Origin of the sequence: Kitasatospora sp. NPDC059408 (assembly GCF_042751525.1) — a bacterium.
In the GTDB taxonomy this organism is placed as follows: Bacteria; Actinomycetota; Actinomycetes; order Streptomycetales; family Streptomycetaceae; genus Kitasatospora.
Genome location: NZ_JBHYWI010000077.1, coordinates 1 through 46,092 on the forward strand (window position 1 = coordinate 1; position 46,092 = coordinate 46,092).

The following is a 46,092-nucleotide window of genomic DNA, read 5'->3' on the forward strand; positions in this document are numbered from 1 at the left end:
TTTTTTTAATCTCACCGGGTTTGTTCGGGGGGGTAGTTGGGCGGATTGCGCCTAAAGATCGGCCGGGGGGGGGGGGTTTCTCCCCACCCCCCCGCCCCTCGAAAAGCCGATCAGGCCAGCAGGGCCTCGATGACGCCGGTGTGGGCGTCCTTCAGCTCGGCCAGCGTGACGCTGAACTGCCCCTGGACGTCGATGCTGTCGCCGTCCACGACGCCGATCCGGGTGGCCGGCAGGCCCCGGGCGGTGCACATGTCGTTGAACCGGAGCTCCTCGCTGCGCGGCACCGCCACGACGGCGCGGCCGGCCGACTCGGAGAACAGGAACACGAACGGGTCCGTGCCCTCGGGCACGATGATCCGCGCGCCCTGGCCGCCCTTGAGGCAGCTCTCCACGAGCGCCTGGCCGAGGCCGCCGTCGGAGAGGTCGTGCGCGGCGTCGATCATGCCGTCGCGCGAGGCGGCGATCAGGATGTCGCCGAGCAGCCGCTCGCGCTCCAGGTCGACCTTGGGCGGCAGGCCGCCGAGGTGGTCGTGGACGACCTGGGACCAGGCCGAGCCGCCGAGCTCGTCCGCCGTGTCGCCGAGCAGGTAGAGCAGCTGCCCCTCCTCGGCGAAGGCGACCGGGGTGCGGCGGGTCACGTCGTCGATGACGCCGAGCACCGCGACCACGGGGGTCGGGTGGATGGCGACCTCGCCGGTCTGGTTGTACAGCGAGACGTTGCCGCCGGTGACCGGGGTGCCGAGGACCAGGCAGGCGTCGGCCAGTCCGCGGGTGGCCTCGGCGAACTGCCACATGACGTCCGGGTCCTCGGGGGAGCCGAAGTTGAGGCAGTCGGAGACGGCGAGCGGCTTGGCGCCGCCGGCCGCGACGTTGCGGTAGGCCTCGGCGAGGGCCAGCTGGGCGCCGGTGTACGGGTCCAGCTTGGCGTAGCGACCGTTGCCGTCGGTGGCGACCGAGACGCCGAGGTTGGTCTCGTCGTCGATCCGGATCATGCCCGAGTCCTCGCCGTGCGAGAGCACGGTGTTGCCGAGCACGTACCGGTCGTACTGGTCGGTGATCCAGGACTTGGAGGCCTGGTTCGGGTGGCCGGCGACCTTCAGCAGGTCGGCCTTGAGGCCCTCGCCGGTGGTCGGGCGGGCCAGCCGCTCGCCGGTGGGGGCGTCGGCCTGCAGCGCGTCCTGCCAGCTCGGGCGGGCGTACGGGCGCTGGTAGGTCGGGCCCTCGTGGGCGACGGTGCGCGGCGGCACGTCGACGACGAGCTCGCCGTGCCAGAAGATCTCCAGGCGCTCGCCGTCGGTCACCTCACCGATGACGTTGGCGATGACGTCCCACTTCTCGCAGATCTCCAGGAAGCGGGCGACCTTGTCCGGCTCGACGATCGCGCACATGCGCTCCTGCGACTCGCTCATGAGGATCTCCTCCGGCGAGAGCGTGTTGTCGCGCAGGTGCACGGTGTCGAGGTCGATCCGCATGCCGCCGGAGCCGGCCGAGGCCAGCTCGCTGGTGGCGCAGGACAGGCCGGCGCCGCCGAGGTCCTGGATGCCCTTGACGAGCTTCTCGCCGAAGATCTCCAGGGTGCACTCGATGAGGAGCTTCTCCTGGAACGGGTCGCCGACCTGGACGGCCGGGCGCTTGGCCGGCTTGGTGTCGTCGAAGGTCTCGGAGGCCAGCACCGAGACGCCGCCGATGCCGTCGCCGCCGGTGCGGGCGCCGTACAGGATGACCTTGTTGCCGGCGCCGGAGGCCTGCGCGAGGTGGATGTCCTCGTGCTTCATGACGCCCACGCACAGCGCGTTGACCAGCGGGTTGCCCTGGTAGCAGGAGTCGAAGACGACCTCGCCGCCGATGTTCGGCAGGCCCAGGCAGTTGCCGTAGCCGCCGATGCCCGCGACGATCCCGGGCAGCACGCGCCGGGTGTCCGGGTGGTCGGCCGCGCCGAACCGCAGCGGGTCCATGACGGCGACCGGGCGGGCGCCCATCGCGAGGATGTCGCGCACGATGCCGCCGATGCCGGTGGCCGCGCCCTGGTAGGGCTCGATGTACGACGGGTGGTTGTGCGACTCGACCTTGAAGGTCACGGCGTAGCCCTGGCCGACGTCCACGACACCGGCGTTCTCGCCGATGCCGACGAGCATGGCGTCGGAATCGGGCTTCTTCTCGCCGAACTGCTTCAGGTGGACCTTGCTGCTCTTGTACGAACAGTGCTCCGACCACATGACCGAGTACATCGCGAGTTCCGCCCCGGTCGGGCGGCGGCCGAGAATCTCCCGGATCCGCGCGTACTCGTCCTCCTTGAGGCCGAGTTCGGCCCACGGCTGGGCCGCGTCCGGGGTCTGCTCGGCGTTCTTGACGGTGTCGAGGCTCATCAGGCGTTCACCAGCTGCTTCAGGACGGAAGTGAAGAAGCCCAGGCCCTCGGTGGTCGGACCGGTGAGCGACTCCACCGCGTGCTCCGGGTGCGGCATCAGGCCGACGACATTGCCGGCGGCGTTGGTGATGCCGGCGATGTCGCGGTACGAACCGTTCGGGTTGACGTCCAGGTAGCGGGCGACCACCCGGCCCTCGGCCTCCAGCTCGTCCAGGACGTGCGCGTCGGCGACGAAGCGGCCCTCGCCGTTCTTCAGCGGAACCACGATTTCCTGGCCCGCCGAGTAATCCCGGGTCCACGCGGTGCCGGCGTTCTCGATCCGCAGCTTCTGGTCGCGGCAGACGAAGTGCAGCGAGTCGTTGCGGGTGAGCGCGCCCGGCAGCAGGTGCGATTCGCACAGCACCTGGAAGCCGTTGCAGATACCGAGGACCGGCATTCCGAGCTTCGCCTGCTCGATGATGGTGGTCATGACCGGCGAGAAGCGGGAGATCGCCCCGCAGCGCAGATAGTCGCCGTAACTGAAACCGCCCGGCAGGACGACGGCGTCGACCTGGTGGAGATCCTCGTCACGGTGCCAGAGGGAGACCGGCTCGGCGCCGGCCAGCCGGACCGCGCGCTGCGCGTCGCGGTCGTCGAGGGAACCGGGGAAAGTGACGACGCCTACGCGGGTGGTCACTTCGCCGCCTCCTCGACCCGGACGGTGAAGTCCTCGATCACGGTGTTGGCGAGAAAGGTCTCGGCGGCTTCGCGGATACGGGCGAGTGCGGCGTCGTCGACCGGACCCTCCAGCTCCAGCTCGAAACGCTTGCCCTGGCGGACGTCGGCGATCCCGGTGAATCCGAGACGGGGCAGTGCGCGCTGCACCGCCTGTCCCTGGGGGTCGAGGATCTCCGGCTTGAGCATGACGTCGACTACGACGCGTGCCACTGGCACTCCCGGTGGTGTCTTCGTGAGGCGGGGGAACTCCAGACTACCGGTGGTTTCGGGCGGGATTGCTGGCCGGGGAGAGCGACGCGCGTAGACCCGAGACCCTTACGCCGCAAGGGATCCGGCCGCGCCGACCCCCACCCCCGGCAGCCGATTTCGGCGGATTGGCCGGCCGGGCGGAGAACCCCCGAAGAACACCCGAATACGGCACTCCGGGACAGAACCGCCCGTCCCGCGCTCCGGTATCCGCAAGTCCCACGAAGAGACGTGAATATCCGGAAAAGAATGCCGGACTCTTCGATTTCGACCAGCTTCGGGTGCAGAATAGGGCCACCTGTCGCGGCAAGTGCTGCGTATCCGGCGGGCCACCAGGCCTGCCCGTATGCGCTTGCGCGAGTGGTGCACATCAGGCCCCGGGGCGCACCCCGCGCACCGACGGCCGAATTGCCCGAGAGGATTGACACCCATGGCACAGCGTGTAGTTGTCACGCTCTCCGACGACCTGGACGGCGGCGCCGCCGCGGAAACCGTCCACTTCGGCGTCGACGGGAAGTCGTACGAGATCGACCTGTCCGTGGACAACGCGGAAAAGCTGCGGGAGGCCCTCGCGCCGTTCGTCGCGGCCGGACGGCGGCAGAGCCGCACCGGAAAGTCCTTCCGCCGCACCGCGCTGACCCCCGACCCGGCCGCGGTCCGCGCCTGGGCCCAGTCGCGCGGAATGGAGCTGCCGGCCCGCGGGCGCATCCCCAAGCACGTGTACGAGGCGTTCGCCGAGGCGAACTGACCCCGGCGGGGACGTCCGGCCCGAGCCGGCGGTCCCGCGGTCGCCCTGCCCGCCGAAAGGGTGGGGCGACCACCCCGAACGATGCTGTAGAGTATTCCTCGTCGCCGCAACGGAGAGATCCGAAGAGGCGGCCGGTGCCCCACCAGGCACCGTGCGGACGTGGCTCAGTTGGTAGAGCATCACCTTGCCAAGGTGAGGGTCGCGAGTTCGAATCTCGTCGTCCGCTCGCAGTACGCAAGCACAGCACAACTCAATAGTTTGACCTGCGGACGTGGCTCAGTTGGTAGAGCATCACCTTGCCAAGGTGAGGGTCGCGAGTTCGAATCTCGTCGTCCGCTCAGAAACGAAGGGCTCCTCGGTAGAGGGGCCCTTCGGCATTTCCCCGAGCACTCCCCGCGCCCGCGGGCTTACCGGTGACCGATGACATTTGTCACCGCCGACCCGTGGATCCGCACCCCCTTCCGATGACGGCGCGCACTGACCGCGCGGACCGGGCGGCGGAAGGCTGGAGCCATGGAAACGCGCCAGCCCGCCGGCACCTCCGGCCCCGTGATCGAGGTCACCGACCTCCAGCGCCACTACGGCTCCGGCACCACCGGCTACCACGCCGTCCGCGGCGTCGACCTGACCGTCGGCCGCGGCGAGCTCTACGCCCTGCTCGGCACCAACGGGGCCGGCAAGACCTCCACCATGGAGCTCGTCGAGGGCCTGGCCGCGCCCAGCGGCGGCACCGTCCGGGTGCTCGGCCACGACCCGTACCGGGAGCGGGCCGCGCTCCGCCCGCGGATCGGCATCATGCTCCAGGAGGGCGGCTTCCCCGGCGAGCTCACCGTCGCCGAGACCGGCCGCACGTGGTCCGGCCTGACCAGCGGCGCCCGCCCGGTGGCGGAGGCGCTGGAGCTGGTCGGCCTCGGCCACCGGCGCGACGTGCGGGTCAAGCAGCTGTCCGGCGGCGAGCGCCGCCGGCTCGACCTCGCGATGGCCCTGCTCGGGCGCCCCGAGGTGCTCTTCCTGGACGAGCCCAGCACCGGCCTGGACCCGGAGGCCCGCGCCGCCGTCTGGCGGCTGGTCCGCGAGCTGCGCGCCCAGGGCACCACCGTGCTGCTCACCACGCACTACCTGGAGGAGGCCGAGGAACTGGCCGACCGGCTGGCGATCATGCACGGCGGGCGGGTCGTCACCACCGGCACCGTCGCCGAGGTGATCGCCGGACGGCCCTCCCGGATCACCTTCGAACTGCCCGACTTCACCGGGGCCTCGCTGCCGCTGCTGGCCGGGGCCGAGGTCGCCGTCGACGGCCGCAAGGTCACCGTGCAGACCTCCGCCCTCCAGCGGGACCTCCACGAGCTGCTCGGCTGGGCCCACCACCACGACCTCGCGCTCGGCGCCCTGGACGCCCGCAGCGCCTCGCTGGAGGAGGCCTTCCTCGCGATCGCCTCCGAGGCCGCCCACCAGGACGAGCCGCGGCCGCCCGCGCCCGCCGGCCGCGCCTCCCGTCCCTCCCGCTCCTCCCGCCGCCTGATCGGATCCGCCCGATGACCACCGCCGCCCCCTCCAGCGCCACCGGCACCACCACCGGCACCGCCGCCGGCCCGCAGGGGACCGCCCTGCGCCGCCTGGCCTCCCTCGGCCGCTCCGAGGCCACCCTGCTGCTGCGCAACCGCTCGGCCCTGTTCACCGCCCTGCTGCTGCCGGTGCTGATGATCGCCGGCCGCCGCAGCATGCTGAAGCAGCAGGCCTCGGACCACCCCGGCCTGGACGTCGACTCGCTGCTGATCATCGGCACCATCGGCGGGATCCTGGCCTTCGTCGTCTACTACAACCTGACCGCCGCGTACGTCGGCCGCCGCAACGAGCTGGTGCTCAAGCGGCTGCGCACCGGCGAGGCCCGGGACCTGGAGATCCTGGCCGGCACGGCCGTGCCCTCGGTGAGCCTCGCGCTGCTGATGAGCGCGGTCGTCGCGGGCGGCGGCGCCGCCTTCCTGCACCTCGGCGCCCCGGTGAACCCGCTGCTGCTGGCCGCCGGGCTGCTCCTGAGCATCGGCACGATGATGGCGACGGCCGCGCTCACCAGCGCCTTCACCAAGACCGTCGAGACCGCCGGCATCACCACCCTCCCGCTGCTGCTCGTCTCGCAGTTCGGCTCCGGCCTGTTCATCCCACTGGAGGTCATGCCCGACCGGGTCGCCGACTTCTGCCGGCTGCTGCCCACCACCCCGGGCTTCCAGCTGATCCGGATCGGCTGGACCGGCACCGACGGCTCGGCCGCCGCCACCGGCTTCGGCGGCACCTGGTCCACCGCCGTGCCGCACCTCGTCACGGGCGCCGTGTGGCTGGGCCTGGCGGGCTGGGGCGCGGTCCGGTACTTCCGCTGGGAGTCCCGCCGCTGACGTCCCGGCGGACGGCACCACAACCGAAGCCCCGGCCCCTCCCTCCCTCTGATATGAAGGCAGCGACAGCAACGTGACGGGACGGGGAGCAAGTCGATGCAGGTCAGGGGGCCGATCCGGCGCTGGAAGGGCTACGGCAAGCCGCAGCGCGCCGAGCTGTACTTCCGCTGGTCGCTGTACCTGATGGCGTGGATGATGCTGCCGATCAACCTCCTGGTCAGCGCCTCCCCCGCGAACCTCCCGCACTACGGCACCGCCGTCCGGGTCGCCCTGGTCGTCTCGCTCGCCTCCACGCTGGTCACGCTCCGGGCGTACCGCACCGCGCTCGACCACTACCTGAAGCGGCCGGTCGAGTACCGGCGCTGGCTGGTCGTCAACGCCGTCCTGACGGTGGTCGGCTCCTGGACCGTCATCCTGCTCGGCCCGTCCACCGGCGGGCCGGTGAGCCCCCACGCGCCGCCGTTCACCGCGGTCGTCGCCACCGCCCTGATGGGCTCGGCGATCGGCCCGACGGCCGTCGCGGTCTCCCTGCCCAGGACCTTCCTGATCGCCATCGGCCAGGTCCTGGCGATCGCTCCCGCGATGGTGCTGGCCGGGTTCGACCCGGGCATCACGATCGGGCTGCTGGTCGGGGCGGTGATCGGCCTGTCCTTCCTGATCGGCAGCTGCCGCAGCTTCGCCTGGGTGACCGCGATCGTCTGGGAGCTGGACGCCGCCCGCGAGGCGCAGTCCCGGCTCGCCGTCGCCGAGGAGCGGCTGCGCTTCTCCCGCGACCTGCACGACGTCATGGGCCGCAACCTCACGACGATCGCGCTCAAGAGCGAGCTCGCCGTCCAACTCGCCCGCCGGGGGCGCGCGGAGGCCGCCGAACAGATGGCCGAGGTGCAGCGGATCGCCCAGGACTCGCAGCGCGAGGTCCGCGACGTCATCCGCGGCTACCGCACCGCCGACCTGCACGCCGAGGCGATCGGCGCCCGGGCGGTGCTGCGCTCCGCCGACGTCGCCTGCGAGATCGACCTCGGCGAGGACGCGGACCGGCTGCCGGCCCCGGTGCAGTCGGTGCTCGGCTGGGTGATCCGCGAGGCCACCACCAACGTGCTGCGGCACAGCGAGGCCGCGCACTGCCTGATCCGCCTGCACCGGGAGGACGGCCGGGCGGTGCTGGAGCTGGAGAACGACGGCGTGCCGGAGGTCCCGCTGCCCTCCCAGGGCGGCGGCACCGGACTGCGCGGGCTCCGCGAGCGGCTGGCCGCCCACGACGGCGAGCTGACCGTCCCGACGGCCGCACCGGGCACGTTCCGGATGCTCGCGGCCGTACCGATCTGACCGACGTCACCCCGTCCGCCGGCGCCGAGGAGGCCCACCGATGACCGAGACCCCGCCCGTCCGCGTCCTGCTCGCCGACGACGAGCACCTGATCCGGGGCGCGCTGGCCGCGCTGCTGTCGCTGGAGGACGACATCGAGGTCGTCGCCCAGGCCGGCTCCGGCCCGGAGGCGCTCGCGATGGCCCAGGCGCACCGGCCCGACATCGCCGTCCTGGACCTGCAGATGCCCGGACGCGACGGCATCGAGGTCGCCACCGAACTGCGCCGGCTGCTGCCGGACTGCCGCTGCATGATCGTCACCGGCCACGGCCGGCCCGGCTACCTGAAGCGGGCGCTGGAGGTCGGGGTGCGCGGCTTCCTGCCCAAGACCGTGTCGGCGGCCGACCTCGCGGGGATCATCCGGACCGTCCGGGCCGGCGGCCGGTACGTCGACCCCGAGCTCGCCGCGGACGCGATCAGCGCCGGCGAGACGCCGCTGACGCCGCGCGAGACCGACGTCCTGGAGCTGGCCGCGGACGGCACGCCGATCGCCGAGATCGCCGCGCGGGCGGCGCTGTCCCAGGGCACCGTCCGCAACTACCTGTCCTCGGCGGCCACCAAGCTGGGCGCGGAGAACCGGCACGCGGCGGTGCGGATCGCCCGCGAGCACGGCTGGATCTGACGGCCGTACCCGCGGGCGCTCGGGGGATCAGACCCAGCTGGTGCCGGTCAGGCGCTCGTACACCTCGACGTACTTGGCCCGGGTCCGCTCGACCACCTCGGCCGGCAGCGCCGGCGGCGGCTCCTCGCTGTAGCGGTCCCAGCCGGAGGCCGGGGAGACCAGCCAGTCGCGGATGAGCTGCTTGTCGAAGGACGCCTGCGAGCGGCCGGGCTCGTAGTCGTCGGCCGGCCAGTAACGGGAGGAGTCCGGGGTGAGCACCTCGTCGCCGATCACCAGCTCGCCGTCCAGCAGGCCGAACTCGAACTTGGTGTCGGCCAGGATGATGCCGCGGTCGCGGGCGATGTCCCGGGCGCGGGCGTAGACGTCGAGGGTGGTGCGCCGCACCTGGTTGGCCAGCTCGGCGCCGATCCGGCGGGCGGTCTCCTCGTAGGGGACGTTCTCGTCGTGCTCGCCGACCTCGGCCTTGAGCGCCGGGGTGTAGATCGGGGCGGGCAGCTCGGAGCTGTTGACCAGGCCCTCGGGCAGCGCGATGCCGCAGACCGTGCGGCTCTCCTCGTACTCGCTCAGGCCGGAGCCGGCCAGGTAGCCGCGGGCGACCGCCTCGACCGGGATCATGTCCAGGCTCTTGCAGATCAGCGTGCGGCCCTTCCAGTCGGCGGGCGCGCCGGCCGGGACCTCGGTGGAGATCACGTGGTTGGGCACGATGTCGGCGATCCGCTCGAACCACCACAGGGAGAGCTGGGTGAGGACGCGGCCCTTGTCGGGGATCTCGTTCGGCAGCACCCAGTCGTGGGCCGACATCCGGTCGCTGGCCACCATGACCAGCTCGCCCGACTCGGTGCGGTAGAGGTCGCGCACCTTGCCGGTGTGCAGGTGGACCAGGCCGGGCACCTGGACCGGCTCGGGCTTGGTGACAAATCCGCTCAAGGTGTTCAGTCCTCAGGGGTCGTTCACGGGCGTGGGCCATCAGTCCAGCGGCCGGGCCGTGCGAAAGGGGAGGTCACTGCCCCCGCAGTCTTTCACGAACGCTCCCGGCGGCCTTCCGGGCCTTCCGGGCCTCGCGCCGACGGGCTCAGGGCCCGTTCTTGCAGAGCCGGTCGAGCAGATTGGCGGTGGCGCGCTGGACGCGCTCGTCGGTGAGGCCGGGGCGGCCCAGCGCTGGCGACCAGGCGAAGGTGCCGGCCGCGAAGACGTACGCGCCGCTGGGCGCGCGGTAGAGCGAGGTCTCCTGGTAGCGGGTGCGGCCGGCGAGGTCCCGGTACGGGGAGTGGGCCAGCAGGACGCGCTCGGTGTGCTCGGGCAGCGCCACCTTCGGGTAGTAGCGGTCGGCCTCGCCGGCCACCAGGCCGGGCAGCTCGTCGCCCTCCTGGAGCCCGGTGCCGTCCCACAGCCAGTGCGCGGTGTGCCGGGCGAGCAGCGGGGCGGGCGCGGCGACCCGGCCCGAGTACTGCACGCCGAGCAGGTGCTGCTCGGGTTCTCCGGCGTCCCGCCACAGGGCGCTCGCGGCGCCCGGCGCCCCGGCCGCCGGGCTGCCCGGCCGGACCTTCTGGCGCTTGCGGCAGTTGAGCAGCCGGTTCGGCTCGCCGGAGGCGGCGGCGGTCAGCTCGACCCGCCAGTACATGGTGTTGGCGGACAGGAAGACCAGCGAGGTACCGCCGTCGCGGGCCCGCTCGGCGGCGCGGCGCATCGGCTCGGACCAGTACTCGTCGTGGCCCGGGAAGACCAGCGCCCGGTGCCGCGCCGGATCGACCAGGCCGGCGTGCAGGTCGGTGGCGGTCGCGTAGGCGAGGTCGTAGCCGTAGCGCTCGGCCCAGCGGATGAAGTCGTAGGCGTGGCCGACGTGCAGCGGCAGCCCGGCGGTGGCGTGCGGGCGGTCGAAGGAGACGGTGACGGCCGCCTCCGACTCGCCGACCAGCCCGCCCCGGCCGTCCCACGCGTGGTAGAGGCTCGCGCCGCTGCGGCCGTCCTCGGGGAACAGGTTGTAGGCCTGCCAGGTCACGTCGGGGAGCACCAGGAGCAGTTCGGCGGCGTGCGCCCGGTCCTCGAAGTCCCTTACGGTGAACGGGATGTGGCTGCGGTGCAGCATGTCCGCGGTGGTCAGCACGGCGACGTACGCGCCGGGCCGCCAGTGGGCGGGGATCTGCAGCCGCCAGGAGTGCCACCAGTGGTGGCAGGACACCGTCCGGCCGACCACCAGCGGGGCGGGCTGGGCGAGGCCGGCGATGAGCGGGCTGGACGTCATGTGGTGCGCCCCGTCACCGCCGTAGTGGCCGATCCGGTAGACGTCCACGGTGAACTCGCGCGGCGGGTTGACGGTGACCCGGAAGTCCACCGAGCCGCCGGGGCGGACCACCCCGGCCGAGGCGAAGCCCTTGATCTGCTGGACGACGTCGTCGGCGCTGCGCGGGGTGCCGACCGGCGGCCGGGGCCGGGCAGCGGCGGCCAGCGGGCGCTGGCCGGGGGCGTCCACGGACACGTACCAGGGCACGGTGCCCTCGGCGTCGGCCAGGTACTCGTCGGGGCTGCGCAGCCAGGGCAGCGGGCCTTGGCCGAAGGGGTCGGAGGCGCTGTAGGCAAGCGTTCCGGACTCCCAGCGGCGGTTGAGTTCGGTACCCACGCGCCCCTCCCAGGTGCACTCCCCTCCGGCTGGCACGTGCCCCCCGGATGTGCGTGCGGTCTAATACACCACACAGTGCTGGCGCAGCGTCACCCTGCGGTAGCAATTGGTGGTGGCAATCTCGGGCCGGTCGGCGGCGGGCCCTCCGGCCTGCGCGGACGGCCGCCCGCGGGCCCCGCCGGGGGCGCGTGGGCGGCGTTCGAGCGCCGCTGTCGATCAGAGGCGGACGGGCTTCTCCAGGCGGACGTCGGCGGCGTCGAGCCAGGCGCGCAGGGGGCCGTCCTGGCCCTGTTCGACGGCCTGGGCGACGGGGGCGGCGAGGTCGGTGCGGCGCACGCCGCGGATCAGCAGGACCGGGCCGTCCAGCCAGTCCAGGCCGGGGGTGGCGCCCGCGGTGTCGACGGCGGCGCAGCAGACCATCGCGGTGACGTGGTCGACCAGCAGGTCGCGGCCGCTGCGGACGGGTTCGAGCAGTGGGGCCGGGGCGGTGGTGCGGGCCAGCTCGGCGGCGAGGGCGGCGGCCAGCTGTTCGCCGTCGCCCTCGGCGAGGCGGACCAGCAGCCGGGTGAGCGTCGGGGCGCCGGGGCGGGCCTGGGGCGCGAGGCGGTCCAGGGCGCTCTGCAGGGCCGCGGCGCGGGCCCGCCAGCCGGCGTCGACGGCCTCGGCCGGGTAGTCGGTCCACTCCAGCTCGTGCCAGGCGCCGGCGGCCGGCTCGCCGAAGAACAGCTCGGCGGCGAGCCGGGAGACCGCCCGGTCGACGGTGCCGGGCTCCTCCAGCAGGTCGCAGGCGGGGCGGTCGCCGAGCCGGGTGCCGTAGCCGTCGGCCAGCCGGTCGCGCCGGGACAGCTCGGTGAGGGCGGCGACCACGCCGGCGTTGAGGTGGGCCGGGTGGCGGCCGAGCCGCCAGGCGGGCAGTGCGACCCGGGTGAGCAGGCGGTCCCAGCCGGCGTAGGCGAGGCCGACCTGCTCCTGGGCGGCGATCCGCAGGCCGTAGTCGACCGTCCTGGCCTGCTCGGAGGCCCAGCTCGCGACGGACCGCTCCAGCTCGGCCGCGTGGCCGCGGCAGGCGCCGAGGAGGCGGCGGGTGATCCGGTCGGTCAGCAGGGCCGGGCCGCGGCGCGGCGCCCGGGGCGGGCCGGCCAGCACGGCGCCGCCGAGCCCGGCCGGGGACGGGCCGGTGTCCAGGCTGGCGTCGAGACTGCGCAGGAAGCGGCGGGCGGCGGCGATGTCCGGGTCCGCGGAGGCGGCGGTGCCGGCCACCACGGGCGCGAGCAGGGCGCGCAGCTCGTCGGCCCGCATCCACCACAGGAACGGCGAGCCGATCACCAGGACGGGCGCGGGCGGCTCGGACCGGGGGCGGTGCGGGTGCGCGGGCTGGACGTCCTCCAGCCAGCTGTCGCAGTCCGGGGTGAGCGCGATGGCGGAGGGCGCGGGGACGTCCAGCCGGTCGGCGAGTTCGGCGATCAGCCGGTACAGCTCGGGCGCCTCCGCCCGCTCCAGCGGGACCGCCGGGGTGCGCGGTGGGACGGCCCTGCGGTAGGCCCGGGCGGCCAGGCCGGCCACCAGGAGGGCGAGCACGGCGACCGCGCCGACCGCCCAGCGGGCGGCGTCCCAGCCGGCCGCGTCGGAGGCGCCGGGCGCCCCGATGCGGCCGGTGAACCGTCCGGCCAGCAGGACCACCGCGACGGCGGCGGGCACGGCGGCGGTGGCCAGGGCGAGCCCGCGGATCCGCAGGACCGCCTGGGCGTGTGCGCGCGCGGTGTCGGCAGCGGCCATACGGTGCGGCACCCCCTTCGGAGCCCTCGGGCGCCCGCTGACGGGCCCCTGAGCCGACTCGAAACGATCAGTTCCGACCGGGAAGCGGTGGTGTCCGATCCCGGTAGTGCGTGCTGTGTGGCGCTTCTGCCATGTTCGACGCCCCGGTCCGCGTGGGTGTTCCGGAACGACCCGGTTTCCACTCGTCCCGGTGACGCCGTCCGAATATCCGGACGACGTACCGGACGCCCCGCGACCGGTCCGGTGCGAAGCACCCGGGCGACCGCCCGGCCGGACGCCGTCCAGCATCCCCCCGCGGGACCGCCGCTACCCGGCGGCGACCCCAGCGCGCGGCCACGGCGCGGTGCGATCCAGCGCACCATAAGGCCGGGCGGCCGGTTACGTCAGCCGGATGCGGGTGCTGTCACTCGATGGGCTGGAATCCGGCCGCCGAACGGTGCGCCGCCCACCACGGCCGCCCCCGCCCGGGAACGCCGCAGGGCGCTGCGTCCATGGGGGTGTTTCCCACGACGCGGCGCCCTGCGGAGTGCGGACGGCCCGGACGGCTAGGCGGTGGCCGCCGCCTTGAGGGCGATGTCGGTGCGGTGCTGGCCGCCCTTGAGCGAGATGCGGTCGACGGCGGCGTACGCCCGGCCGCGCGCCTCGGCGAGGTCGGCGCCGGTCGCGGTGACGGACAGGACCCGGCCGCCGGCGCTCAGCACCCGGCCGTCCACGTCCGCCGCGGTGCCGGCGTGCAGGACGAACGCGGTGCCGTCCGCCTCGGCCTCCGCGAGGCCCTCGATCGGGTCCCCGGTGCGCGGCGCGGCCGGGTAGCCCTCGGAGGCGACGACGACGGTCACGGCCGCGTCCTCGCTCCAGCGCAGCGGCTCCAGCTGGTCGAGCGTGCCGGTGGCGGAGGCCAGCAGGACGCCGGCCAGCGGGGTGCGCAGCCGGGCCAGCACGACCTGGGTCTCGGGGTCGCCGAAGCGGGCGTTGAACTCGATCACCCGGGTGCCGCGCGAGGTGAGCGCGAGGCCGGCGTAGAGCAGGCCGGAGAACTCGGTGCCGCGGCGGCGCAGCTCGTCCACGGTCGGCTGCAGGACGGTGTCCAGGACCTCCTGGACCAGCCCGTCGGGCGCCCACGGCAGCGGCGAGTAGGCGCCCATGCCGCCGGTGTTGGGGCCCTCGTCGCCGTCCAGCGCGCGCTTGAAGTCCTGGGCGGGCTGCAGCGGGAGGACGGTGGTGCCGTCGGTGATCGCGAACAGCGAGACCTCCGGGCCGTCCAGGTACTCCTCGATGACCACGCGCTCGCAGGCGGCGGCGTGGGCCAGCGCGGCCGCGCGGTCCGAGGTGACGACGACGCCCTTGCCCGCCGCCAGGCCGTCGTCCTTGACGACGTAGGGCGCGCCGAAGGCGTCGAGGGCCTCGGCGGCCTCCTCGGCGGTGGTGCACACGTAGGAGCGGGCGGTCGGGACGCCGGCGCCGGCCATCACGTCCTTGGCGAAGGCCTTCGAGCCTTCCAGCTGGGCGGCCGCGCCGGACGGGCCGAAGACGGGGATCCCGGCCGCGCGCACGGCGTCGGCGACGCCCGCGACCAGCGGGGCCTCCGGGCCGACGACGACGAGGTCGGCACCGAGCCGCCCGGCCAGGCCGGCGACCCGGGCGCCGTCCAGCTGGTCGACCGGGTGGACCGTCGCCACCTGCGCGATGCCGGCGTTGCCCGGGGCGCAGTGCAGCTCGGTGACGGCGGGATCTTGGGACAAGGAGCGGCACAGGGCGTGTTCGCGGGCGCCGCCGCCGATGACGAGGACCTTCACGGTTGGCAAGGGTAGTCGGTGGCCTGTTCCGGCCGCTCTCCGGTCCCGTCGGAACCTCCAAGCGGAGAGCTCCGTACGCTCACGATGTCGGAGGATCCTCCAAGGCGGGGCCCCGTCTTTCGGCGGCGGGTGGCCGGGTCAGGACGGCGGGTCACCGGGGCCTCGCTCGGACGGGTGAAATCTCGCCGACCCCCGCATCCCTCCGACCTCGTGTTCCGGTGGCCGAATCCGATAACGATCAAGGGGGAAGCGCCCCGCGGTCAGCCATTTGGCGGTAAGAAGTGCTGTTGGACAACCTCTGGCAGACGATCCGTCAGCCGGACGCGTCGCCAGACCCAGCCGCCCGCCCCGCCACAGGGAGCCCCACAGGTGAGCCAGCCGGAAATGCAGCCCGAGGAGAGTGCCTGGGGCAAGGAGATCGGCGAGGAGGACCAGCCCGTCGCGGCGGTCGCCCGCCGGGCGTCCACCCGCCGCCGGACCGATCTGAGCGCCCGCCAGTTCCCGCTCGGGGACTGGGGTGAGCCGGCCGAGCGGCTGGAGGAGCTCTACCGCTGGTCCGAGGAGCGGGCGGTCGAGGCGATCGAGTGGTACCGCAAGGACCGGGTCTGGAAGCGCCGCTGGGCCCGCCTGCTGCGGTTCGGCACGGTCGGCTTCGCGATCGGCGGGGTGTCCGCCCCGCTGGTGGACCTGACCGGCACCGTCGCGCACGGCACCAGCTGGGGCTACGTCGGCCTGGCCCTCTCGGCGGCCTGCTACGGCACCGACCGGGCGTTCGGCCTCACCTCCGGCTGGATGCGGGACGTGAGCACCGCGCAGGCGCTGCAACGCCGTCTGGAGGCCTTCCAGTTCGACTGGGCGTCGGAGTGCGTGCGGGAGGTGCTCGGCCCGACCGAGGGCACCGCGGGCGAGGCGGCCGAGCGCTGCCTGGGCGTGCTGCGCCGGTTCTGCGAGGACGTGTCGGACATGGTCCGCACCGAGACCTCGGAGTGGATGCTGGAGTTCCGCGCGTCGATGACGCAGCTGCCCACCCAGGCCCCCGGGACGTGGGGCGGGCGCACCGAGACCGGCGTGGGCGCCCAGGTGCGGGTGCTGCCCCCGCCGGGCACCCGGCCCACCATGCCGCGCCAGCGGCCGCCGGAGGGCCCGCTGCGGTAGGCGGGCGGCCGTGCGGGGGCGGACGTGCGGGGGCCGAGGACCGGACAGCCGAGGCTGCCGCCCGGCTCAGGCGAAGACGATCATCGAGCCCTGGGAGACGCTCCGGGTCGCCGCCGCGTACAGGCCCGCCCACGCGTGCCGCTCGCGGGCGAAGGGGTGCAGGTCGTCCAGCGGCGGGCCGAACGGCTGCTCCAGGCCGGTCGGCCCGAGCGGCTTGGTCGGGGCCGGCGGGTTGTACGGGTCCAGGCCCAGGGACGGTGCCACGGCCTGGAGTTCGCGCAGCAGCCCGTGGCTGGAGCCGAGCGGGCCGCCGACCGCGAGCAGCGCGTCGTCCACCAGCGGCACCGCGAACTCGATCGGCACGTAGGCGCCCGCGTGGTCGAAGTGCCAGACCAGGTGGGACTGTTCGGCGCTGTTCTCGAACATCTCCAGGAGCTGCTCGTAGTCGCCGCCGAGCGAGTCGACCGGCGTGATGTCGAGGCCGGTGAGGCCCAACAGGTAGGCGCGGCGCAGGAAGTGCAGGGAGTCGTAGTCGAAGGCGGCTATCGGCTCGACCGCCCCGCTGATCCCCGGGACGTACTGGTAGACCGGCACCTCGGGCAGTCCGCGCGAGGTCAGCACGGCGTTGTACAGCGCGAGGTCGTCCCGGAAGGGGTTGTCGGGGCTGTGGCTCAGCACGTCCACGAGCGGGACGAGCCAGAGGTCGCAGGCCATGGCCGGCTCTTCCTCTCCGGGCGGGGAGTCGTCCGCGCGGACGGGGACGACTACGGGCGGCGGTGTCCGCACCGGGACGGGTCCCGACGGGGACGTCCGGTACGACGACCGCCCACCCTACCGGCCCGGCGCGCGATGCGGATCGGGCCGTCCCTGCGGGTGCTCGGGGGGCTCGGGCAGCCGCCGGCCGAACCGGCCGTGCGGGATCGATCGCGGCTGCGGCACCAGGCCGAGCCCCAGTCCGAGCTCCCGGCCCAGCTCGCGGCCGACGTCCTCGCCGCGCCGCGGGCGGGCCGTCCCCGGCACCGCGGGGCCCGGCTCGTCCGGCGGCGGCCCGGCCGGCCCGGGGGCCGGGGCGGGCTCCTCGTCCACGGACTCGGTGAGCAGCCCCAGCACGGCCACCGACTCCAGCGGCTGCCCGGCCAGCTCGGCCAGCAGCCGGACGGTGAACAGGTTGTACTCGCAGATGATCCGGTGCGCCCCGGCCAGGTCCCGGGCCTCGATCGCGTCCACCAGGTCGACGTGCCGGTCCCAGCACACCCCGCCCAGCGCGGACAGCTCCCGCAGGTAGGACGCCGCGAACATCCAGGACTGCACGCGCAGCCAGTCCAGGTAGGCGCCGATCCGGCGGTTGCCGAGCAGCCCGGCGACCTCCTGCCAGAACCGGCGGTCGCAGCCCACCATGACGTCCAGGTTCCCGGCCCTGGCCGCCCGCACGGCCGCGTCCGCCCGGCGGCGCAGCGAGGGCAGCCGGGTGAGGTCGGGCAGGGCGCGGCGGGAGCGGTACTGGCGGTAGTAGCTGTCGGTGAGCAGCACCCGGGACTCGAAGATCTCCACGAAGTCGTCCCAGCCCAGCTCGGGCACGGTGAAGCCGCGGTGGTGCTCGGCCCGCAGCAGGCCCTGGGCACCGAGGTCGACCAGCGCCTCGCGGGCCGGGGTCGCGGAGACGCCGTACAGCTCGGCGATCTCCTTGACGGTGAAATTGCGGCCCGCCTCAAGGCGGCCGGCCATCATCTCCTCGCGCAGCGCGCCCGCGATCTGCTCGCGGAGGCTGTTGCGGCGGATGACGGGACGGGTGTCGCCTGCGCCGTTGCCGGCCATGCGCGCGACCTCCTCGGGCGGGCCGACCGGCCGCCCCTCGGCGGACCGGCCGAAGAACGACTGGGAACACGACGAGTGCTCATCTTCTCAAACCCGTCCGGAGCAGGTACAAACCAACCCCGGGAACGGCCGGATCCCGCCCGTTCCGTCCCCTCCGGCGTCAGCGCTGGACCGGCGCCGGGATCCCCAGCAGGCGGTCCCGCAGCACCGGGAACTCCGCCCGCGCCTTGGCCACCTCGGCCGGGTCGAAGTCGACGGTCAGCACCTGCTCCCCCGCCCCGGCCTCGGCCAGCACCCGGCCCCACGGGTCCACCACGATGCTGTGCCCGGCCTGCTCGACCCCGCCGTGCGTCCCGGCGGTGTTGCAGGCGAGGACGTACGCCTGCTCCTCCACCGCGCGCGCCCGGGCCAGCAGCGTCCAGTGCTCGCGGCGCCGCGCCGGCCAGGCCGCCGGGACGACCAGCAGCTGCGCGCCCGCGTCGAGCAGGGCCCGGAACAGCTCGGGGAAGCGCAGGTCGTAGCAGGTGGCCAGGCCGAGCGTGCCGAAGTCGGTCGCGGCCGTGACGATCTCCTGCCCGGCGCCCATCACCACCGCCTCGCCGCTGTCGAAGCCGAAGCGGTGGATCTTGCGGTAGGTGTGCACGAGCTCGCCGTCGGGGGCGAACAGCAGCGAGGTGTTGTAGATCGGCCCGTCCGGGTCGCGTTCGACGATCGAACCGGCGTGCAACCAGACCCCGGCGGCCCGGGCGGCGGCCGCCATGGCGTCCGAGGTGGGCCCGTCGAGCGTCTCCGCGCCCTCCGACCAGAGGTCGTAGGCGAAGCCCCCGAGCGGCCACAGTTCCGGCAGGACCACCAGGTCACAGCCGTGCTGGGCCCGTACCAGGGAGGCCGCCCTGGCCCGTCGCTCGGCCGGCGGCTCGGCGTCGGAGACCGCGAGTTGGATCAATGAAGCGCGCACAGTACCACCGTCCACGGCAAGAGTCCTACGATCGTCACCCGAAAGCGCTGCCCGGCTGTCACCCGGCAGCGTAACGTGCGGTTAGCGTGTGCGCCCGAAGGCCGGACCGACCCGGCCGGCCGACGGGGCAGGGTGCGCGCGGCAAGGCAGCTGACGGAGGGCCGGAGATTCCCGTGACGGACAACCAGACCGTGCAGGCGCACACCGAGGCGTGGACGCAGAGCATCGAGTCCATATCCGAACTGGTGACCCCCCTGCCGGAGGGCGCCTGGAACCGCGCCACCGAGTGCCCCGGCTGGTCCGTGCGGGACGTCGTCTCGCACATCATCGCCGTCGAGTCCGAGCTGCTCGGCGACCCCCGCCCGATCCACGCGCTCCCGCGCGACCTGCGCCACGTCACGAGCGAGTTCGCCCGCTACGTCGAGCTGCCGGTGGACAAGCGCCGCTGCCACACCGCGCTGGAGATGACCGGCGAGCTGGAGTACACGATCATCCGCCGCTCGCGGGCCCTGCGCAACGCCCGGCAGACGCCCGAGGAGCCGGTGCGCTGGCCGGCCGGCCCGTTCGCCCGGGACGTGCCGTACCACGAGCTGCTGCGGCTGCGGGCCTTCGACGTCTGGGTGCACGAGCAGGACCTGCGCCGGGCCCTGGCCGCGCCCGGCAACCTGGCCTCCCCGGCCGCCCTGGTCGCCCGGGACGTCCTGCTGGAGAGGCTGCCCAAGGCCGTCGCCCACACCGCGGGCGCCCCGGCCGGGACGACCCTCGTGCTGGACGTCACCGGCCCGGTCGAGTTCCTGCGCACCGTGCGGGTCGACGCGGCCGGCCGCGGCACCGTGGACGAGTCGGTCAGCCTGGCCCCCGACGTCCAGCTGACCATGGACTGGGAGACGTACGTCCGCCTCGCCTGCGGTCGCGGCCGCCCGGGCCCGGTGGGCGTCGAGGGCGACAAGGAGCTGGCCGAGCGGGTGCTGGCCACGTTCTCGGTCACCATCTGAGAGGGCAGTCGCGCACCACCCGGCGTACACGCACAACCGTGCGCCGGGGCGGTACGCCTCGTGCATCCGTGCGTCAACGTGGGACCAGTACCCCACTCGTTCGACCTCGTTGTTCCGGGCAGTCCTGCCATCACTCGGAAGAAGGAGGGGCGTCCCCATGGACGACGAACAGGAACAGCAGGAACAGATGGTGCTGGTGCGGTCGAGCTTCCCGGTCACGGGCCAGCCGATCAGGGTGGTGATGATCGACGGGCAGCCGTGGTTCGTCGCAACGGACGTGTGCCAGGTCCTGGACCGCCGCAATCCGGCCCAGGCCGTCAGGGCGCTGGATTCCCACCAGCACCGCACCGTCGACATGCGAGCGGTAACTATCACTAAAACTTACAGTTACGACGTTTCCGCAGGTCAGAAACTGTATAGCCCCGCGAACCCTTTCCTGCGCGTGGTGAGCGAGGCGGGCCTCTACTCCCTGCTGATGAGGTCCAACAAGAAGTCGTCCAAGCCGTTCAGGGACTGGGTCACCAGCGAACTCCTCCCCTCCATCCGCCGCGGGGACACCGACATCCCCACCCAGCAGCGGCGGATGGCGGAGACCCTCACCGAGGCGATCGGCCAGCAGGTGCAGATCATCGCCGAGATCGACCACGAGGACTGGCCGGGAGTCGTCATCCACTCGGACGGGACGGTGCACTGCCGGCACGGGGAGATGGTCTTCCACATGCCGACGCGGGAGGAGGACAGCGGGCCGCCCTTCGGCGCCTACTACGCCTGCCCATCCGTGGAGCGGGTCGGGATCCGGGGCAGCCGGGTGGTCCCGGGCTGCCCGAAGCTGAAGCTGGTGGACCTGGTCCGCCTGCGGCGTGAAGCGCAGCACGAGTCGGCTCCACCTGACCACGGGCTCATGCACGCAGAGCTCCACGGCGCCCGGATCTACGGGACGCCACCGCAGATGGCCGCGATGATGCGGGAGTACGGTCGCTGACGTATGCCCCCGGTATGAGTGAGTTCAACTCACTCATACCGGGGGCATTAACCTTCCCCAAAGGATGGCTAATCGCGTTTCCGCAGGTCGGAAACCCTACGCACTGACCTTCCGCCGCAGCCGCAGGATCATCGCCGTCCCCACCGCCAGCGGCACGTACTGCCAGCAGAACGCCCACCGGAAGGCGTCCGCCGAGTACGTCTCCGCGCCCGCCGGGGCCAGGGCGTCGAGCAGGACGCCGATGCCGAACAGGGTGATCATCGTGCCGATGAAGCCGCCCATGTTGACGATGCCGGAGGCCGTCCCGAGCCGCTCCACCGGGTTGCGGGCGCGGGCGTAGTCCAGGCCGACCAGCGAGGCCGGGCCGTTGCTGCCCATCACCAGGATGATCCCGACGAGCAGCCACACGGGCGGGTGCGCGCCGGGCCAGGCCAGCACCAGCGCCCAGCCCAGCGCGGTGGCCCCGATCACCGTGAACACGATCGGCATCCGGGCGCGCGGCGAGAAGGACAGCACCCGGCCGAACACGAAGCCGCAGGTCATGTTGGAGAGCACCAGGAGGGTCAGCAGCCCGCCGGCCTCCGCGCGCGTCATGCCCTGCGCCTCGACCAGGTAGGGCAGGCCCCAGAGCAGGCCGAAGGCGTTGCCGGGGAACTGCGTCGTGAAGTGCACCCAGAGTCCGAGCCTCGTGCCGGGCTCCTGCCAGCACTCCCGGACCTGCCGCCCGATCCCGGTCCGCGGCCGGTGCTGATCGACCGGCTCGGCCACGGCGGGCGCGTCCTTCAGGAAGAGCGCGACCAGCGCGAACACCGCCACGCCCAGCAGCGCGATCGCCGCGAAGGTCGGCGTCCAGCCCTCGCTGTGCAGCACCTGCGCGAGCACCACCGTCGTGAACAGGTTGCCGCCCATCCCGACGAGGCCGGTCAGCTGCGCCACGAACGGGTTCTTCGCCGCCGGGAACCAGCGTGCGGCGATCCGCAGCACGCTGATGAAGGTCATCGCGTCCCCGCAGCCCAGCACCGCGCGGGAGGCCAGCGCGGGGGCGAACGAGGAGCTGAACGCGAAGGCCAGCTGCCCGGTGCTCAGCAGCAGGACGCCGAGCAGCAGCACCCGCCGCGGCCCGAACCGGTCCACCAGCAGCCCGACGGGCACCTGCATGGCCGCGTAGACCAGCACCTGGAGGATCGAGAAGGTGGAGAGCGCCGAGGCGCCGATCCCGAAGCGCTCGGCGGCGTCCAGCCCGGCCACGCCGAGGCTGGTGCGGTGGATCACCGCGAGGACGTAGACGCTGACGCCGACCGACCACGCGAGCCACGCGGCGCGCCCGCCGGGCGGGGACGCGACGGCGGCCGAGGACGTGACGGCGGCCGGGGACTCGTCGGAGGGGCGGGGAGCGGGGGCGGACAGGGGACGGACTGAACGGTCTGGCTCCACGGGCATAGTGCGTCCAGGGTAGTCATCCCATGATTGGACGCCCAGAGTGGGGTACGACCGATCTCCCCGGGACCTGCGCTCAGCCGGTGACCGTCCAGGACACCGAGCGGGTCATGTACTTGTCCCGGAAGCCCTCGTCGCGCACCCAGTCCGTGGTGTCCCGGACGGTCGCCGTGACGGTGGCGGCGCGGCCGGCCGGGATGTTCAGCTGCGCCGAGTCCAGCCGCCCGCCGTTCACCGTCCGCGGATCCGCCGGGACGCCGTCCACCGTCCAGTCCACCCGCAGCTGGCGCGGCCCGGACAGCGGCAGCGGCCGGGCGTCCAGCTGCGGACGGCCGTCGACCTCGCCGGGCGGCGGCACCGGGGGGTCGGTCGGGCGGATCCGGCGGTACAGCTCCTCGATGATCGCCTCGCGCGAGGGCAGGTTGTAGGCACTGCCCAGGGTGCGCATCACCGAGTCCTGCGTCGGCCGGTAGAGGCCGTTGGCGCTGCGGTACGCCCCGACCGTCCCGGCGCCGTCCGGGGACGCGGCGCCCAGCCAGCGCCACCACTTGGTCTGCTTCTTGCGCATGTCGTCGGCGTTGAGGGTGGAGAGGTTCGGGTAGTCGGCGTCGTCCGGCGCGGAGTCGTACTCGTCCCCGAGGTCCCCCACGGTGTGGCCGATCTCGTGCTGGATGATCCGCCCCGCGTCCGGGCTGCCGCCCGCCAGGGTGGTCACCCCGGTGCCCCCGGCGCCGCCGTACTCGGTCGAGTTCGCCAGCGCTATCAGGTACTGCGGCCCGGCGCTGTCCCCCGCCAGCCGGGCGGTGGCCGCCTCGTCCGCGCAGAGCAGCCGGGCGGTGCCCTCGCACCAGAAGTGCATGCCGAGCGGGGTCGAGGGGTTGCGGCCGCGGCTCTCGGTCTCGGCTATCCCGGAGACCGGCGAGAGCACCTCGACCCGCCGTATGTTGAAGAACGCCTGGTAGCTGCGGAACGGCTCGATGTCCATCAGCGAGTGCCAGGCCCGGTCCGCCTGCTGCTGGAAGAGGTCCTGCTCGGCCGCCGTGTAGCCGTCGCCGAGCAGCACCAGGGTGATCCGGTTGGCCGGGTCGCCGGTGCGGCGTATGTCGACGGTCGGGGCGGGCGCGGCGCCGCGCAGGTCGGCGCGCTGCGCCGTGTGCGGCGGCACCGCCCGGTCGACGGGGGCGCCGGCCCCGATCACGCCGAACGGCGAGGGGCCGACCAGTTCCAGGGCGGCCGGGAGTACGGCGGTGGACACCAGCACGAGCGCGGCCAGACTCCGAACGAGACGGCCAGGGTTGCCAGGCGGCATACGGGTGCGTCCTCGGGGCTCCGGTCACCCGGTGTCGCCCGGGTGGTGGAGCGGAGACGTACCCGACCCGGCGTGTCGCCCCCACCGGCGGACGAAAAAGTCACCGACCTGGCCGAACGATCCACATCGGACCAGCCATACCAATGAATCTGTCAGGGCTTTCGCGCCAGGCCGAGCACCAGGTGCGTCCCCAGCCCGAACAACAGCCCCCAGAACGCCGAACCGATCCCGAACAGGCCCATCCCCGACGCACTCGCCAGGAACGTCACCACCGCCGCGTCCCGCCCCCGCTCCTCCGCGACCGCCGCCGCCAGGCTGCCCTGCAGGGACGCCAGCAGCGCGACCCCCGCGATCACCGCGATCAGCTCCTTCGGCAGCCCGGTGAACAGGCTCACCAGCACCCCGCCGAAGCTCCCCACCACGACGTACAGCGCCCCCGAGGACATCCCCGCGACATAGCGCCGCCGCGGGTCCGGGTGGGCCTCCGGGCCCGAGCAGATCGCCGCCGTGATCGCCGCGAGGTTGACCCCGGGCGAGCCGAACGGCGCCATCAGCAGCGACATCGCGCCGGTCGACCCGATCAGCAGCCGGTCGTCCGCCCGGTACCCGAAGGCCCGCATCACCCCGAGGCCCGGCGCGTTCTGCGAGGCCAGGACGACGATCGTGAGCGGCAGCGCCAGCCCCACCACGGCCGACCAGGAGAACGCGGGCACCGTCAGGACCGGCACGGTCGGCCCGCCCGACCCCACCCGCAGCGGCAGGCCGACCGTGACCGCCGCCAGCACCCCGCCCACCAGCAGCGCCACCGGCACGGCGTAGCGCGGCGCGAACCGCTTGGCCAGCAGGAACGCCGCGAAGCTCCCCACCACCAGCACGGGCGCGCCGTGCACCGCCCCGAAGATCCCGGCGCCGAACGAGAACAGGATGCCCGCGAGCATCGCGTTGACGATCCCCACCGGCACCGCCGCGATCAGCCGCCCGAACCAGCCCGTCACCCCGAACAGCGTCACCACGACCGCACACACGACGTACGCCCCGACCGCCTCCCGGTACGGGTACGCCCCGAGGCTCGTCACCAGCAGCGCCGCCCCCGGCGTCGACCAGGCCGTGATCACCGGCGTCCGGGTCCACCAGCTCAGCAGGAACCCGCTCACCCCGCTGCCGACGCCCACCGCCCAGATCCAGGACGCCGTGTGCGCCGCGTCCAGTCGCCCCGCCGAGGCCGCCGCGAGGACCACCACCAGCGGCCCCGAGAACGACACCGCGATGCACACCAGCCCCGCCAGCAACGCCGTCCCCGACGCGTCCCGCCGCAGCGACCGCCGCTCCCCGTCCCCGTCCGCGTCCCCGCCCGGCACCGTCCCCGGACGGACAGTCAGCTCATCCGTCATTCCGGCAGTATCCCGAAACACGGCTCCGGAAGGCTTCCGAAAAAACTTCTGAACCCACCTGCAACCACCGGCGGGGATGCGCGTCTATACGGATGAAGGCACGGAGAGCGAGACCGGCAGAGCCGGGGGGCGCTTCCGCTCAGGAGGAGCGGGGCCGGTCGTCTTCACCCACCACACCGTCAGACCCATGACCCCGGGGAGTCACGTCATGCGCACGTCCGTTATCACCCGCTTTGCGAAGAACACCCGCTCGCTCTCCACCCGCCGCACCCTCGCCGCCCTCGCCACCACCGCCGTCCTCGCCGGCGGCATCCAGATCCTCACCACCGACACCGCCTGGGCCTGCGGCGACGAGAACTCTGCCGCCACCACCGCCACCACCCCGGCAGACGACCAGGCGGTCTACCAGGACAACGACTTCGCTCTGCACGGCGACGGCGCGAAGGCGGCGTTCCTCAGCCCCGTCCCGACCACCCTGACCCTCGGCGGCCCCAAGGTCGAGTTCGGCATCGAGATCGCGAACTTCAGCAAGGCCGACTACAACAAGGTCTCCGCCGGCCTCGGGCTCTTCAACCCGCACGGTGGCACCCCGCGGCCCTCCCAGGTCACCGTGGAGGTCATGGACCACGGGCACTGGAAGCGCCTCGCCATGAAGAACGGGTGCGACCCGGCGATCCACGCCGCGGTGGACTCCCTGGGCGAACCGCTCGCCGTCGGCCACGCCCGCCGCTACATGTTCCGCGTCGCAGTCTCCGCCGACGCCCCCAAGGACCTGAACGAACTGGAGGTCTACGGCGGCGCCTTCGCCCCGGCCACGACGCACGTGAAGGTCGTCCGCCCGGCCCCGGCCGCCAAGCCCGTCCCGACCGCCTCCGCGAAGCCGAGCGCCTCGGCCAAGCCCAAGGCCGCCCCGGCCAAGCCCGCCGCGGACGAGACCAAGGCCGCCGCTCCGGCCGCGCCCGCCGCCGAGGCCCCCAAGTCCCCCGTCACGAGCCCGACTTCCGCCCCGGCCACCACCGCGCCGGCCGGCACCCCCGAGCTCGCCCAGACCGGCTCCTCCTCCAACGGCTTCCTCGCCGGCTCCGCCGCCGCCCTCCTCGCACTCGGCGCGGGCGTCCTGATCGCCGTCCGTCGCCTCCGTCCCCAGCGGTAACCGACGGACGGACACCACGAAGGGGCCTTCCTCCACACCGATGTGCGGAGGAAGGCCCCTTCCGTGGTCCTACCGGCCGGTCAGCCCCAGGTGATCAGGCGCTTCGGCTGCTCCAGGAGGGCGGCCACGTCGGCCAGCACCCTGGAGCCCAGTTCCCCGTCCACCAGGCGGTGGTCGAAGGAGAGGGCCAGCGTGGTCACCTGACGCGGGACCACCTTGCCCTTGTGCACCCACGGCAGCTCCCGGACCGCGCCGAAGGCGAGGATCGCGGCCTCGCCCGGGTTGAGGATCGGGGTGCCGGTGTCGACGCCGAAGACGCCGACGTTGGTGATGGTGACCGTGCCGCCCTGCATGTCGGCCGGCGAGGTCTTGCCCTGGCGGGCGGTCTCGACCAGTTCGCCGAGCGACGTGGCCAGCCCGGTCAGGGTCTTGGCGCCGGCGTCCTTGATGTTGGGCACGATCAGGCCGCGCGGGGTGGCCGCGGCGATGCCGAGGTTCACCTGGCCCTTGATGACGATCTCCTGGGCCGCCTCGTCCCACTGCGCGTTGATCTCGGGGTGCCGCTTGATCGCGGTGAGCAGCGCCTTGGCGACGATCAGCAGCGGGCTGACCCGGACGTCCCGGCCCAGCTCGCCGCTCTCCTTGAGCCGGCGGACGAACTTCATCGTGCGGGTCACGTCGACCTGGACGAACTCGGTGACGTGCGGCGCGGTGAACGCCGAGGCCACCATGGCCTGCGCGGTGGCCTTGCGAACGCCCTTGATCGGCACCCGGACGTCGCCCGCGGCGGACCCGGACACGACGACCGGAGCCTCGGCCGGCTCGGCCGCGACGGGCTCGGCGGCAACAACGGCGGCAGCGACCGCGGCCGGAGCCGAGGCCGCGGCGGCCAGGGCCGACGCGTGCGCGTGCACGTCCTCGCGGGTGACGACGCCGTCCCGGCCGGTCGGGGTGACCGCGCGCAGGTCGATGCCGAGGTCCTTGGCCAGCTTGCGCACCGGCGGCTTGGCCAACGGCCGCTCGCCGGCGTGCTGTTCGGCCACGACAGGAGCCACGGCAGGAGCCGCGACGGGAGCCGCGACCGGGGCCGGAGCCGCGGGGGCGGCCGGCGCGGCCACGACCGTGGTCGTGGTGGTCCGACGGGCCCGGCGCTGGGCGGTGCCGGTCCGCGGACCGTAGCCGACCAGCACCTCGCGCCGCTCGGGCTCGGCCGGCGCGGCCGGCGCCTCGGCCGCCGGAGCGGCGGGGGCGGCCTGCGCGGCGGGGGCGGCCGGAGCCGGGGCCCCGCCCTCCCCGGCGACCGCGACCGAGATGATCACGGTGCCGACGTCGACCGTCGCGCCCTCGGGGAAGAAGAGCTGCTCGACGACCCCGTTGAACGGGATCGGCAGCTCCACCGCGGCCTTGGCGGTCTCCACCTCGCAGACGACCTGGCCGTCCGTCACCGTGTCACCCGGCTTGACGTACCAGCTGAGGATCTCGGCCTCGGTGAGGCCCTCGCCCACATCGGGCATCTTGAACTCGCGGAGCGAGCGAACTTCGGTGGTCATCTTCGCTCCCCGGTATCAGAACGCGAGCGCGCGGTCGACGGCGTCGAGCACGCGGTCCAGGTCGGGCAGGAATGCCTCCTCGACCCGGGACGGCGGGTACGGCGCGTAGTAGCCGCCGACCCGCAGGACCGGCGCCTCCAGGTGGTAGAAGCACCGCTCGGTGAGGCGGGCGGCCAGCTCGGCGCCCATGCCCAGGAACACCGGCGCCTCGTGCACCACGACGGCCCGGCCGGTGCGCTTGACCGACTCCTCCAGGGTGGCGAAGTCCACCGGGGAGAGCGAGCGCACGTCGACGACCTCCAGGCGGCGGCCGTCCTCCTCGGCGGCCGCGGCGGCCTCCAGGCAGACCTTGACCATCGGGCCGTACGCGATCAGCGTCGCGTCGGTGCCGGGCCGGACGATCCGGGCGTCGTACAGGCCCAGGTCGGCGGCGTCGCCGACCTCGCCCTTGTCCCAGTAGCGGCGCTTGGGCTCCAGGAAGATCACCGGGTCGTCGGAGGCGATGGCCTGCCGCAGCATCCAGTGCGCGTCGTGCGCGCTGGACGGGGTGACCACGCGCAGGCCGGCGGTGTGCGCGAAGTACGCCTCGTGCGACTCGCTGTGGTGCTCGACCGCGCCGATGCCGCCCGCGTAGGGGATCCGGATGGTGACCGGCATCTTGACGTGGCCGAGCGCGCGGGCGTGCATCTTGGCCAGCTGGGAGACGATCTGGTCGAAGGCCGGGTAGACGAAGCCGTCGAACTGGATCTCCACGACCGGGCGGTAGCCGCGCAGCGCGAGGCCGATCGCGGTGCCGACGATGCCCGACTCGGCGAGCGGGCTGTCGATGACCCGGCCCTCGCCGAAGTCCTTCTGCAGGCCGTCGGTGATCCGGAAGACGCCGCCGAGCTTGCCGATGTCCTCGCCCATCAGGAGGGTCTTCGGGTCGTCCTCCAGCGACTTGCGCAGGGCGCTGTTGAGCGCCTTCGCGATGCTGAGCTGACCGGCCATCAGAGGTTCTCCCCCGCCTCGAAGGAGGCCGCGTACTGGACGTACTCGGCCCGTTCCTCATCGACCAGCCCGTGCGGCTCGCTGTACACGTGGTCGAAGATCAGCGTCGGGTCCGGGTCCGGCATGCTGCGCACGCCCTCGCGCACCCGCAGCCCAAGCTGCTCGCTCTCGGCGTCGATCGCGGCGAAGAACTCCTCGTCCGCGAGGCCCTCCTTCTCCAGGAGGGTGCGCAGCCGCAGGATCGGGTCCTTGGCCTTCCAGGCCTCGGTCTCCTCGGTGAGCCGGTAGCGGGTCGGGTCGTCGGAGGTGGTGTGGGCGCCCATCCGGTAGGTGAACGCCTCGATCAGCACCGGGCCGTTGCCGCTGCGGGCGTGGTCGAGCGCCCAGCGGGTCACGGCCAGGCAGGCCAGCACGTCGTTGCCGTCGACCCGGACGCCCGGGAAGCCGAAGCCGGAGGCGCGGCGGTACAGCGGGATCTTGGTCTGGGTGGTGGTGGGCTCGGAGATCGCCCACTGGTTGTTCTGGCAGAAGAACACCACGGGGGCGTTGTAGACCGAGGCGAAGGTGAAGGCCTCGTTGACGTCGCCCTGGCTGGAGGCGCCGTCGCCGAAGTACGCGATGACCGCGTCGTCCGCGCCGTCCTTGGTGATGCCCATCGCGTAGCCGGTCGCGTGCAGGGCCTGCGCGCCGATCACGATGGTGTACAGGTGGAAGTTCTTCTCGTTCGGGTCCCAGCCGCCGTGGTTCACGCCGCGGAACATGCCGAGCAGGTTCAGCGGGTCGACGTCGCGGCACCAGGCCACGCCGTGCTCGCGGTAGGTGGGGAAGGCGTAGTCGCCGGTGCGCATGGCACGACCGGAGCCGACCTGGGCGGCCTCCTGGCCGAGCAGCGAGGCCCACAGGCCCAGCTCGCCCTGGCGCTGGAGCGCGGTGGCCTCGCCGTCGAACCGGCGCACCAGCACCAGGTCGCGGTAGAGGGCGCGCAGCTCCTCCGGAGTGGTGGTGAGCGGGTAGTCCGGGTGCTCGACCCGCTCGCCTTCCGGCGTGAGCAGTTGGACGAGCTCCGGCTGGGCGTCCGTACCCGTGGCGCGCTGGGTGTCAGGGACGGAGGGGGCCGCCTTCTTGCGGGCCCTCGCCGTGCTTTTGACGGTCACGTTCACTCCTCGGTCTGTCCGGCCGCCCGGGGTCGCCGGTGACCGGTCCGGTCACCGCCTCGCGGGGCGCGTGGGTATGCGCACCTGTTGCGGGGCAGGTGGTGATCCTGTTCCGACGGCGTCCCTCACGAGAACGTTACCCAGCGTCCGCCCTTGGCGCGCCTGCGCTAGGACGTCCTACTTGTTCAGGGCCTACAACCCCGTGGGTGCCGCGCTCGGCTCGCCGTCGGTTGGGTGGGGGTGACGGACCGCGTGACGCAGCTCTCAATTCGGGCGCCTTCAGGACACCAGCGCACGTTATCCGGGCGACGGCCCGTACGTAAGGGGGTTCTCGGTATCGGTTTCGGACCGGTCTGGCCGGAACACGCCCCTGGGGCAGTACGTACGAGAGGCCACTTGTAGGGTCATATGGGAGGTTTTGGGTGTGAGTGATAACGGACAAATCAGAGTTTTCCTGCTCGACGACCACGAGGTGGTCCGACGGGGCGTGCACGACCTGCTCTCGGTCGAGGACGACATCGAGGTGGTCGGGGAGGCCGGCACCGCCGCCGAGGCGATCACCCGGATCCCCGCCGTCCACCCGGACGTGGCGGTGCTCGACGTGCGTCTGCCGGACGGCAACGGGGTCGAGGTCTGCCGGGAGGTCCGCTCGCGGCTGCCCGAGCTGAAGTGCCTGATGCTGACCTCCTTCTCGGACGACGAGGCGCTGTTCGACTCGATCATGGCCGGGGCCTCCGGCTACGTCCTGAAGGCCATCCGCGGCACCGACCTGATCACCGCGGTGCGGGACGTCGCGGCCGGCAAGTCGCTGCTCGACCCGGTCGCCACCAGCCGGGTGCTCGCCCGGCTGCGCGACGGCGGCGAGAAGGAGGACGAACGGCTCGCCCAGCTCACCAAGCAGGAGCGCCGGATCCTCGATCTGATCGGCGAGGGGATGACGAATCGTCAGATCGGCAACGAGTTGCACCTGGCCGAGAAGACGGTGAAGAACTACGTCTCCAGTCTGCTCGCCAAGATGGGCATGGAGCGGCGCACCCAGGCGGCGGCCTTCGTGGCCCGGCACCAGGCCGACCAGCAGCACTGAGCCCGGGCAGCATCACAGTTCTGACGACTTGTCAAGGGCCCCCGCCAGGGGGCCATAACCTCTGGCTGTGACTTTCAGCCAGACCCTCGCCTGCGCCCCGGCCCGCCCCGACCTCGCCGCCCCGCCGATAGGGACCCTCAGCCCGCCCGTCCCGCGCGCCGCCCTGGCCGAGGTGCTGTGCCGCTACCCGATCGGACGGATACTGACCGCCGAACCGGTCGCCGAGGGCCTGCTCAACCGCGGCTACCGGGTCGTGACCGAGGCCGGTCCCCATTTCTTGAAGTGCTACGTCGACGCCGCCACCGCCAACCGTCCGAAGATCGTCGCCCACCACCGCGCCATGGCCGCGCTGCACGCCCTCGGCCTGCCCGTCGCACCCCCGCTGACCCGCACCGACGGCGCCGGGACGGTGGCCTCCTCCGGCGGCCGGCTGTTCGCCGTGTTCCCGTGGGTGGATGGCCGACACCGGCACGGTACGGAGCTCCCCCTGCCGCAGTGCGACGCTCTCGGCGCGCTGCTCGGCCACCTGCACGGCGCGCTCGACGACGTCTGCGCCCCGCTCGACCAGCCCGACGGCTACCGCAGCGCCGACCCGCTCGACAGCGCCGACCTCGCCCGCGACCTGCTCGGACACGCCCGCGCCCACCGCCCCCACGGCGACCTCGACGCCCTGGTCGAACGCCGGCTCGCCGAACGGCTGGAACTGCTCGCCGACCACGCCCACCGCCGCCCCGCCCCGCAGGCCGCCCCGCCCACCGGCTGGACCCACGGCGACTTCCACGGCCTCAACCTGCTCCACCCGGCGGCGCTCGACGCCCCCGGCGCGCCCGGGGCGGACGGCGTCGTGGCCGTCCTGGACTGGGACAAGCTCGGCCCGCAGCCGCGCGCCGAGGAGGCCGTCCGCGCCGCCACCCTGCTCTTCAACGACCGGACGACGGGCACGCTCGACCTCGTCCGGGTCCGGCACTACTCGCAGGCCTACCGGGCCACCGGCGCCGCCACCCCCGAACACCTCGCCGCCGCCGCCCACCGGGTCTGGTGGGAGCGGCTGAACGACTTCTGGATGCTGCAGTGGCGCTACCAGCGGGGCGACCACCGGGCCGACCCGCTGTACCCCGCCTCCGCGGGCCAGTTGGCGTGGTGGTGCCAGGAGTACGAACAGGTCCTGGACGCCTTCGCCAACTGACCCCGGCCGGAAGCCGGTTCAGCCCCCGATCAGCCGAGCGTCGGCGGCGGCGTGATCGGGGGCTTGCCCGTCGGCGGCGCCGGCTGGCTGGTCCCCGGGTTCGCGCCGGTCGGCGTGCTGCCGCCGCCGCTCGGCGTCGACGGCGCCGTCGTCGGGGTGCTGGACGCCGACGAGGAGGCGGTCGGGGAGTGCGTCCCGGTCGGCGTCGGCGTCTGGCTCTGCGTGTGCTTGTTCGTCGGCTGCGGCGACATGTTGGTGCCGCCGTTGCCGCCGCCGTAGTTGCCGTTGTCGGTCGGCTGCGAGGGCTTCCGGCTGTTCGTGTTGGAGGCCGGCGGGCTCTGGCTGCCGCTCGCGGGCGGCGTGGTGGCGTCGGTGCTGCTCACCGCCGGGGCGGGCGTGCTGGGACCGAGGTTGGTGCCGCCGCCACCGCCGCCACCGCCCCCGCCGCTGAGCGCGAGCGCGATGCCGACGCCGGCCGCGACCAGGACGGCCGCGATGCCGGCCACCCAGCCCCACGGCCCGCGCCGCCGCCCGTACCCGTCGTCGTCCCCGCCGTCGTGGCCGTCGTCGTAGGGGCCGCCAGGGCCCTGGTAGGGCGAGGACGGGGTGTGCGGGCCCGCGGGCGGCCGGCCGCCGTGGTACGGCAGCACCGAGGTCGCGTCGCCCGCGCCGATCGCGCCGAAGGCCGCGGTGGCCGCCGTCTGGTCCGGCCGGATCACCTGCGTGGCGCCGGTGTCGCCGGGCGCCGCGGGCAGCCCGGCCGTGGCGCCGGCCCAGCCGGCCCCGGCCGCGCCGTGCATCTCGCGCAGCGCGTGCTGGACGTGCGCGCGGAACTCGTCGGCGTCCTGGAAGCGGTCGTCCGGGTTCTTCGCGAGCGAGCGCAGCACGATCCCGTCGAGGCCGACCGGCACCCGGCTGTTGGCCTGCGAGGGCGGCACCGGCGGGTCCTGGACGTGCTGGTAGACCACCGAGAGCGGGGTGTCGCCGGTGAACGGCGGGCGCAGCGTCAGCAGCTCGTAGAGCATGCAGCCGGCCGCGTAGAGGTCGGAGCGGTGGTCGACCGGCTTGCCGAGGGCCTGCTCGGGCGACAGGTACTGCGGGGTGCCCATCACCATGCCGGTCTGGGTCATGGTGGTGGCCCCGCCGGTCAGCGCGCGGGCGATGCCGAAGTCCATCACCTTGACCGCGCCGGTGGTCGTGATGATCACGTTGGCGGGCTTGATGTCGCGGTGCACGATGCCGTGCCGGTGGCTGTAGGCGAGCGCCTCCAGCACCCCGGCGATGATGATCAGCGCCTGGTCGACCGGCGGCGCGGCCTCGTCCACCAGCAGTTCGCGGACGGTCCGGCCCTCGACCAGCTCCATCACGATGTACGGGGTGGACTCGTCGCCGAAGTACTCCTCGCCCGTGTCGTAGACCGAGACGATCGAGTGGTGGTTGAGGGCCGCGACGGCGTGCGCCTCGCGGGTGAACCGCGCCCGGGCGATGTCGTCCTGGGCGAGCTCGCCGCGCAGCAGCTTGACCGCGACGGTCCGGCCGAGCCGGATGTCCTCGGCGGCGAAGACCTCGGCCATGCCGCCGCGGCCGAGCCGGTGGGTCATCCGGTAGCGGCCGTCACCGACCGTGCCCAGGGGGGCGGCGGTGCCGCGCCCGGGGGTCTGCGGGCCGCCGGGCGGCACCGGCGGGAACGCGCTGGTCGCGGCGTCGCTCCCGGGCGCGCTCGGCTGCGGGGCCCCGCCGGTCCGGCCGGCCGCCCGGGCGCCCTCGTCGTCGTCCGGATGCTGCGTCTGTGCCATCGCTCCTCGCCCCGGGCGTTCGCTCGGATCGCGGTGCCCTGTCGCTTTCGTATCCCCGAACGCTACCGCCTCCGGCGCGCGCCGTGACACGCCCGATCCGGCCGCGACCGGTCAGAGCAGGCCGGAGCGCTCCGGGGCGTCCAGCACCAGCACCACGGCGGACGGCGCGGCACTGCCGTACGTGGTGCTGTGGGTGTTGTTCTTCGCCTTGTTGATCACGATCGCGATGATGATGCCCGCCAGGACGAGCACACCGATGATGATCATGATGACCACGGCCGCCGTCGAGCAGCCGCCCCCGCCGGCCGCCGGGGCCGGGTTCGGCCGGTACGGCGGCACGGGCTGCGGCGGCGGGGTGTGCGCGGGCCGCTGGAACGGCTGCGGCGTCTGGTACGCCGGCGGCGGGGTCTGGTACTGCGGCTGCTGCTGCGGGAAGGGGTGCGGCGTCTGCGGGGCCTGCGGACGCGGGGTCTGGTAGGCCGGCGGCGGCGTCTGGTACTGCGGCTGCTGCGGCGCACCGCCCTGCTGGAGGTACTGCGGGTGCGGCGTGGCCGGGTTCTGCGGCGCGGCGTGCACCGAGCGCGGGCCCTCGTTGATCACCAGCGGCGTGCTCGCCTGCAGCGAGTGCCCGCCGCCGCCCTTGAGCTCGGCGATCAGCCGCTCCGCCTCGTCCCGCATGGCCTCGGCGCTCGCGAAGCGGTGCGCCGGGTCCTTGCGCAGCGCCTGGGCCACGAACGCGTCCACCGCCGGCGGGAGCGACGGGTTCATCGTGGACGGCGCCGGCGGCTCCTCCTGCACGTGCTTGTAGGCGATCGAGAACGCCGAGTCGCCGTCGAAGACCAGCTGGCCGGTGAGCATCTCGAAGAGCATCACGCCGACCGAGTACAGGTCGGAGCGGGCGTCGACCGGCTTGCCGAGGGCCTGCTCGGGCGACAGGTACTGCGGGGTGCCGACCACCATGCCGGTCTGGGTCATCGACGTGACGCCGGATTCCAGCGCCCGGGCGATGCCGAAGTCCATGACCTTGACGTTGCCCTTGCGGTCGAACATGACGTTGCCGGGCTTGATGTCGCGGTGCACGAGACCCATGTCGTGCGAGGCCTCCAGCGCGTTCAGCACGCCGATGGTGACCCGCAGGGCCTCCTCGGTCGGCATCGCGCCGTACTGCGCGACGGCCTCGTTGATCGTCTCGCGCAGGCCCTTGCCGTCGATCAGCTGCATGACGATGTACGGCGTGCTGGAGCCGTCGGGGGCGACGTCCTCGCCGCTGTCGTACACCGTGACGATGTTCGGGTGCTCCAGGCGGGCCACCGCCTGCGCCTCGCGGCGGAACCGCTCCTTGAACGAGTCGTCCCGGCCCAGCTCGCTGTGCATGCTCTTCAGCGCGACCTGGCGGCCCAGCACGCTGTCGAACGCGAGGTGCACGGATGCCATGCCGCCCTCGCCCAGCAGCCGCTGCAACACGTAGCGGCCGTTGCCCAGGGAGTAGCCCTCGACCGCCGCGTTGCCGTGCTCGCTCATCTGCTGCTCCCCCTCGGCGCGGGCGTCACCGCCGCGACCGTGACGTTCGGTCTCGTCCGTACGTGCTGCGGTCCGGGCCCGTCGGCCGGCCCGGCCCCCTGCCGCGGCGGCTGCACCGGCCTGCGACAGGGGGCCAGGGTATCGGCTCCCGCCGACGGTGATCGGTCCAGGGCCGCTCCGCGGGGATCGGCCCGGTGGCTACCCGCCGGTAGCCCGCCCGGCGGCGGGCCGTCCCGGTACGACCGGCGGGTGCGCCGTGCGGGCGCGGGCCGCGGGTGGGGCCGCGGGCCGCGGGTGGGCCTACAGGTAGGGGCCGGAGCGGATCCCGCGGCCCTGGCCGGGCTCGTCCTCGTCCGGCTCGCCGCCGTGCAGACCGGGCGGCAGCGCCCGGCGCATCTGCTCCAGCTGCGCCCGCGCGGCCATCTGCTGCGCGAACAGCGCGGTCTGGATCCCGTGGAACAGCCCCTCCAGCCAGCCGACCAGCTGGGCCTGCGCGATCCGCAGCTCCGCCTCGGTCGGGATGGAGTCCTCGGTGAACGGCAGCGAAAGCCGCTCCAGCTCGGCGACCAGCTCGGGAGCCAGGCCCAGTTCCAGCTCCTTGATGGAGCTCGCGTGGATGTCCTTCAGCCGCGCCCGGCTGGCCTCGTCGAGGGGCGCCGCCCGGACCTCCTCCAGCAGCTGCTTGATCATGCTGCCGATCCGCATGACCTTGGCGGGCTGCTCGACCATCTCGGTCACCGGGAGCTCGCGCGGCCCCTCGCCCTCGTCGTCCCCCGCCGGGCCCGCGAACCCCTGGCCCACCGGCATCCCGTCCGGTCCGAGGATCAGCACCTTCTGGCCGTCCTGCGACGAGCTCTCGTTCATCGGATTCGTCATGAACAACATTCTCTCTCACTGGGGTTGGTCGGGCGGAAGCCCCCGGCCCGCACGGCCGGTCCCGACGGTACGCCCCGGCCGGCCCCTCGGGAATCCGTACGGATACTCAGTTCTCGCGCGCCGCACCGCCGCAGCACCCCCCGATCCACCGCAACCCCGCACACAACCTCCCCCACACCCACCCGCGCCGCACCGACCCTCCTCCGCCGGATCCGAACCCGCGCGCACGGCCGCCCCGCCCCGCCGCCCGTCTCCCGTCGGGCGGTTACCAGCCCCTGCGCAGACGCAGGCCGACCAGGCCGAGGCCGCAGCCGATGAGGCCCAGGCCGGCGCCGAGGGGGAGCTGCAGGGTGGAGGCGTCGCCCCAGCGGGCCGGGATCACGGTGGGGGCGGCGATGGCCTGCGTGGCGGCCGTCGCGGCGGTGTCCGGGGCCGCGTCGTCGGCCGGGGTGTCCGGGGCGTCGGCGTCGGCGGCCCCGGGAGCCTGTTCGGCGGACTGGTCCGGGACCTGCTCGACGGCCCCGTCGGACGCCTGGTCGGGCGCCTGGTCCGGCGGCTGCTGCGGCGATGTGTCCGGCGCCTGCTCCGGCGCGGCGGGCCGGTGGCGGTGGGCGCGCGGGTCCCAGTCGTCCGGGCGGGAGTGGGTGGCCGCACGCTCCGGCGGCGCGGCGGACGGGACGGCGCCCCCGGACCAGCCGGACCCGTCCGGCCCGTCCGACCGGTCCGCGCCGTCGGCCCGGTCCGCGGCCTCCGCCGAGGTCGCCGCCCCCGGTCCGGGGGCGGCGACGGCCACCGTCGCGGCGGCCAGCGGCAGGACCAGCCCGAGCACGGCCGCCGCGGCCAGCCGGCGGGCCCGGGCGGGGCGGCGGGAGGGAGCGGCGGGCAGCGGCCCGAGGTGCGCGTGCGTTGGTGCGGCCACGGTCGGAGGTCCTTCCGACGGCCGACCGCGCGGGGCGGGGTCGGCGGCGGGACAGCTCCGGACCAGCCTCACACACTCCGGCAATCAGGGCATTTCGGACGCCCCGCGGGCGCCGGTGCCGCCGCACCCGCAAGGCCTCAGGCCCGCAGCACGACCTTGCCCACCTGCTCCCCCCGCTCCAGCACCCCGTGCGCCGCCCCGGCCTCCGTCAGCGGCAGCACCCGGTCGACGACCGGCTTGACCACGCCCGACTCGACCAGCGGCCACACGTGCTCCCGCACCGCCGCCACGATCGCCGCCTTCTCGGCCAGCGGCCGCCCGCGCAGGTTGGTGGCGACGACCGCGCCGCGCTTGCGCAGCAGCGTGTTGAGGTCCAGCTCCCCCTTCACCCCGCCCTGCAGCCCGATGATCACCAGCCGTCCGTTGACGGCGAGCGCGTCGACGTTCCGCTGCAGGTACTTGGCGCCCATGATGTCGAGGATCACGTCCGCCCCGGCCCCGTCGGTGGCCTCCCGGAGCGCCTCGACGAAGTCCTGCTCCCGGTAGTCGATCACGATGTCCGCCCCGAGCTCGGCGCACCGCGCGAGCTTCCCGGCGCTGCCGGCCGTGACCGCCACCCGGGCGCCGACGGCCTTGGCCAGCTGGATCGCCATCGTCCCGATGCCGCTGGCGCCGCCGTGCACCAGCACGGTCTCGCCGGGCCGCAGGTGCGCGGTGAGGAAGACGTTGGACCACACCGTGCAGGCCACCTCGGGCAGCGCCGCGGCCTCCTCGAAGCCGAGCCCCTTCGGCAGCGGCAGCAGCTGCCCGGTCGGCACCGCGACGCGCTGCGCGTAGCCGCCGCCGGCCAGCAGCGCGCACACCTCGTCGCCGACGGCCCAGCCGGACACGCCCGGCCCGAGGGCGGCGATCCGCCCGGCGCATTCGAGCCCCGGGTACACCGGGGAGCCGGGCGGCGGGTTGTAGAAGCCCTGCCGCTGGAGCAGGTCGGCCCGGTTGACGGCGGTGGCCACCACGTCGACCAGCACCTCGCCCTCACCGGGCACCGGGTCCGGCACCTCCGCCCAGACGAGCGCCTCGGGACCACCGGGTACGGGAATCGTCATCGCATGCATGCCCCGAACCTACTGCGCGCCGCCCCCGGCCCGGGGCAACGGCTGCGTCACCCCGCCGACTTGATGACGATCACCCGGTCGGTGAGCTGGAGCACGGCGGCCTCCGGCTCGGTGTAGTTGATCACCCGCCGGCCGCGGACCACCGCCACCACGAGGTCCTCGCACGCGCGCGGGCTGTGCCCGGCCTCGGCCCGGGTGACCGGCCGCTCGACGACGTCCAGGCCGTTGCCGTAGGTGAGCAGGTCCTCCATGACCGCCCCGGCGTGCGGGCTGAGCATGGACAGCCCGAGCAGCCGGCCGGCCGAACTGGAGCTGGTGACGACGACGTCCGCGCCGCTCTGGCGCAGCAGCGGCGCGTTCTCGTCCTCGCGGACGGCCGCGACCACGGTGGCGGCCTTGTTGAGCTGGCGCGCCGTCAGCGTGACCAGGACGGCGGTGTCGTCCCGCTCGGGCGCGACGACGACCCGGGCGGCCGTCGGCAGCGCCGCGCGCAGCAGGGTGTCGGTGCGGGTGGCGTCGCCGACGACGCCGACGAGCCCGTGCTGGGAGGCGTGTTCGATCACCTTGCGCTGCGGGTCGACGACGACGATCTCGTCCTTCTTCACGCCCTGCCCGAGCAGCGTGTCGACGGCGCTGCGGCCCTTCGTGCCGTACCCGATCACGACGGTGTGCTCGCGCACGGTGGACCTCCAGCGGTTCAACCGCCACTGCTGGCGGGTGCGTTCGGTGAGCACCTCTAGCGTGGTGCCGACCAGGATGATCAGGAACAGCACGCGCAGCGGGGTGATCACCAGGATGTTGGTGAGCCGGGCGCCCGAGCTGTACGGCGTGATGTCGCCGTACCCGGTGGTCGAGAGCGTCACGGTCGCGTAGTACGCGGAGTCGAGGAAGTCGAGCCCGCCGCCGGCGTTGTCGTTGTAGCCGTCCCGGTCGAGGTAGACGATCACCGTGGTGGCGACCAGGACGGCGAGCGCGAGCAGCAGCCGCGAGCCGACCTGCCGGACGGCGGGCGCGCTGCGCCGGGCGGGCAGCACGATCCCGGCGTCCGCCCACGGCTCGGTGCCCGGCGCGGGCCCGCGCAGGAGCTTGCTCATGCGCGCCCCTCCTCGGTTCGCCCGCTCACGGAGCCTCCAGCAGCTCGACGAGGTCGCCGGCCCGCGCACCGCCCGGCGGGACGACGGCGAGCGCCTCGGCCCGGGCCAGGCCGCGCAGCATGGCGGGCCCGTCGAAGGCGAGCGGGACGACGCCGTCGGCGGTGCGCCGGACGGGCAGCAGCCGGGTGTCCGTCGGGTGCCCGGCCAGCGGGACGGCGGCGGGCGCGGGGGCCGGGCCGTCGGCGGGCCGGCCGCTGCGGGCGTGCAGCAGCGGCAGCGCGAGCGTGACGGTGCCGGCGACGGCGGCCAGCGGGTTGCCCGGCAGGCCCACCAGGTGGCGACCGCCGGGGAGTTCGCCCGGGAGCCCGCCCGGTGGAAGTTCGGCGAGCAGCATCGGGTGGCCGGGGCGGACGGCGACGCCGTCGACCAGCAGCCGGGCGCCGACCTCGTCGAGCGCGCGGTGCAGGAAGTCGACCGGGCCGGCCGCGGTGCCGCCGGTGGTGACGACGACGTCGGCGGTGGAGTGCCGGAGCGCGTCCCGCAGCAGCCCGAAGTCGTCCCGGACGGAGCGGACTTCGGCCACCTCGGCACCGCACGCCCGCAGCCACGGCGCCAGCATCGGTCCGAGCGCGTCCCGGACGAGACCGGGCCCCGGCACCCCGGACGCGACCAACTCGTCACCGAGGACGAGGAGTTCGACGACCGGGCGGCGGCGGACCGGGAGCCGGTCGTGGCCGCAGGCGGCGGCGAGGCCGAGCACCGCCGCGTCGACGGGGGTGCCGCCGGGCAGCAAGGCCTCGCCCCGGCGGCACTCCTGGCCGCGCGGACGGACGTCCTGGCCGGTGGTCGTCGGCCGGGGACCGCAGTCCCGCAGCAGCGCGCCGTCCGTCGAGCCGTGCTCGCGGCGCAGCACGGCGGTGGCACCGGGCGGCAGTTGGGCGCCGGTGGCGATCTCGACGGCGGTGCCGTCGGCCAGCGGCGCGACGGCGGCCCGCCCGGCCAGCAGCCGCCCGGCGACCCGCCAGGGGCCGGGGCCGGCGACCGCCCAGCCGTCCATGGCGGAGGTGTCGAAGGCGGGCAGGTCGGTGAGGGCGGCCAGCGGCTCGGCGAGCGTGTGGCCGAGGGCGGCGGCGAGCGGCAGCACGACCGGCGGCAGCGGGCGCAACCCGGCCCGGCGGGCGGTCTCGCGGGCCAGTGGCCAGGCCATGGTGCCGGGCCCGGCCGGGGGCGCGGTCACGGCGGTCTCCTCGACGGCCGTCACGGCCGGCCCGGCCCGTCCGGCCCGTCCGGCGCGCTCCAGCGCTCGGCGAGCACGGCGGTGCGGCGGGCCGCCTCGGCGACGGCCTCGGGGCCGCCGCCCTGCTGGGCGGCCGCGTACCCGATCAGAAAGGCGGTCAGCGGCGCGGCCGGCCTGGCCACCCCGTGCGCGACCACCCGGGTGAGGTCCAGCAGGCCACGGACATCGACGTCCAGGTCGATCCCGAGTTCGGCGCGGACCTCCGCGATCCAGTCATCCAGCGTGCGCTCCATGCGCCCCATGCTGCCTGATCGGCGGTTTCCCCGGGATGTTCCCCCGGTGTGCGGGGCGCGTCGTTTCCCTCACGACCCCGCCCGCCGCCTGGTGAGCACCCGTCCGCAGCACCCGCCGCACGGCCCTCTGCTCCCCCTACCTCCCGTCCCGGTCCCACTCGCGGGCCCGTTCCAGGTCCTCCCACGTGTCGCAGTCGTACGCCACGTTGTCCGTGTCCGCGACCAGCAGCCGTCCCAGGCCGCCGGTGAGGCGACGCAGCGGGAGGCCGGACGGGTCGCCGAGGGCGGCCAGGGCACTGCGCAGGGCGGCGGTGCGGTAGGCGGCGGCGAGGGGCTGGTCGCGGCCGCCGGCGTCCACCAGGACGGCCGCCTCGACCGCCGGTTGCGCGTCTTCGAGGGCGGTGACGAGCCGCTCGACCGTGCGCCGGTCGAGGAACGGCAGGTCGGCGGCGAGCAGCAGCACCGTCGCGGCGTCGACCAGGTCGAGCCCGGCCGCGACGGCGGCGACCGGCCCGCCGCCGGGCGGCTGCTCGCGGGTCCAGCGGACGCCGGTGCGGGTGGTGGGGCGGTCCGGGCCGACCACGACGGTGGTGCGGGCTCCGGTGCAGGCGGCGAGCACCCGGTCGAGCAGGGTGGTCTCGCCGACGGTCAGCCCGGGTTTGTCGGCCCTGCCGAGGCGCCGGGCGGCCCCGCCCGCCGGAACGATCACGTCGTACGGCGTCATGCCGCCAGTATCCGCCCTACCCGGCCGCGTCCTCCTCGTCCTCCTCGCCCTCCACCACATCGTCGTCCCCGTCCGGCGACTCCTCGCCCGCCCGCGCGACGTTCGCCGCCGCGCCCAGCTCCAGGACGACCGGCAGCGTCAGCTCCCCGTACCGCTCGTTCACCGCCGTGACCAGCGCCTCCGCGTCGTCCGGGTGCTCGGCCAGCAGCCGGTCGAAGTCCTGCAGGTACTCGCCGGTGAAGGCGAGCACCCGGGTCGCGTCGTGGCCCTGGTCGGGCGCCCGGTGCCCGGCGATCACCCGGTCGACGTCGAGGTCGGCGATGCGTCCGAGGTTGTGTCCCCAGGTGACGCGCTGCGCGGGGGTGGTGTCGGCGGTCCACACGTGGGTGCCGTTGTAGACGAAGTCCCCGGCGATCACGGTGCGGATGCTGGGCACGTGGACGACGGTGGAGTCGCCGCAGTCGCCCTGCCCGAGCATGAGCACGGGGATCACCTGGCGGTCGAGCATCAGCGGCTGCGGCAGCAGCGGGGCCGGGATCAGCGGGTGGTCGGGGATGTCGTCGCCGTACACGGGCTTCCACTGGGCGACCTTGGCGGCGACGGTGCGGTGGATGCCGTCGACGACCGCCGGTGCGGCGAGCAGTTGGGCCTCGGGGAAGAGCTTCAGCACCTCCTCGGCGCCGAAGTAGTGGTCCGGGTGGTGGTGGGTGACGACGATGGCGAGCAGGCGCCGCCCCTTGCCGGCCACCCACTCGGCGAGTTCGCGTCCGGCGCTGCGGGTGAGCTGGGCGTCGACCAGGATCGCGGTCCGCTCGCCGAGGATCAGGGTGGAGGTGGCGAAGAAGGCCGACTCGGGGCCGGTGAAGACGTCGATCTCCAGCGGCCGGACGGGCTGTTCCCCGGTCTCCGCGCGGTCCGCGTCGGCGCTCTCCTCGGGCGGGGACGACGTCACGGGTTGCTCCCTCTGGTCGGCGGCCGGGCTCTCTGCGCCCCACCGGTCTGCGCCCTACAGCATGGGAGAACGGGCGCCCGAATACGCGGAAGGCGCGCCCGTGCGGGCGCGCCTTCCGGCGAGGGTCACGTCGGCGGCCGGGCCGGGCCTCAGGCGGCGAGCTCCTTGGCCCTGCGGGCGGCGTCCTCCAGCGCGCGGGCCTTGGAGTCGGCTGCGTTCTGCACGAAGTCGGCCATCGCCGGCACCTTCGGAGCCAGGGTGAACTCGGGGACGATGAAGTCGACCTCCAGCCCGAGCATCCCGGTCAGCACCTTCTCCAGGTAGGTGGTGACGAACTCGTACGGCTCGCGCGGCGCGCCGGGCGCGTAGGAGCCGCCGCGGGCGGCGACCACGGTGACCGGGGTGCCCTTGGCGGAGGGCGTCTCTCCGGCGGTGCGGCCCATCAGGATGACCTGGTCGAGCCAGGCCTTGAGGGTGGACGGGATCGTGAAGTTGTACATCGGGCTGCCGATGACGATCGCGTCGGCCTGCTCCAGCTCGGTCATCAGCTCCTCGCGCAGGGCGAGCGCGGCGTCCTGCTCGGCGGTGCGGCCCCCGGCGGGGACGAAGGTCGCCGAGATCCCGTGCACGTCGAGGTGCGGGACCGGATCGGCGGCGAGGTCGCGGTAGACCACCGTGCCCTCGGGGTGCTGGGCCTGCCAGGCGGCCCGGAACGCCGCCGAGACCTCGCGGGAGACGGAGCCGTCGGCGACGGCGGACGAGTCGATGTGGAGCAGGGTGGGCATGACGGTACCTCCATCGGATAAGTAGCTGCCTTTTCCCCCGCAGCTGCAACTACCGTAGCAGCTTACTTTTCTGCAGTCACTAGGGATCGGTCAGGTACGCTGGAGCCATGTCCGAGCACGAGGTAGTGACCGACCGCCAACCGGCCGCCTCCGACGCGTGCGCCGAACAGCGCACCTGCTTCAACGTCGAGCTGGCCCTCACCCGGGTGTTCACGCTGCTCGGCAAGCGCTGGACGGGCCTGCTCGTGGGCGTGCTCAACCACGGCGGCCCCGCCTACTTCTCCGAGCTGCGCCGCGCCGTCCCCGGCATCAGCGAGCGCATGCTCTCCGACCGCCTCACCGAGCTGACCGAGGCCGGCCTGGTCCTGCGCGAGGTCGACGCGGGCCCGCCGCTGCGCGTGAGCTACCGCCTCACCGACGCGGGCGCGGCCCTGCGCCCCGCGCTCGACGAGCTGGCCGTCTGGGCCGACCAGTACCTCCCGGAGAGCGCCCTCAAGGGCGGCTGCTGAGAGTCGGCCCGACCCGCGCACGACCGCGGACACGACGAAGGGCCCGCCCGCTGTTCACACAGCCGGCGGGCCCTTCGCCCGGAACGTCAGGGGTTCAGCGCCGCTTCGCGCCCCGCAGCCGGGCCACCCGGTCCGCGATGCCCCACGAGGTCACCCGCCAGAGCGCCTCGATCACGATGCTGCGGCTCATCTTGGACGCGCCCAGCTCGCGCTCGACGAAGGTGATCGGCACCTCGGCGACCTTGAAGCCGGCCTTCACCGTGCGCCAGGCCAGGTCGACCTGGAAGCAGTAGCCGGCCGAGGCCACCTCGTCCATGCCCAGGCCGAGCAGCGTCTCCTTGCGGAAGGCGCGGTAGCCGCCGGTGACGTCGCGGATCGGCACGCCCAGCATCAGGCGCGAGTAGGTGGAGCCGCCGCGGGAGAGCAGCAGGCGCGACTTCGGCCAGTTCACCACCCGGCCGCCGGGCACCCAGCGGGAGCCGAGCACCAGGTCGGCGCCGCGCAGCGCGGCGAGCAGCCGGTCGAGCTCCTCGGGCTGGTGCGAGCCGTCCGCGTCCATCTCGACCAGGACGTCGTAGCCGTTGTCGATGCCCCAGCGGAAGCCCGCGAGGTAGGCCGCGCCCAGGCCCTCCTTGCCCTTGCGGTGCAGGACGTGCACGTGCTGGTCCTCGGCGGCCAGCTTGTCGGCGAGCTCACCGGTGCCGTCGGGGCTGTTGTCGTCGGCCACCAGGACGTGCGCCTCGGGCACCGAGGTGCGGACCCGTCCGACGATCCGCTCGACGTTCTCCGCCTCGTTGAACGTCGGAATGATCACCAGCACCTTGCCGAGATCAGCAAAACGCGGCTGGTTCACGGTCACGTACAAACCTCTCGGCCAATGGCGGGAGTGCCGGTCACCGTCGCGCCCGCACTCCGGAACGCCGCTCCCGTCGGCGGCCCGCCGAGGGGTTCCGCGGCGGAAACTGCTGCGCACGGTGGAAACAACTGGGTCCTGGCATCCTACTACCGCACCTGCCGGACCCCGGCCCGATCGCCGCCGCGACCACGGCACTCGCACCGGACGCCCGCCGTTTCCCCTCACGTGACGCGCGTCGGCTAGGGTCGATGCCTCGCCCCGGCCCGGACCGCCCGCCCGGCCCGCCGAGGACGATCCGCTGGCCGCCGATCCGGCACACCCCGCCACCGCAGCGAAGGAGTAGGACCGCGCGCATGGACAGGCTCGTCAACACCATCCGCCCGTACGCCTGGGGATCGGCCACCGCCCTCCCCGAACTCCTCGGGCAGGACCCCACCGGCGAGCCGCAGGCCGAACTGTGGATGGGCGCCCACCCCGGCGACCCCTCCCGCACGGACCGGGGCGCGGGGCCTCGCCCGCTGGACGAGCTGATCGCCGCGGACCCCGAGGGCGAGCTCGGCACCGCGACCGTCGCGCGCTTCGGGCCCACCCTGCCGTTCCTGCTCAAGATCCTCGCGGCCGGCATCCCGATCTCCATCCAGGCCCACCCCACGCTCGACCAGGCCCGGGCCGGCTTCGCCGCCGAGAACGCCCTCGGCATCCCGCTGGACGCCCCCCGGCGGAACTACCGCGACGCCAACCACAAGCCCGAACTCATCTGCGCGCTCGACGAGTTCGAGGGCCTGTGCGGCTTCCGCCCGGCCGCCGAGGCGGCCGCGCTGCTGGCCGGCCTGGCGGTGCCCGCGCTCGCCCCGGTCATCGAGCTGCTGAGCGCCGGGGACGAGCCCGAGGCGCTGCGCCGAGCGCTGGCCGCGATCCTCACCATGGACGACGCGACCGCCGCCGACGCCGTCCGGCAGGCCGCCGCGCAGGTGGACCTCGCCGCCAAGGAGGACCCGCAGGGCCCCTACGCGGCGTACGCCCGGATCACCCGCGACTTCCCCGGCGACCGCGGCCTGATCGCCGGCCTGCTGCTCAACCACTTCCGGCTGCACCCGGGCGAGGCCCTCTACCTGGGCGCCGGCGTGCCGCACGCCTACCTGCACGGCGTCTGCGTCGAGCTCCAGGCCAACTCCGACAACGTGCTGCGCGCGGGCCTCACGCCCAAGCACATCGACGTGCCCGAGCTCATGAAGGTGGTCGTCTTCGAGGCCGGCGCCCCCGACGTCCTCCACCCCACCCCGGTGGACGGCACCCCGGGCGAGGAGCTCTACCCCGTCCCGATCGACGAGTTCCGCCTCTCCCGCTTCCGGCTGGACGGCACCGACCGCGAGATCGACGGCCGCACCCCGCAGATCCTGCTCTGCACCGCCGGCACCGCCCGCCTCACCGGCCCCGACGGCACCGTCCTCGACCTCTCCCGCGGCGAGTCCGCCTTCCTCCCCGCCACCGGCACCCCCACCCGCCTCTCCGGCACGGCCACCACCCTCTTCCGGGCCACCGTGACGATCTGAGGACGGCGACCGCCGAACGCGAAGGGCCGGGGGCGGCTCACGGGTGCGCACCCGTGAGC

At 73.9% G+C, this 46,092-nt stretch carries 40 protein-coding genes, 2 tRNA genes and 1 pseudogene; 15 read left to right on the forward strand and 28 right to left on the reverse strand.

Going from position 1 to position 46,092, the window contains the following annotated elements; translation table 11 throughout:
• Nucleotides 1-110: 110 nt before the first annotated feature.
• From purL to purS, 3 genes are read right to left on the reverse strand one after another with little or no spacing between them, the layout of a single operon-like run.
• Nucleotides 111-2,366, reverse strand: a complete 2,256-nt coding sequence (purL, locus tag ACFXDE_RS35005) for a phosphoribosylformylglycinamidine synthase subunit PurL (RefSeq protein ID WP_380498504.1) — start codon at nucleotides 2,364-2,366, stop codon at nucleotides 111-113.
• Complete coding sequence (purQ, locus tag ACFXDE_RS35010; protein WP_380498505.1) at nucleotides 2,366-3,043, reverse strand: phosphoribosylformylglycinamidine synthase subunit PurQ; 678 nt, start codon at nucleotides 3,041-3,043, stop codon at nucleotides 2,366-2,368. The genes purL and purQ overlap by 1 nt, the downstream gene beginning before the upstream one ends.
• The gene (gene purS / locus ACFXDE_RS35015) at nucleotides 3,040-3,294 is read right to left on the reverse strand and encodes a phosphoribosylformylglycinamidine synthase subunit PurS (RefSeq protein WP_030278336.1); all 255 of its coding nucleotides are present in this window, start codon (nucleotides 3,292-3,294) and stop codon (nucleotides 3,040-3,042) included. Before purS ends, purQ begins: the two co-directional genes overlap by 4 nt.
• Nucleotides 3,295-3,760: 466 nt before the next feature.
• Here purS and ACFXDE_RS35020 point away from each other — a divergent pair, with 466 nt between their 5' ends.
• From ACFXDE_RS35020 to ACFXDE_RS35050, 7 genes are all read left to right on the forward strand, one after another.
• A complete protein-coding gene (locus tag ACFXDE_RS35020; RefSeq protein WP_030304494.1) occupies nucleotides 3,761-4,078 on the forward strand; it encodes an Lsr2 family protein in 318 nt (105 codons plus the stop codon).
• A 153-nt stretch (nucleotides 4,079-4,231) separates the two neighbouring features.
• Nucleotides 4,232-4,304: transfer RNA gene (locus ACFXDE_RS35025), tRNA-Gly, on the forward strand.
• Between the two features lie 39 nt (nucleotides 4,305-4,343).
• Nucleotides 4,344-4,416: transfer RNA gene (locus ACFXDE_RS35030), tRNA-Gly, on the forward strand.
• A gap of 175 nt (nucleotides 4,417-4,591) precedes the next feature.
• Nucleotides 4,592-5,617: an ABC transporter ATP-binding protein gene (locus ACFXDE_RS35035; protein WP_380498506.1), complete on the forward strand. Its 1,026-nt coding sequence runs from the start codon at nucleotides 4,592-4,594 to the stop codon at nucleotides 5,615-5,617.
• Complete coding sequence (locus ACFXDE_RS35040; RefSeq protein ID WP_380445547.1) at nucleotides 5,614-6,468, forward strand: ABC transporter permease; 855 nt, start codon at nucleotides 5,614-5,616, stop codon at nucleotides 6,466-6,468. Before ACFXDE_RS35035 ends, ACFXDE_RS35040 begins: the two co-directional genes overlap by 4 nt.
• 96 nt (nucleotides 6,469-6,564) lie before the next feature.
• Nucleotides 6,565-7,794: a sensor histidine kinase gene (locus ACFXDE_RS35045; RefSeq protein ID WP_380498507.1), complete on the forward strand. Its 1,230-nt coding sequence runs from the start codon at nucleotides 6,565-6,567 to the stop codon at nucleotides 7,792-7,794.
• A 40-nt stretch (nucleotides 7,795-7,834) separates the two neighbouring features.
• On the forward strand, nucleotides 7,835-8,455 hold the full coding sequence (locus ACFXDE_RS35050) for a response regulator transcription factor (RefSeq protein ID WP_359970474.1): 621 nt from the start codon (nucleotides 7,835-7,837) through the stop codon (nucleotides 8,453-8,455).
• Between the two features lie 27 nt (nucleotides 8,456-8,482).
• Here the strand turns inward: ACFXDE_RS35050 and ACFXDE_RS35055 are convergent, their stop codons facing one another.
• The 4 genes from ACFXDE_RS35055 to purD form a co-directional block, all read right to left on the reverse strand.
• A complete protein-coding gene (locus ACFXDE_RS35055; RefSeq protein WP_380445549.1) occupies nucleotides 8,483-9,382 on the reverse strand; it encodes a phosphoribosylaminoimidazolesuccinocarboxamide synthase in 900 nt (299 codons plus the stop codon).
• Nucleotides 9,383-9,527: 145 nt separating this feature from the next.
• Nucleotides 9,528-11,072: a N,N-dimethylformamidase beta subunit family domain-containing protein gene (locus ACFXDE_RS35060; protein WP_380445550.1), complete on the reverse strand. Its 1,545-nt coding sequence runs from the start codon at nucleotides 11,070-11,072 to the stop codon at nucleotides 9,528-9,530.
• Nucleotides 11,073-11,288: 216 nt separating this feature from the next.
• Nucleotides 11,289-12,848: a hypothetical protein gene (locus tag ACFXDE_RS35065; protein ID WP_380445551.1), complete on the reverse strand. Its 1,560-nt coding sequence runs from the start codon at nucleotides 12,846-12,848 to the stop codon at nucleotides 11,289-11,291.
• A gap of 545 nt (nucleotides 12,849-13,393) precedes the next feature.
• Nucleotides 13,394-14,644: a phosphoribosylamine--glycine ligase gene (purD, locus tag ACFXDE_RS35070; protein WP_380498508.1), complete on the reverse strand. Its 1,251-nt coding sequence runs from the start codon at nucleotides 14,642-14,644 to the stop codon at nucleotides 13,394-13,396.
• A 369-nt stretch (nucleotides 14,645-15,013) separates the two neighbouring features.
• Between purD and ACFXDE_RS35075 the strand changes: the two genes are divergently transcribed.
• Nucleotides 15,014-15,799 (forward strand): SLATT domain-containing protein, encoded by a 786-nt coding sequence (locus tag ACFXDE_RS35075; RefSeq protein ID WP_380498509.1) that lies wholly within the window; start codon nucleotides 15,014-15,016, stop codon nucleotides 15,797-15,799.
• Nucleotides 15,800-15,865: 66 nt separating this feature from the next.
• Here ACFXDE_RS35075 and ACFXDE_RS35080 read toward each other — a convergent pair whose 3' ends face one another.
• From ACFXDE_RS35080 to ACFXDE_RS35090, 3 genes are all read right to left on the reverse strand, one after another.
• Nucleotides 15,866-16,513, reverse strand: coding sequence for a hypothetical protein (locus ACFXDE_RS35080; RefSeq protein WP_380445554.1), 648 nt, complete (start codon nucleotides 16,511-16,513; stop codon nucleotides 15,866-15,868).
• A 117-nt stretch (nucleotides 16,514-16,630) separates the two neighbouring features.
• A complete protein-coding gene (locus ACFXDE_RS35085) occupies nucleotides 16,631-17,614 on the reverse strand; it encodes a GntR family transcriptional regulator (RefSeq protein WP_380445555.1) in 984 nt (327 codons plus the stop codon).
• 160 nt (nucleotides 17,615-17,774) lie between these two features.
• Nucleotides 17,775-18,572, reverse strand: a complete 798-nt coding sequence (locus ACFXDE_RS35090; protein ID WP_380498510.1) for a carbon-nitrogen family hydrolase — start codon at nucleotides 18,570-18,572, stop codon at nucleotides 17,775-17,777.
• A gap of 173 nt (nucleotides 18,573-18,745) precedes the next feature.
• On the opposite strand from ACFXDE_RS35090, the gene ACFXDE_RS35095 reads away from it, so the two are divergent.
• On the forward strand, nucleotides 18,746-19,567 hold the full coding sequence (locus ACFXDE_RS35095; protein ID WP_380498511.1) for a maleylpyruvate isomerase family mycothiol-dependent enzyme: 822 nt from the start codon (nucleotides 18,746-18,748) through the stop codon (nucleotides 19,565-19,567).
• A 157-nt stretch (nucleotides 19,568-19,724) separates the two neighbouring features.
• Nucleotides 19,725-20,549, forward strand: a complete 825-nt coding sequence (locus ACFXDE_RS35100; protein WP_380445558.1) for a Bro-N domain-containing protein — start codon at nucleotides 19,725-19,727, stop codon at nucleotides 20,547-20,549.
• A gap of 96 nt (nucleotides 20,550-20,645) precedes the next feature.
• On the opposite strand, the gene ACFXDE_RS35105 is transcribed toward ACFXDE_RS35100, so the two are convergent.
• The 3 genes from ACFXDE_RS35105 to ACFXDE_RS35115 all read right to left on the reverse strand — a co-directional run bounded on the left by ACFXDE_RS35105 (nucleotide 20,646) and on the right by ACFXDE_RS35115 (nucleotide 24,686).
• Entirely contained in the window at nucleotides 20,646-21,989 is a 1,344-nt protein-coding gene (locus ACFXDE_RS35105) for a nitrate/nitrite transporter (RefSeq protein WP_380498512.1), read from the reverse strand.
• A 73-nt stretch (nucleotides 21,990-22,062) separates the two neighbouring features.
• Complete coding sequence (locus tag ACFXDE_RS35110) at nucleotides 22,063-23,241, reverse strand: M64 family metallopeptidase (RefSeq protein ID WP_380498513.1); 1,179 nt, start codon at nucleotides 23,239-23,241, stop codon at nucleotides 22,063-22,065.
• Nucleotides 23,242-23,447: 206 nt separating this feature from the next.
• Nucleotides 23,448-24,686, reverse strand: coding sequence for a benzoate/H(+) symporter BenE family transporter (locus ACFXDE_RS35115; protein WP_380498514.1), 1,239 nt, complete (start codon nucleotides 24,684-24,686; stop codon nucleotides 23,448-23,450).
• A gap of 208 nt (nucleotides 24,687-24,894) precedes the next feature.
• Between ACFXDE_RS35115 and ACFXDE_RS35120 the strand changes: the two genes are divergently transcribed.
• Nucleotides 24,895-25,839 (forward strand): LPXTG cell wall anchor domain-containing protein, encoded by a 945-nt coding sequence (locus tag ACFXDE_RS35120; protein WP_380498515.1) that lies wholly within the window; start codon nucleotides 24,895-24,897, stop codon nucleotides 25,837-25,839.
• Between the two features lie 80 nt (nucleotides 25,840-25,919).
• On the opposite strand, the gene ACFXDE_RS35125 is transcribed toward ACFXDE_RS35120, so the two are convergent.
• The 3 genes from ACFXDE_RS35125 to pdhA are packed head-to-tail and all read right to left on the reverse strand — an operon-like array spanning nucleotide 25,920 to nucleotide 29,533.
• Nucleotides 25,920-27,389, reverse strand: coding sequence for a dihydrolipoamide acetyltransferase family protein (locus ACFXDE_RS35125; RefSeq protein ID WP_380498516.1), 1,470 nt, complete (start codon nucleotides 27,387-27,389; stop codon nucleotides 25,920-25,922).
• A gap of 15 nt (nucleotides 27,390-27,404) precedes the next feature.
• Nucleotides 27,405-28,379 (reverse strand): alpha-ketoacid dehydrogenase subunit beta, encoded by a 975-nt coding sequence (locus tag ACFXDE_RS35130; protein WP_380441665.1) that lies wholly within the window; start codon nucleotides 28,377-28,379, stop codon nucleotides 27,405-27,407.
• Entirely contained in the window at nucleotides 28,379-29,533 is a 1,155-nt protein-coding gene (gene pdhA, locus ACFXDE_RS35135) for a pyruvate dehydrogenase (acetyl-transferring) E1 component subunit alpha (protein WP_380498517.1), read from the reverse strand. The genes ACFXDE_RS35130 and pdhA overlap by 1 nt, the downstream gene beginning before the upstream one ends.
• A gap of 424 nt (nucleotides 29,534-29,957) precedes the next feature.
• On the opposite strand from pdhA, the gene ACFXDE_RS35140 reads away from it, so the two are divergent.
• Both ACFXDE_RS35140 and ACFXDE_RS35145 read left to right on the forward strand, forming a co-directional pair.
• Entirely contained in the window at nucleotides 29,958-30,617 is a 660-nt protein-coding gene (locus ACFXDE_RS35140; protein WP_380441668.1) for a response regulator, read from the forward strand.
• A gap of 67 nt (nucleotides 30,618-30,684) precedes the next feature.
• The gene (locus tag ACFXDE_RS35145; protein WP_380441670.1) at nucleotides 30,685-31,803 is read left to right on the forward strand and encodes a phosphotransferase; all 1,119 of its coding nucleotides are present in this window, start codon (nucleotides 30,685-30,687) and stop codon (nucleotides 31,801-31,803) included.
• A gap of 29 nt (nucleotides 31,804-31,832) precedes the next feature.
• Here the strand turns inward: ACFXDE_RS35145 and ACFXDE_RS35150 are convergent, their stop codons facing one another.
• The 11 genes and pseudogenes from ACFXDE_RS35150 to ACFXDE_RS35200 form a co-directional block, all read right to left on the reverse strand.
• Complete coding sequence (locus ACFXDE_RS35150) at nucleotides 31,833-33,599, reverse strand: protein kinase (RefSeq protein WP_380498518.1); 1,767 nt, start codon at nucleotides 33,597-33,599, stop codon at nucleotides 31,833-31,835.
• Between the two features lie 111 nt (nucleotides 33,600-33,710).
• Nucleotides 33,711-35,120 carry a protein kinase gene (locus ACFXDE_RS35155; protein ID WP_380498519.1) on the reverse strand — a complete coding sequence of 470 codons (1,410 nt, stop codon included), beginning with the start codon at nucleotides 35,118-35,120 and terminating at the stop codon, nucleotides 33,711-33,713.
• Between the two features lie 300 nt (nucleotides 35,121-35,420).
• Nucleotides 35,421-35,996, reverse strand: a complete 576-nt coding sequence (locus tag ACFXDE_RS35160; protein ID WP_359970521.1) for a bacterial proteasome activator family protein — start codon at nucleotides 35,994-35,996, stop codon at nucleotides 35,421-35,423.
• Between the two features lie 265 nt (nucleotides 35,997-36,261).
• Nucleotides 36,262-36,915, reverse strand: a complete 654-nt coding sequence (locus ACFXDE_RS35165) for a hypothetical protein (RefSeq protein WP_380498520.1) — start codon at nucleotides 36,913-36,915, stop codon at nucleotides 36,262-36,264.
• Nucleotides 36,916-37,052: 137 nt separating this feature from the next.
• Nucleotides 37,053-38,030, reverse strand: a complete 978-nt coding sequence (locus ACFXDE_RS35170) for an NAD(P)H-quinone oxidoreductase (RefSeq protein ID WP_380441679.1) — start codon at nucleotides 38,028-38,030, stop codon at nucleotides 37,053-37,055.
• A 47-nt stretch (nucleotides 38,031-38,077) separates the two neighbouring features.
• Nucleotides 38,078-39,124, reverse strand: a complete 1,047-nt coding sequence (locus ACFXDE_RS35175) for a potassium channel family protein (protein WP_380441680.1) — start codon at nucleotides 39,122-39,124, stop codon at nucleotides 38,078-38,080.
• 25 nt (nucleotides 39,125-39,149) lie between these two features.
• Nucleotides 39,150-40,331, reverse strand: a complete 1,182-nt coding sequence (locus tag ACFXDE_RS35180) for a molybdopterin molybdotransferase MoeA (protein WP_380498526.1) — start codon at nucleotides 40,329-40,331, stop codon at nucleotides 39,150-39,152.
• A 50-nt stretch (nucleotides 40,332-40,381) separates the two neighbouring features.
• Nucleotides 40,382-40,679, reverse strand: a pseudogene (locus ACFXDE_RS35185) (DUF6457 domain-containing protein); the annotation flags it as partial.
• Between the two features lie 111 nt (nucleotides 40,680-40,790).
• Entirely contained in the window at nucleotides 40,791-41,378 is a 588-nt protein-coding gene (locus ACFXDE_RS35190) for a molybdenum cofactor guanylyltransferase (RefSeq protein ID WP_380498521.1), read from the reverse strand.
• A 16-nt stretch (nucleotides 41,379-41,394) separates the two neighbouring features.
• Nucleotides 41,395-42,330 (reverse strand): MBL fold metallo-hydrolase, encoded by a 936-nt coding sequence (locus tag ACFXDE_RS35195; protein ID WP_380498522.1) that lies wholly within the window; start codon nucleotides 42,328-42,330, stop codon nucleotides 41,395-41,397.
• A gap of 149 nt (nucleotides 42,331-42,479) precedes the next feature.
• Nucleotides 42,480-43,115: an FMN-dependent NADH-azoreductase gene (locus ACFXDE_RS35200; protein ID WP_380498523.1), complete on the reverse strand. Its 636-nt coding sequence runs from the start codon at nucleotides 43,113-43,115 to the stop codon at nucleotides 42,480-42,482.
• 107 nt (nucleotides 43,116-43,222) lie between these two features.
• Between ACFXDE_RS35200 and ACFXDE_RS35205 the strand changes: the two genes are divergently transcribed.
• Nucleotides 43,223-43,624 (forward strand): winged helix-turn-helix transcriptional regulator, encoded by a 402-nt coding sequence (locus ACFXDE_RS35205; RefSeq protein ID WP_380498524.1) that lies wholly within the window; start codon nucleotides 43,223-43,225, stop codon nucleotides 43,622-43,624.
• Between the two features lie 94 nt (nucleotides 43,625-43,718).
• On the opposite strand, the gene ACFXDE_RS35210 is transcribed toward ACFXDE_RS35205, so the two are convergent.
• On the reverse strand, nucleotides 43,719-44,483 hold the full coding sequence (locus tag ACFXDE_RS35210; protein ID WP_380441690.1) for a polyprenol monophosphomannose synthase: 765 nt from the start codon (nucleotides 44,481-44,483) through the stop codon (nucleotides 43,719-43,721).
• A 350-nt stretch (nucleotides 44,484-44,833) separates the two neighbouring features.
• Between ACFXDE_RS35210 and manA the strand changes: the two genes are divergently transcribed.
• Nucleotides 44,834-46,033: a mannose-6-phosphate isomerase, class I gene (gene manA / locus ACFXDE_RS35215; RefSeq protein WP_380498525.1), complete on the forward strand. Its 1,200-nt coding sequence runs from the start codon at nucleotides 44,834-44,836 to the stop codon at nucleotides 46,031-46,033.
• Nucleotides 46,034-46,092: the final 59 nt, after the last annotated feature.

Coding starts and splice junctions, on each gene's coding strand:
- ACFXDE_RS35125 (WP_380498516.1), bottom strand. CDS start 27,389: ATGACCACCGAAGTTCGCTCGCTCCGCGAGTTCAAGATGCCCGATGTG.
- ACFXDE_RS35130 (WP_380441665.1), bottom strand. CDS start 28,379: ATGGCCGGTCAGCTCAGCATCGCGAAGGCGCTCAACAGCGCCCTGCGC.
- manA (WP_380498525.1), top strand. CDS start 44,834: ATGGACAGGCTCGTCAACACCATCCGCCCGTACGCCTGGGGATCGGCC.
- ACFXDE_RS35190 (WP_380498521.1), bottom strand. CDS start 41,378: ATGACGCCGTACGACGTGATCGTTCCGGCGGGCGGGGCCGCCCGGCGC.
- ACFXDE_RS35170 (WP_380441679.1), bottom strand. CDS start 38,030: ATGCATGCGATGACGATTCCCGTACCCGGTGGTCCCGAGGCGCTCGTC.
- ACFXDE_RS35045 (WP_380498507.1), top strand. CDS start 6,565: ATGCAGGTCAGGGGGCCGATCCGGCGCTGGAAGGGCTACGGCAAGCCG.
- ACFXDE_RS35115 (WP_380498514.1), bottom strand. CDS start 24,686: ATGACGGATGAGCTGACTGTCCGTCCGGGGACGGTGCCGGGCGGGGAC.
- ACFXDE_RS35065 (WP_380445551.1), bottom strand. CDS start 12,848: ATGGCCGCTGCCGACACCGCGCGCGCACACGCCCAGGCGGTCCTGCGG.
- ACFXDE_RS35105 (WP_380498512.1), bottom strand. CDS start 21,989: ATGCCCGTGGAGCCAGACCGTTCAGTCCGTCCCCTGTCCGCCCCCGCT.
- ACFXDE_RS35040 (WP_380445547.1), top strand. CDS start 5,614: ATGACCACCGCCGCCCCCTCCAGCGCCACCGGCACCACCACCGGCACC.
- purL (WP_380498504.1), bottom strand. CDS start 2,366: ATGAGCCTCGACACCGTCAAGAACGCCGAGCAGACCCCGGACGCGGCC.
- ACFXDE_RS35200 (WP_380498523.1), bottom strand. CDS start 43,115: ATGCCCACCCTGCTCCACATCGACTCGTCCGCCGTCGCCGACGGCTCC.
- ACFXDE_RS35020 (WP_030304494.1), top strand. CDS start 3,761: ATGGCACAGCGTGTAGTTGTCACGCTCTCCGACGACCTGGACGGCGGC.
- ACFXDE_RS35050 (WP_359970474.1), top strand. CDS start 7,835: ATGACCGAGACCCCGCCCGTCCGCGTCCTGCTCGCCGACGACGAGCAC.
- ACFXDE_RS35100 (WP_380445558.1), top strand. CDS start 19,725: ATGGACGACGAACAGGAACAGCAGGAACAGATGGTGCTGGTGCGGTCG.
- ACFXDE_RS35175 (WP_380441680.1), bottom strand. CDS start 39,124: ATGAGCAAGCTCCTGCGCGGGCCCGCGCCGGGCACCGAGCCGTGGGCG.
- ACFXDE_RS35080 (WP_380445554.1), bottom strand. CDS start 16,513: ATGGCCTGCGACCTCTGGCTCGTCCCGCTCGTGGACGTGCTGAGCCAC.
- ACFXDE_RS35160 (WP_359970521.1), bottom strand. CDS start 35,996: ATGACGAATCCGATGAACGAGAGCTCGTCGCAGGACGGCCAGAAGGTG.
- ACFXDE_RS35155 (WP_380498519.1), bottom strand. CDS start 35,120: ATGAGCGAGCACGGCAACGCGGCGGTCGAGGGCTACTCCCTGGGCAAC.
- ACFXDE_RS35120 (WP_380498515.1), top strand. CDS start 24,895: ATGCGCACGTCCGTTATCACCCGCTTTGCGAAGAACACCCGCTCGCTC.
- ACFXDE_RS35035 (WP_380498506.1), top strand. CDS start 4,592: ATGGAAACGCGCCAGCCCGCCGGCACCTCCGGCCCCGTGATCGAGGTC.
- ACFXDE_RS35205 (WP_380498524.1), top strand. CDS start 43,223: ATGTCCGAGCACGAGGTAGTGACCGACCGCCAACCGGCCGCCTCCGAC.
- ACFXDE_RS35085 (WP_380445555.1), bottom strand. CDS start 17,614: ATGGCCGGCAACGGCGCAGGCGACACCCGTCCCGTCATCCGCCGCAAC.
- ACFXDE_RS35180 (WP_380498526.1), bottom strand. CDS start 40,331: ATGGCCTGGCCACTGGCCCGCGAGACCGCCCGCCGGGCCGGGTTGCGC.
- ACFXDE_RS35150 (WP_380498518.1), bottom strand. CDS start 33,599: ATGGCACAGACGCAGCATCCGGACGACGACGAGGGCGCCCGGGCGGCC.